Origin of the sequence: Gluconobacter aidae, from assembly GCF_009547075.1 — a bacterium.
Lineage (GTDB): Bacteria > Pseudomonadota > Alphaproteobacteria > Acetobacterales > Acetobacteraceae > Gluconobacter > Gluconobacter aidae.
Genome location: NZ_WIPH01000018.1, coordinates 1 through 53,046, shown reverse-complemented (window position 1 = coordinate 53,046; position 53,046 = coordinate 1). Strand labels below are relative to the sequence as shown.

At 59.5% G+C, this 53,046-nt stretch carries 59 protein-coding genes, 1 tRNA gene and 1 pseudogene; 32 read left to right on the top strand and 29 right to left on the bottom strand.

The features are described from left to right. From GFJ39_RS14060 to GFJ39_RS09140, 8 genes are all read left to right on the top strand, one after another. Positions 1 to 1,522, top strand: a 1,522-nt coding sequence (locus tag GFJ39_RS14060) for a glycine-rich domain-containing protein (protein ID WP_194285331.1), incomplete at its 5' end; no start/stop codon positions are given. Between the two features lie 205 nt (positions 1,523 to 1,727). Continuing rightward, a complete protein-coding gene (locus tag GFJ39_RS09170) occupies positions 1,728 to 2,174 on the top strand; it encodes a hypothetical protein (protein ID WP_153431042.1) in 447 nt (148 codons plus the stop codon). Between the two features lie 64 nt (positions 2,175 to 2,238). After that, the gene (locus GFJ39_RS09165; RefSeq protein ID WP_153431041.1) at positions 2,239 to 2,589 is read left to right on the top strand and encodes a hypothetical protein; all 351 of its coding nucleotides are present in this window, start codon (positions 2,239 to 2,241) and stop codon (positions 2,587 to 2,589) included. Then, the gene (locus GFJ39_RS09160) at positions 2,586 to 3,065 is read left to right on the top strand and encodes a hypothetical protein (RefSeq protein ID WP_153431040.1); all 480 of its coding nucleotides are present in this window, start codon (positions 2,586 to 2,588) and stop codon (positions 3,063 to 3,065) included. Before GFJ39_RS09165 ends, GFJ39_RS09160 begins: the two co-directional genes overlap by 4 nt. Further along, positions 3,062 to 3,337 carry a hypothetical protein gene (locus tag GFJ39_RS09155; protein WP_153431039.1) on the top strand — a complete coding sequence of 92 codons (276 nt, stop codon included), beginning with the start codon at positions 3,062 to 3,064 and terminating at the stop codon, positions 3,335 to 3,337. The genes GFJ39_RS09160 and GFJ39_RS09155 overlap by 4 nt, the downstream gene beginning before the upstream one ends. 36 nt (positions 3,338 to 3,373) lie before the next feature. Next, a complete protein-coding gene (locus GFJ39_RS09150; RefSeq protein ID WP_153431038.1) occupies positions 3,374 to 3,577 on the top strand; it encodes a hypothetical protein in 204 nt (67 codons plus the stop codon). Continuing rightward, positions 3,574 to 3,807, top strand: a complete 234-nt coding sequence (locus GFJ39_RS09145) for a hypothetical protein (RefSeq protein WP_153431037.1) — start codon at positions 3,574 to 3,576, stop codon at positions 3,805 to 3,807. The genes GFJ39_RS09150 and GFJ39_RS09145 overlap by 4 nt, the downstream gene beginning before the upstream one ends. Next, positions 3,804 to 4,007 carry a hypothetical protein gene (locus tag GFJ39_RS09140; RefSeq protein WP_153431036.1) on the top strand — a complete coding sequence of 68 codons (204 nt, stop codon included), beginning with the start codon at positions 3,804 to 3,806 and terminating at the stop codon, positions 4,005 to 4,007. Before GFJ39_RS09145 ends, GFJ39_RS09140 begins: the two co-directional genes overlap by 4 nt. Before the next feature lie 389 nt (positions 4,008 to 4,396). On the opposite strand, the gene glk is transcribed toward GFJ39_RS09140, so the two are convergent. Then, complete coding sequence (gene glk / locus GFJ39_RS09135) at positions 4,397 to 5,365, bottom strand: glucokinase (RefSeq protein WP_153431035.1); 969 nt, start codon at positions 5,363 to 5,365, stop codon at positions 4,397 to 4,399. 112 nt (positions 5,366 to 5,477) lie between these two features. Continuing rightward, positions 5,478 to 6,281: an SDR family NAD(P)-dependent oxidoreductase gene (locus GFJ39_RS09130; protein ID WP_153431034.1), complete on the bottom strand. Its 804-nt coding sequence runs from the start codon at positions 6,279 to 6,281 to the stop codon at positions 5,478 to 5,480. Between the two features lie 139 nt (positions 6,282 to 6,420). On the opposite strand from GFJ39_RS09130, the gene GFJ39_RS09125 reads away from it, so the two are divergent. Beyond that, positions 6,421 to 7,614, top strand: coding sequence for a hypothetical protein (locus GFJ39_RS09125; RefSeq protein ID WP_153431033.1), 1,194 nt, complete (start codon positions 6,421 to 6,423; stop codon positions 7,612 to 7,614). A 24-nt stretch (positions 7,615 to 7,638) separates the two neighbouring features. On the opposite strand, the gene thiL is transcribed toward GFJ39_RS09125, so the two are convergent. Genes thiL through nrdR form a run of 3 tightly spaced genes read right to left on the bottom strand, consistent with a single transcriptional unit; the run spans position 7,639 to position 9,599 of the window. Continuing rightward, positions 7,639 to 8,616, bottom strand: coding sequence for a thiamine-phosphate kinase (gene thiL, locus GFJ39_RS09120; RefSeq protein WP_153431032.1), 978 nt, complete (start codon positions 8,614 to 8,616; stop codon positions 7,639 to 7,641). 3 nt (positions 8,617 to 8,619) lie between these two features. After that, positions 8,620 to 9,102 (bottom strand): transcription antitermination factor NusB, encoded by a 483-nt coding sequence (gene nusB / locus GFJ39_RS09115; protein ID WP_153431031.1) that lies wholly within the window; start codon positions 9,100 to 9,102, stop codon positions 8,620 to 8,622. Further along, the gene (gene nrdR / locus GFJ39_RS09110; RefSeq protein WP_153431030.1) at positions 9,099 to 9,599 is read right to left on the bottom strand and encodes a transcriptional regulator NrdR; all 501 of its coding nucleotides are present in this window, start codon (positions 9,597 to 9,599) and stop codon (positions 9,099 to 9,101) included. The genes nusB and nrdR overlap by 4 nt, the downstream gene beginning before the upstream one ends. A 119-nt stretch (positions 9,600 to 9,718) precedes the next feature. Here nrdR and GFJ39_RS09105 point away from each other — a divergent pair, with 119 nt between their 5' ends. Continuing rightward, a complete protein-coding gene (locus tag GFJ39_RS09105; RefSeq protein WP_228391876.1) occupies positions 9,719 to 10,210 on the top strand; it encodes a copper chaperone PCu(A)C in 492 nt (163 codons plus the stop codon). A gap of 6 nt (positions 10,211 to 10,216) precedes the next feature. Here GFJ39_RS09105 and recQ read toward each other — a convergent pair whose 3' ends face one another. The 8 genes from recQ to GFJ39_RS09070 all read right to left on the bottom strand — a co-directional run bounded on the left by recQ (position 10,217) and on the right by GFJ39_RS09070 (position 19,499). Beyond that, a complete protein-coding gene (gene recQ, locus GFJ39_RS09100) occupies positions 10,217 to 12,085 on the bottom strand; it encodes a DNA helicase RecQ (RefSeq protein ID WP_153431028.1) in 1,869 nt (622 codons plus the stop codon). Positions 12,086 to 12,098: 13 nt separating this feature from the next. Further along, positions 12,099 to 12,506 (bottom strand): OmpA family protein, encoded by a 408-nt coding sequence (locus tag GFJ39_RS09095; RefSeq protein WP_153431027.1) that lies wholly within the window; start codon positions 12,504 to 12,506, stop codon positions 12,099 to 12,101. Between the two features lie 54 nt (positions 12,507 to 12,560). Further along, a complete protein-coding gene (gene cydC, locus GFJ39_RS09090) occupies positions 12,561 to 14,243 on the bottom strand; it encodes a thiol reductant ABC exporter subunit CydC (RefSeq protein WP_153431026.1) in 1,683 nt (560 codons plus the stop codon). Next, positions 14,240 to 15,925, bottom strand: coding sequence for a thiol reductant ABC exporter subunit CydD (gene cydD, locus GFJ39_RS09085; protein ID WP_153431025.1), 1,686 nt, complete (start codon positions 15,923 to 15,925; stop codon positions 14,240 to 14,242). The genes cydC and cydD overlap by 4 nt, the downstream gene beginning before the upstream one ends. Positions 15,926 to 16,038: 113 nt before the next feature. After that, the gene (locus GFJ39_RS09080; RefSeq protein ID WP_325062898.1) at positions 16,039 to 17,913 is read right to left on the bottom strand and encodes a sensor histidine kinase; all 1,875 of its coding nucleotides are present in this window, start codon (positions 17,911 to 17,913) and stop codon (positions 16,039 to 16,041) included. Beyond that, positions 17,910 to 18,083, bottom strand: a complete 174-nt coding sequence (locus GFJ39_RS14055) for a NepR family anti-sigma factor (protein WP_158413643.1) — start codon at positions 18,081 to 18,083, stop codon at positions 17,910 to 17,912. Before GFJ39_RS14055 ends, GFJ39_RS09080 begins: the two co-directional genes overlap by 4 nt. Positions 18,084 to 18,283: 200 nt before the next feature. Continuing rightward, the gene (locus GFJ39_RS09075; protein ID WP_153431024.1) at positions 18,284 to 18,859 is read right to left on the bottom strand and encodes a sigma-70 family RNA polymerase sigma factor; all 576 of its coding nucleotides are present in this window, start codon (positions 18,857 to 18,859) and stop codon (positions 18,284 to 18,286) included. 133 nt (positions 18,860 to 18,992) lie between these two features. Next, positions 18,993 to 19,499, bottom strand: a complete 507-nt coding sequence (locus tag GFJ39_RS09070; protein WP_153431048.1) for a sigma-70 family RNA polymerase sigma factor — start codon at positions 19,497 to 19,499, stop codon at positions 18,993 to 18,995. 222 nt (positions 19,500 to 19,721) lie between these two features. Here GFJ39_RS09070 and GFJ39_RS09065 point away from each other — a divergent pair, with 222 nt between their 5' ends. Then, a complete protein-coding gene (locus GFJ39_RS09065; RefSeq protein WP_153431023.1) occupies positions 19,722 to 20,462 on the top strand; it encodes a response regulator in 741 nt (246 codons plus the stop codon). Positions 20,463 to 20,523: 61 nt separating this feature from the next. Then, positions 20,524 to 22,332, top strand: a complete 1,809-nt coding sequence (locus GFJ39_RS09060; RefSeq protein WP_153431022.1) for an ABC-F family ATP-binding cassette domain-containing protein — start codon at positions 20,524 to 20,526, stop codon at positions 22,330 to 22,332. Positions 22,333 to 22,347: 15 nt separating this feature from the next. Here GFJ39_RS09060 and GFJ39_RS09055 read toward each other — a convergent pair whose 3' ends face one another. After that, the gene (locus GFJ39_RS09055; protein WP_153431021.1) at positions 22,348 to 23,343 is read right to left on the bottom strand and encodes a Gfo/Idh/MocA family protein; all 996 of its coding nucleotides are present in this window, start codon (positions 23,341 to 23,343) and stop codon (positions 22,348 to 22,350) included. Positions 23,344 to 23,501: 158 nt separating this feature from the next. Here GFJ39_RS09055 and secD point away from each other — a divergent pair, with 158 nt between their 5' ends. Together secD and secF are read left to right on the top strand one after the other, a co-directional pair. Further along, the gene (gene secD / locus GFJ39_RS09050; RefSeq protein ID WP_153431047.1) at positions 23,502 to 25,043 is read left to right on the top strand and encodes a protein translocase subunit SecD; all 1,542 of its coding nucleotides are present in this window, start codon (positions 23,502 to 23,504) and stop codon (positions 25,041 to 25,043) included. A gap of 5 nt (positions 25,044 to 25,048) precedes the next feature. Next, on the top strand, positions 25,049 to 25,987 hold the full coding sequence (gene secF, locus GFJ39_RS09045; protein WP_153431020.1) for a protein translocase subunit SecF: 939 nt from the start codon (positions 25,049 to 25,051) through the stop codon (positions 25,985 to 25,987). A gap of 36 nt (positions 25,988 to 26,023) precedes the next feature. Here the strand turns inward: secF and GFJ39_RS09040 are convergent, their stop codons facing one another. Continuing rightward, positions 26,024 to 26,416 (bottom strand): hypothetical protein, encoded by a 393-nt coding sequence (locus GFJ39_RS09040; RefSeq protein ID WP_153431019.1) that lies wholly within the window; start codon positions 26,414 to 26,416, stop codon positions 26,024 to 26,026. Continuing rightward, positions 26,416 to 26,874: a large-conductance mechanosensitive channel protein MscL gene (gene mscL, locus GFJ39_RS09035; RefSeq protein WP_153431018.1), complete on the bottom strand. Its 459-nt coding sequence runs from the start codon at positions 26,872 to 26,874 to the stop codon at positions 26,416 to 26,418. Before mscL ends, GFJ39_RS09040 begins: the two co-directional genes overlap by 1 nt. Positions 26,875 to 27,063: 189 nt before the next feature. Here mscL and rpmE point away from each other — a divergent pair, with 189 nt between their 5' ends. From rpmE to GFJ39_RS09005, 6 genes are all read left to right on the top strand, one after another. Further along, positions 27,064 to 27,291, top strand: a complete 228-nt coding sequence (gene rpmE, locus GFJ39_RS09030; protein WP_062028708.1) for a 50S ribosomal protein L31 — start codon at positions 27,064 to 27,066, stop codon at positions 27,289 to 27,291. Between the two features lie 157 nt (positions 27,292 to 27,448). Next, positions 27,449 to 27,907: an Hsp20 family protein gene (locus GFJ39_RS09025; protein ID WP_325062897.1), complete on the top strand. Its 459-nt coding sequence runs from the start codon at positions 27,449 to 27,451 to the stop codon at positions 27,905 to 27,907. 212 nt (positions 27,908 to 28,119) lie between these two features. Next, a complete protein-coding gene (locus GFJ39_RS09020; RefSeq protein ID WP_153431017.1) occupies positions 28,120 to 28,704 on the top strand; it encodes a DUF1013 domain-containing protein in 585 nt (194 codons plus the stop codon). A 151-nt stretch (positions 28,705 to 28,855) separates the two neighbouring features. Continuing rightward, positions 28,856 to 29,056, top strand: a complete 201-nt coding sequence (locus GFJ39_RS09015) for a YdcH family protein (RefSeq protein ID WP_011253895.1) — start codon at positions 28,856 to 28,858, stop codon at positions 29,054 to 29,056. Next, positions 29,057 to 29,581, top strand: a complete 525-nt coding sequence (purE, locus tag GFJ39_RS09010; RefSeq protein ID WP_153431016.1) for a 5-(carboxyamino)imidazole ribonucleotide mutase — start codon at positions 29,057 to 29,059, stop codon at positions 29,579 to 29,581. Continuing rightward, positions 29,578 to 30,699 carry a 5-(carboxyamino)imidazole ribonucleotide synthase gene (locus GFJ39_RS09005; protein WP_153431015.1) on the top strand — a complete coding sequence of 374 codons (1,122 nt, stop codon included), beginning with the start codon at positions 29,578 to 29,580 and terminating at the stop codon, positions 30,697 to 30,699. The genes purE and GFJ39_RS09005 overlap by 4 nt, the downstream gene beginning before the upstream one ends. 4 nt (positions 30,700 to 30,703) lie before the next feature. On the opposite strand, the gene radC is transcribed toward GFJ39_RS09005, so the two are convergent. Further along, positions 30,704 to 31,459 carry a RadC family protein gene (radC, locus tag GFJ39_RS09000; protein ID WP_153431014.1) on the bottom strand — a complete coding sequence of 252 codons (756 nt, stop codon included), beginning with the start codon at positions 31,457 to 31,459 and terminating at the stop codon, positions 30,704 to 30,706. Between the two features lies 1 nt (position 31,460). Further along, on the bottom strand, positions 31,461 to 32,150 hold the full coding sequence (locus GFJ39_RS08995; protein WP_153431013.1) for a JAB domain-containing protein: 690 nt from the start codon (positions 32,148 to 32,150) through the stop codon (positions 31,461 to 31,463). 27 nt (positions 32,151 to 32,177) lie between these two features. On the opposite strand from GFJ39_RS08995, the gene GFJ39_RS08990 reads away from it, so the two are divergent. The 5 genes from GFJ39_RS08990 to GFJ39_RS08970 are packed head-to-tail and all read left to right on the top strand — an operon-like array spanning position 32,178 to position 38,514. Continuing rightward, positions 32,178 to 34,400: an ATP-dependent helicase gene (locus GFJ39_RS08990; RefSeq protein WP_325062896.1), complete on the top strand. Its 2,223-nt coding sequence runs from the start codon at positions 32,178 to 32,180 to the stop codon at positions 34,398 to 34,400. After that, entirely contained in the window at positions 34,400 to 35,305 is a 906-nt protein-coding gene (locus GFJ39_RS08985; RefSeq protein ID WP_153431044.1) for a 50S ribosomal protein L11 methyltransferase, read from the top strand. Before GFJ39_RS08990 ends, GFJ39_RS08985 begins: the two co-directional genes overlap by 1 nt. Before the next feature lie 23 nt (positions 35,306 to 35,328). Beyond that, positions 35,329 to 35,850, top strand: a complete 522-nt coding sequence (locus GFJ39_RS08980) for an N-acetyltransferase family protein (protein WP_457851932.1) — start codon at positions 35,329 to 35,331, stop codon at positions 35,848 to 35,850. Beyond that, the gene (locus GFJ39_RS08975) at positions 35,847 to 37,628 is read left to right on the top strand and encodes an aminopeptidase P family protein (RefSeq protein WP_153431011.1); all 1,782 of its coding nucleotides are present in this window, start codon (positions 35,847 to 35,849) and stop codon (positions 37,626 to 37,628) included. Before GFJ39_RS08980 ends, GFJ39_RS08975 begins: the two co-directional genes overlap by 4 nt. A gap of 49 nt (positions 37,629 to 37,677) precedes the next feature. Beyond that, positions 37,678 to 38,514 carry a lytic transglycosylase domain-containing protein gene (locus GFJ39_RS08970; RefSeq protein ID WP_153431010.1) on the top strand — a complete coding sequence of 279 codons (837 nt, stop codon included), beginning with the start codon at positions 37,678 to 37,680 and terminating at the stop codon, positions 38,512 to 38,514. On the opposite strand, the gene GFJ39_RS08965 is transcribed toward GFJ39_RS08970, so the two are convergent. Further along, positions 38,515 to 38,664: a hypothetical protein gene (locus GFJ39_RS08965; RefSeq protein ID WP_153431009.1), complete on the bottom strand. Its 150-nt coding sequence runs from the start codon at positions 38,662 to 38,664 to the stop codon at positions 38,515 to 38,517. 221 nt (positions 38,665 to 38,885) lie between these two features. Further along, complete coding sequence (ruvX, locus tag GFJ39_RS08960; protein WP_153431008.1) at positions 38,886 to 39,368, bottom strand: Holliday junction resolvase RuvX; 483 nt, start codon at positions 39,366 to 39,368, stop codon at positions 38,886 to 38,888. A 69-nt stretch (positions 39,369 to 39,437) separates the two neighbouring features. Here ruvX and gatC point away from each other — a divergent pair, with 69 nt between their 5' ends. The 4 genes from gatC (at position 39,438) to GFJ39_RS08940 (ending at position 42,848) form a co-directional block, all read left to right on the top strand. After that, a complete protein-coding gene (gene gatC / locus GFJ39_RS08955) occupies positions 39,438 to 39,725 on the top strand; it encodes an Asp-tRNA(Asn)/Glu-tRNA(Gln) amidotransferase subunit GatC (protein ID WP_153431007.1) in 288 nt (95 codons plus the stop codon). Then, the gene (gene gatA, locus GFJ39_RS08950; protein WP_153431006.1) at positions 39,725 to 41,212 is read left to right on the top strand and encodes an Asp-tRNA(Asn)/Glu-tRNA(Gln) amidotransferase subunit GatA; all 1,488 of its coding nucleotides are present in this window, start codon (positions 39,725 to 39,727) and stop codon (positions 41,210 to 41,212) included. Before gatC ends, gatA begins: the two co-directional genes overlap by 1 nt. Further along, complete coding sequence (gene gatB, locus GFJ39_RS08945) at positions 41,209 to 42,666, top strand: Asp-tRNA(Asn)/Glu-tRNA(Gln) amidotransferase subunit GatB (RefSeq protein WP_153431005.1); 1,458 nt, start codon at positions 41,209 to 41,211, stop codon at positions 42,664 to 42,666. The genes gatA and gatB overlap by 4 nt, the downstream gene beginning before the upstream one ends. Before the next feature lie 90 nt (positions 42,667 to 42,756). Beyond that, positions 42,757 to 42,848 (top strand) — tRNA-Ser (locus GFJ39_RS08940). Between the two features lie 461 nt (positions 42,849 to 43,309). Here GFJ39_RS08940 and GFJ39_RS08935 read toward each other — a convergent pair. The 6 genes from GFJ39_RS08935 to GFJ39_RS08910 all read right to left on the bottom strand — a co-directional run bounded on the left by GFJ39_RS08935 (position 43,310) and on the right by GFJ39_RS08910 (position 47,579). Then, on the bottom strand, positions 43,310 to 45,694 hold the full coding sequence (locus GFJ39_RS08935) for a DUF927 domain-containing protein (protein WP_153431004.1): 2,385 nt from the start codon (positions 45,692 to 45,694) through the stop codon (positions 43,310 to 43,312). Then, a complete protein-coding gene (locus tag GFJ39_RS08930) occupies positions 45,694 to 45,993 on the bottom strand; it encodes a hypothetical protein (protein WP_153431003.1) in 300 nt (99 codons plus the stop codon). Before GFJ39_RS08930 ends, GFJ39_RS08935 begins: the two co-directional genes overlap by 1 nt. Positions 45,994 to 45,996: 3 nt before the next feature. Beyond that, positions 45,997 to 46,275 carry a hypothetical protein gene (locus tag GFJ39_RS08925; RefSeq protein WP_153431002.1) on the bottom strand — a complete coding sequence of 93 codons (279 nt, stop codon included), beginning with the start codon at positions 46,273 to 46,275 and terminating at the stop codon, positions 45,997 to 45,999. Then, positions 46,275 to 46,553 (bottom strand): hypothetical protein, encoded by a 279-nt coding sequence (locus GFJ39_RS08920; protein WP_153431001.1) that lies wholly within the window; start codon positions 46,551 to 46,553, stop codon positions 46,275 to 46,277. The genes GFJ39_RS08925 and GFJ39_RS08920 overlap by 1 nt, the downstream gene beginning before the upstream one ends. Next, positions 46,553 to 46,741 (bottom strand): helix-turn-helix transcriptional regulator, encoded by a 189-nt coding sequence (locus GFJ39_RS08915; RefSeq protein WP_153431000.1) that lies wholly within the window; start codon positions 46,739 to 46,741, stop codon positions 46,553 to 46,555. Before GFJ39_RS08915 ends, GFJ39_RS08920 begins: the two co-directional genes overlap by 1 nt. A 535-nt stretch (positions 46,742 to 47,276) precedes the next feature. Further along, on the bottom strand, positions 47,277 to 47,579 hold the full coding sequence (locus GFJ39_RS08910; RefSeq protein ID WP_153430999.1) for a hypothetical protein: 303 nt from the start codon (positions 47,577 to 47,579) through the stop codon (positions 47,277 to 47,279). 166 nt (positions 47,580 to 47,745) lie between these two features. On the opposite strand from GFJ39_RS08910, the gene GFJ39_RS14250 reads away from it, so the two are divergent. Next, entirely contained in the window at positions 47,746 to 47,967 is a 222-nt protein-coding gene (locus GFJ39_RS14250; RefSeq protein WP_153431043.1) for a helix-turn-helix domain-containing protein, read from the top strand. Between the two features lie 5 nt (positions 47,968 to 47,972). Here GFJ39_RS14250 and GFJ39_RS08900 read toward each other — a convergent pair. After that, positions 47,973 to 49,159: pseudogene (locus GFJ39_RS08900) on the bottom strand (tyrosine-type recombinase/integrase). 296 nt (positions 49,160 to 49,455) lie between these two features. On the opposite strand from GFJ39_RS08900, the gene GFJ39_RS08895 reads away from it, so the two are divergent. Continuing rightward, complete coding sequence (locus GFJ39_RS08895) at positions 49,456 to 50,046, top strand: nucleoside 2-deoxyribosyltransferase (protein WP_228391874.1); 591 nt, start codon at positions 49,456 to 49,458, stop codon at positions 50,044 to 50,046. A gap of 540 nt (positions 50,047 to 50,586) precedes the next feature. Here the strand turns inward: GFJ39_RS08895 and GFJ39_RS08890 are convergent. Next, positions 50,587 to 51,444 (bottom strand): SDR family NAD(P)-dependent oxidoreductase, encoded by an 858-nt coding sequence (locus GFJ39_RS08890; RefSeq protein ID WP_153430997.1) that lies wholly within the window; start codon positions 51,442 to 51,444, stop codon positions 50,587 to 50,589. A gap of 438 nt (positions 51,445 to 51,882) precedes the next feature. On the opposite strand from GFJ39_RS08890, the gene gloA2 reads away from it, so the two are divergent. Beyond that, entirely contained in the window at positions 51,883 to 52,281 is a 399-nt protein-coding gene (gloA2, locus tag GFJ39_RS08885; protein WP_153430996.1) for an SMU1112c/YaeR family gloxylase I-like metalloprotein, read from the top strand. Between the two features lie 398 nt (positions 52,282 to 52,679). Here the strand turns inward: gloA2 and GFJ39_RS08880 are convergent, their stop codons facing one another. Then, positions 52,680 to 52,868 (bottom strand): hypothetical protein, encoded by a 189-nt coding sequence (locus GFJ39_RS08880; RefSeq protein ID WP_153430995.1) that lies wholly within the window; start codon positions 52,866 to 52,868, stop codon positions 52,680 to 52,682. Between the last annotated feature and the right edge of the window lie 178 nt (positions 52,869 to 53,046).

Below are 53,046 nucleotides of genomic sequence, written 5' to 3'. Positions count from 1 at the left end.
CGCCATTTCTGCCGAGACAACCCGTGCAAAGGCTGCGGAAGCCACGGCAGTCTCAGGCACACTTGGTGTCATTGAGGCCAATGAGGACGAGGTCGTTACTGGTCTGCATATTAACGGCGCAACCGGGCGTCCGTCTGTCGTGCATACAAGCGGCTCTGCTGATATCGCGTGGGAGAGTGACGTCACCAGTGAGGCATCGACACGCGAAAGCGCGGACTCTGCCCTTTCCACCGCCATTACCAATGAGGTGACGCGAGCAAAAGCAGCAGAAGCTACGGCAGTTTCCGGCACGCTCGGAGTCATTGCCGATAACGGTGACAAGCCCGGAACCGGACTTCACCTAAATGGATCGACGGGTAATGCCTCCTTCACCTCTTCGGAGGGCAGCTTCGATCTTGCGTCGCAATCGTCTCTCACGTCCGAGGCATCGACACGGGCGTCTGCTGACGCAACTCTTTCGAGCGCGATCACAACGGAAGTCGCTCGGGCAAAGGCCGCTGAGGCTGACCTCGTCTCAGGAACCCTTGGCGTCATTGCCGCAAGCGGCGACAAACAAGGAACAGGACTTCACCTTTCAGGCGAAACAGGGAACGCTTCCTTCGAGTACGACGGCGGCAGCTTCGATCTTGCCTCGCAATCGTCCCTCACATCCGAGGCATCAACCCGAGCCTCGGCTGACAGCGCGCTTTCCAGCTCCATATCCGCAGAGACGACCCGCGCGAAGGCTGCGGAGGCTGATCTGGTTTCTGGGACACTTGGTGTAGTTTCGGATAATGGCGATCTACAGGGAACCGGGCTTCACTACAGGGGCGCAACAGGGAACGCTTCCTTCGAGTACGATGGAGGCAGCTTTGACCTAGCGTCCTATGCCACGGCGACCGCAATGCCCACGCTATACACGAGCAGCACAACGCTGACTGTAGGCTCTGGTAAATCTGTAGCGGTGATCCAAGCAGTCGGCGGAGGCGGTTCTGGTTGCTCCGTTAAGGGAACGAGTATCGCTAATTCCACATATGGAGCAGGCGGGGCTGCCGGGGGGTACGTCCATTTCCATATATCCGTCTCATCTGGAGACACCATCGGCATCACTGTAGGGGCCGGCGCTTCATCGCCGACGAATACGATCAACGGACAGACCAACGGTGGCGACACGATTGTTACCCTGAACGGAACTGAGGTGGCCCGTGCATCCGGTGGGACGGGTGGCGTCTGGAACTCGGTTTCTTCCTGCGCCGGAGGGACAGGCGGTGGCGCGTCAACGCAGAACGGCGCAACGCCAATCGCATATTCCAACGGTACCGATGGCGGCGACGGGCAGACGGGCGCAGAATCCATCGCGTCTGTATCCGGTTATGGCGCTCCCGGCGTTTGGGGTGGTGGTGGTCGTGCTGGTAACGGCGGCGGACAAGCTGGAACCGGCTTCGGTGCTGGTGGTGGTGGAGCTTACGACACCAGCTATTCCGACACATTCTATGGCGGCGGCGCAGGTCATGACGGCTGCGTTATCGTGGAGATCAAGTGATGAAAACGACGACGGAAACAACCACGACAACGGGCGTGTATGCAGTCTATCTGACTGTGGCCACATCCACTCAGGTAGTCGGAACTGTGGTCAATCGGATTGTGTGGGATGGGAAAACCACACTTTCTCTCCCAACGGGTCAGGCGAGTATTCTCGACAGTTCTGGGAAATATCCGATCGGCAGCACCTATACCCCGAGTTCGTCGTGACATGGGCTCCATGCCAGCGCATCGTTCGCGCCGATGTGCCGCCCTCGTTTCGCATGCGGGGAATTGATACGCAGACGCTGCTCTGCTGGCCACCCGTTTCTCAGGGAGATGCAGGCGATTTCAGCGTTGAATTCGGCGCGTTGCTGGCCTCGGGGGACAGCCTCTCTTCTCTAGAGGTCCTGACGAACGGAGGTATCGTGTCAGCGAAGGGTATTTTCGGAACCTGTGTGACAATCTGGGTGCAATGGCTGTCTCCGGGGCAGCAGCAGGCGACCGTTTCCGTTCAGACCGCATGGGGCGAGGTTCTCACCGTAAGCGTCACGATTCTGGTCAACGATATACCTGCTCTGCCGGAGCCGGCGCTCCCAACTATCGCCCCGGAGGCTGGAGGGCTGTGGAACGATGGCGGAGTGCTCTCATATGCATCCGCAGCAACATCCTGATTCCACTCGCTAAAATAATCACGATAGCCGCCCCCACCGGGCGGCTTTTTTATTTGGAGGCCGCATGGCCGAAAGTCTGGCGGACCTCGCCGCAAAGATCGAAGAACACAGCGCGGTCATCGCAACGCATACCGGTGATATCGCCGACCTCAAAAACAGTCTCGACCAGACACAGAAGACGCTTGCGGCCATGTCCGAAAAGCAGGCCGAATTCCACGGGGAAAACCGCGCCAGATCGGAGCATCAAGAGCGAACATCCCGCGAATCAGCCGAGAAGACACAGAGCGCCGTCAAAAGCCTCGCCGACCAGGTGTCACGCCTTGGAAGCGTCCGCGGCTGGGTCGGGTGGGCTGTCGTTACCGCTACCTCTGCAGGCGTCGCAACAGTGATGTCGCATCTGGCAATCCACCCATGACCGGCCTCAACACGCGCCAGCTCAAAACGCTGATCGTCGCCCCGACGCTTCAGGCGCTTGGCCTTGCATCCCCTGCGGCCATCAACCTCGTGGCCGGCACCGCGCTTGCCGAAAGCCGCGCAGCCTATCTCCGGCAGGTCGGCGGAGGTCCTGCTCTTGGCCTCTGGCAGATGGAGCCTGCCACGCATGACGACTGCTGGACGAACTTCCTCGACTTCCCCGCGCAGTCGCGTCTTGCGACGGTATGCCATCGCATGCGCGCTCCTGATCTATCTGCGACAGCGCAGTTGGTCACGAACCTTCGCTACGCCTGCGCGATGGCCCGCATCCGCTTCTATCGCGCGCCCGAAGCGCTACCCCTCGCGACGGACGCGGCCGGACTGAGCGCGTATCACAAGATGCATTACAACACGTCGCTCGGCGAAGCTGATGCAGAGGCGAATGTCGCCTTCTTTGCAGAGGCCATCGCGGCATGAGCAAAGTCCTCGATTGGATACGCGAACCGACGACGCTGCAGGGGCTTGGGCTGTTGTCTGGCGCGATGATGGCAGCTTGGCTTGGTGTTGATGGCGGTGTTCCGTCCGTCATGGCCTCAACCGCCATCTTCCTGCTGATCCCTGAAAAATCTCCGCTGCAGAAAGCTGCCTCCATCGCAGCCGGCGCAGCGATCACCGAGATCGGAAAGCATCCACTTCTGGGTGCGTCTTCCGCCGCCGCATGCACGGACGAGCCAAAAGCGCCGACGTGACTGCGGGACACCCCGAGCAACAAGGAAAACGCTCATATGACTGACACTGTAATTCAGGAAGCCGGCGCACTCGGCCAGGAACTCATCCCCGTCCTTGGCGGCTTCATCATCGAGAAGCTGGACCCGACCTGTGATGTCTCTGGTGCCAAGACGGCTCTGTCCGGTCTGGCTGGCAATCTCGCCGCGCTGGTGACGGCTCTCGAGACGAAGACGGCCACGACCACCGAAGCGGCGGCGTGATCCAATACCTCTACATTGGCGGGGGCGTCATCGCCCTCGCCTTTGTGGTCGGTCTGGTGTGGTTTGCCTACCGCTCTGGCCGCAATGCTGCGTCTATCTCAAGCGCGAAAGCGTCGACTGATAGCGCGAACGTAATCACCGAGAAGGCCGAAGCAATGGCGCAGGCTCAGGCGGATAAGCCCGCGACTGAGGATGCCGTTCTGGCGCGGCTTGATGGAGGAACGGCATGAGGTGGGTCGTCTTGGCGTTTGCCCTCACCGGCTGCACCAGCGTGCGCTATGTGCCCTGCCCGACGCTCGTGACGTACTCCAAAGCTGATCAGGCGGCGCTTGCTACGGAGATCAACGCGCATCCGCAGCCTCAGACCGTGCGCTGGATTGGCGATTACATTGGCCTGCGTGATCAGGTGCGTGCTTGCTCAAAGAACTGATCGCGGGCATCGCGCTCGCCATGATCGGGCGGTGCGGGATGTGAGTGAGGAATGACCGTTCAAACTATTGAGGATTGCTCAATAGTTGAACTCTTGGAAAATTCCCAATGGTTCAGTCATCAAGGAATCCTTGATAGGTTGATGTTAGCGAAAGACCATTTTCATAACACCAAGATCGTTAGGGTTATAAACTGATCGACAAGCGGGAAGCCGATTCGCGCGTGAGGGAAAAAGAGGGAAATCGTTTTACAAAATGCGCGAAAAACGGCGGTTTCGTGTAAGAGAGTTTTTGCGTTTTACACAGCTAAGTCTTTGATATTGGCTAACGTGTCGTTCCCGCCCGGACCTCCAGAGATTTCTCCCCGGAAATCCAGTTTTGTTTTTCGTTTTTACGGATGTGCTTCTGCGTATGCTGCCGCAGCGCCGAACAGGCCAGGCTGTGGATGTGTGATGATCTTGACCGGCATTTCGGTCATCATCGTCTCGAAACGGCCCTTTGCGACAAAGCGTTCGGCGAATCCGGAGTGGCCGAGGCTGTCGGCAAGACGTAGCCCCAGACCACCACCAATGACGACGCCGCGTGCGCCATGTGCCAGCGCCAGATCGCCGGAAATGGCGCCCAGGCTGAGGCAGAAGCGTTCCAGAGCGGCTACGGCGACCGTGTCGGAGCCATCAAGAGCATTTTTCCACAAGGTGCGGTTATCACGCAGGGTGATGGGCCAGCCCTGCATCTCGGCGATGACTTCATACAGATTGGTCAGACCGGGGCCGGAGACGATCCGCTCTGCCGAGACGCGGCGGAAACGCAGACGCAGGGCGCTCAGGATCTTGTCTTCGAGTTCGTCGAGCGGCGGATAGTCCAGGTGGCCGCCTTCGGTTTCCATAACAAAATAGCGGTCGCTGCGGCGAAGAAGGCAGGCTGCGCCCAGCCCCGTTCCGGGCCCGACGATCGTGATGGCGCCTTCTGTCGGAAGGTCGATGTCCGGCCCGCAGAGATGCTTCATATGCGAGGAATCGACCTGGGCCACGGCGTGAGCCACGGCTCCGAAATCATTGACGAGCACGAAATTGTCGAGATGCAGGCGTGCGCCGAGTTGGCTCGGCTGGATGATCCACGGATTGTTGGTCAGCTTGAGGATCTCGCCGCTTACCGGGCAGGCCACGGCAATGCCGGCTTCGCGTGGAAGCGTCCGGTTCAGGGAGCGGCCGAATGTTTCCCAGGCCAGGGCCAGACTGCCATGTTCCGCGCATTTCAGTGTCGTGGCGTCACCCAGTGTGACAACCTTGCCATCCTCGATGGTGGCGATTGCAAACCGTGCGTGCGTTCCACCGATATCGACGGCTACGATTTCCCTCATGACACCTCAAATCCTCTGGCGATGCTGACCGATGGTCCGCGCTTTTTCCAATGCGAAGCAGTTGCCTACCGGTTCCGCCGCGTCAAGTTCCGGATGTGATGGAAGTCGTAATTCAGCGGGCCGGGCGCTGCCGGACTTCGGCCGTTCTCAGCAGCCGGTGAACGATGGCGCGTGGCACGATCATTTCAAGGAAGCGGGCTACGGCAAAAGGCCATGGAAAGAGAAAATGTGCCCTGCCCTGCCCGATCGCGCGTGCGATCATGCGCGCGGCGCGGCGCGTCGAAACGAGGAAAGGCCGTGCTCCTTCGAGGCGCTGGCTCATGGGAGTGTCGACATAGCCCGGAGAAATGAGGGTTACGGAGACATGATGCGGCGTCATGGCGGCATGGAGTGCCGTGCTGAAGCGGGCCAGTCCTGCTTTTGAGCCGCTATAGGCCGTGGCGATCGGGAGGTCATGAAAGGCGGCTACCGAACCAATGAGGGCGATCCGGCCCGCTTTACGGATGGCCATACGCGAAGCCATTTCGGTCGCGAGAGTCGCGGGGGTCGTGAAATTGACGAGGGAGATATCGCGGACCTGTTCGGCTGTTTCGGTCAGCGCGCCTTCTGGCCGGATGTCTCCCAGTCCGGCACCCAGGATCAGGAGGTCAATCGGATGCGTGTCATCCGTTTTGCGCAGTGCAGCGAGGGCATCGTCTGTACGGCACAGATCAAGCGACAGGATCTCCGCTGAAGCGCCTTTGCGGATGACCTGCGCGGCGACGTCCCCAAGACGCGCGGCGTTGCGTCCCCACAACGTCAGATGCGTTCCGGGGCGGGCATACTGAAGGGCCAGCGCGGCTCCGATACCACTTGATCCTCCGGTAATAAGGACGTGAAACGGGGCGCTTGAGGGGGAAACAGAAGCATCTGGCATGGAAAACCGCTTTATTCGTGGTCGGATCGGGGCTGGAAGGGTATAGCCCTCCCATGCAACAAGATGCGACCCCGTGCCGTATTGGCACATCACCCCGTCGGACGGGATGTTTTTTTCGATCAGAGGTATACCTGCCATTATGACACTGCCCGACAGGACTGACATCCCTGCGCCGCATGATGATCTTGTGGTTCGGCCAGTGACGACGCGGGCTGACCTCAAACTGTTCATGACGCTCCCGCGTCGCATCTATGCCGGAATGGCGGGTTTCACCCCGGCTTTCGACATGGAGCAGGACGAACTTCTGAATCCGAAGAAAGCGCCGATTTTCCGCCATGCGAGCATCCGGTACTTTCTGGCCTGGCGTGGCAACACGGCTGTAGGGCGCATCGCCGCGATCGTGGACCATCGCGCGATCGAGCACTGGGGGATGAAGATCGGCTGTTTTGGCGCACTGGACGCCGTGCCGGAGGGAAGCGTTGTCAGTGCTCTTCTGGAAACGGCGCGGAACTGGCTGCGCCTACAGGGGATGAAGACGATGCGTGGTCCTGTCACGCTGAGCGGCAATGGTGAATCCGGTCTGATGGTGGAGGGACAGGATCAGCCTCTGATGGTGGCGATGCCCTGGCATCCGCGTCTGCTGGGCAAGCTGGTCGAAGATGCGGGTTACAAGCCTGTCGAGGATCTTCTCAGCTACAAGCTTGATCTGGATGACAAGACGGAGTCGCGATTCAAGGTCCCGGGTGATCTGAAGATTGGCGAAGGACGGCTTGGCGCCATCGCCATCAGGCGCCTGTCGAAAAAGCAGATTGCCCAGCAGGGCGAGATACTGCGCCAGCTCTACAATGATGCCTGGAGCGACAAGTTCAACTTCGTACCCTTACAGGACTACGAAATGAAGGCCATGATCAAGCAGCTTGGTCCGCTCCTGCGTCCTGAACATTATGTCCAGATCGACCAGAATGGCGAGCCTGTCGCTATGGCGCTGGTCGTACCCAATATTTATGACATTGCGGGCGACCTTGGTGGAGCGCCTTCTCCTCTGGGCTGGGTGAAGCTGGTCGCGCGCCTGGCGACGCATCGCTTCCATTCGGCCCGTGTCATCCTTCTGGGCGTCACACAGCGCCTGCGTGGGACGGTTCTTGGTGCTCTTCTGCCTTCGCTGGCGATTGCCGAGCTGATGCGTCGGCGAAAATCTCTGCCTTATTCCTGGGTGGAACTTGGCTGGATCCAGGCGTCCGATTCCAACATGCGCAATCTGGCCGAGAGCATCGTGCCCCAACCGTACAAGCGTTATCGGCTTTACGAACGTCCCATCGACGATCCGGCCTGAAGCCGCAGGTTCACAGGGCGTCTGTCAGAAATGCTGCCAGCCGCCCAGTTCGGGGACGATTTCACGTCCTTCTCCATCCAGAACCCGAACTCCTGAACCGGCACGAATCGTTCCGATGCGATGGACCGGGACTTCGGCAGCCTGACAGGCGGCCTGGAGCGCTGCCGAACGTTCCGGAGAACATGTGAGAAGTAGTTCGTAATCGTCGCCGCCACACAGGCGTTGCATGAGCCATTCAGGCCCCAGTGAAGCCGCTGCGGCTGAAACCGGCACGGATTTTGCGTCCACGACAAGCTGGACGCCTGATTCCTCGGCGATGTGGCCGCAGTCCTGGATCAGCCCGTCTGAAATATCCATCGCAGCGCTGACGATGCCATGCAGGTGCAGTCCTGTCCGGGGACGTGGCAGATGATATCGTTCTGCCAGAAATCCCGACGGGTCTTGTAAGCTGCCCTGAAGGACGAGCAGCCCCAGGGCGGCATCTCCGATCGTACCCGTGACCCAGAGATCATCTCCGGGTCTGGCGGTGCCGCGGCGCAGCGCCGTATTGTACCGCAACAGTCCGAATACGGTGGCGGAGAGGACCAGAGGGCCTGAAATGGAGGTGGTATCGCCGCCTATCAGATGCACGCCATAGCGTTTCTGGTCTTCCGCCAGCCCGTGTGAAAATGCGGCAAACCAGTTCCCGTCGTGGCGGCCGCCGCGCGGAACGGTCACGTTCAGTGTATAGGCATGGGGCCGTGCGCCCATGGCCGCCAGATCGGACAGGTTGCAGCGCAGAAGCTTGCGCCCAAGGGTTTCTGGCGGATCATCGGAAAGGAAATGGACGTTTTCGACCATGGTGTCGGTCGAAATTGCGAATTCCTCGCCTTCGGGGCAACGCATCAGGGCGCAGTCATCCCGCAGGTCGAGGCTTTCGGCTCCGGCGAGAGGCCGGAAGTGGCGCGCTATGAAGCCGAACTCGCCTGCCCCCGCTGTTTCGGCCCCTGACGCGCCCGTCATGAATCAGACGTTGCCGTCGTTGGCGCGGCGGCTGAGGGTATCGAGGATCCCGTTGACCATCTTGGGTTCATCGCCTGAGAAGAAGCCGTGGGCAACGTCCAGATATTCGTTGATGACGATCCGGTCAGGTGTGTCGGTGCCGATCTCGAACACGGCGGCGCGCAGCAGGGCACGCAGGACGGGGTCCAGACGCGGCAGCGGCCACTGTTCGGGCAGAACATCGCTCAGCTTCGCATCGATATCGTCCTGACGTCGCGTGACCCCGAGGACGATTTCCTGGAACAGTTTCAGATCGGCATCGGGGATGTGTCCATCGTCGAAGGACGCCGTGGAGCTGATCCGGCGGTGACGGATGAACTGGCTGATGACGGTTTCCGCCGTGTCGCCGGACTGTTCGCACTGGAACAGCGCCTGAACGGCTGCAACGCGGGCAATGGTCCGGCTGCGGCGCGTCGGATTTGCGGCGGGGGCGTCGGTGACGGTCATGGTGTCTCCTGGGAGTCGTCGGGGGGCGGTGTGTCCGTTTCCCCGGGAATGGGTTTCATATCGGCGAGGATTTTCGAGAACGCCTCGACCTCGCGGAAGTCGCGGTAGACGCTGGTGAAGCGGACATAGGCCACACCGTCCACTTCGCGCAATGCGTCCATCGCAAGCTGGCCGATGCGATGGGAAGAAATCTCGTGTTCCCCCGAGGCCTCGAACTGCCGGACGAGCCCGTTGACCAGACGTTCCTGACGTTCCTCGGGAACGGGGCGCTTGCGCAGGGCGACGCGGATGGAGCGTGCGAGCTTGTCCCGGTCGAAAGGCACGCGGCGTCCGTCTGCTTTGGTCACGGACAGTTCGCGTAACTGGACCCGTTCGACGGTCGTGAAACGCTGCGTACAGGCCGAGCAGACGCGCCGGCGACGGATCGCAACGCCATCTTCCGTGGAGCGGCTGTCCTTGACCTGGGTATCGTCATGTCCGCAAAAAGGGCAACGCATTCGCGATCCTGAAGTGTTCGGGCCTTGTCGTGGCCGGGGAAATGGGAGCACTTTACCGGATGATGCGTTCCGGCCCAAACGGGCTTCGTGAGTTCGCGCACAACACCGGGAGACTGTCGTTGAAACGGGTATCTGTCCTGACCGCCCTCTTTGCCCTTTCTACTGCCCAGGCCATGGCCCAGCAGGCTCTTCCGGGAACAGTGGTGGCGCCGGACGCCGATCATGATGCGCAGCGGGTTGTGGTCATGAACGGGACATTCCGCCCGTCAGCCTATTTTCCCAACCGTGGGGCCGGTTATTTCACGATTCGCAACGACGACAGCGTTGACCATCTGCTGAAGGGGATCTCATCCCCGCTGTGTCAGAATGTCGTTGCGCATCACACCAACCAGCAGCAGACGGACGGGGCGAATGATCTCTTCACGCATCTGGCGCTGCCGCACGATTCCACGATGATTTTCCCGCGTTCGGGTTACCATATGATGTGCATGGGAATCCGTCAGATGCCTGCTGCTGGCAGCAAGGTGCCGTTTACCTTCGAGATCCTCAATGGCGGCAGCATCACCGTCAGTTTCACTGTCACGGCGCCTGACGAGCTGACGCACGACTGACGTTCTTTACTGGGCTGAGGCGGGTTCGCGGATTTCGCGCAGGACGGTCAGAACCGCGGCACCATAGCGGTCCAGTTTCGAGGCGCCGACGCCCTTGATGCCTCCCAGTTCCATACGGTTGGAAGGCTGTTCACGGGCGATGTCCCGCAGCACCGAATCGTGGAAAATGACGTAGGGCGGGATTTCCTGTTCCCGCGCTTCGGAGAGGCGCCACTGACGCAGGGCGTCGAAATACGGTTTCTCATCCGCCGACAGACGATCGTTTTCCGTATGGCCGTCCGAGCCCGCGCTGGCGGTCAGGGCGGCCTTGGCTTCGAGCCGGAGTGCCACGCGCTCCTCGCCGCGCAGGATCGGACGCGCGATTTCGCTCTGAAGCGCGAGACTTCCATATTCGCCGTGCATCCGGATGGCCCCGCGCGCGATCAACTGACGGATGACGGCGCGCCACCACTGCTCGCTGTGTTCCTTGCCGATTCCGAAAACCGAAAGATGCTGATAGGCATTGCGCTCGATGGTTTCGTTGAGCTTTCCACGCAGCACATTGGAAAGCTGGACCGCGCCGAGACGCTGGCCGGTGCGATAAATGGCCGAGAGGACTTTCTGGGCTGCCTGGGTGCCATCAAATGTCGAGACCGGACTGATGCAGTTGTCGCAGTGACCGCAGGGTTGCGCGAGATTTTCTCCGAAACACGCGAGGAGTGCCTGCGTGCGGCAGCCTGTGGTCTCCGTGAGCGCGATCATGCTTTCCAGACGCGCCTGCATGACGCGCTTTTCATGGTCGGGCGCGCTGGACTGTTCCAGCCAGTAGCGCGCCCGGGCCATGTCCTCGCCGCCATAGAGCAGCAGCGTGTCGGACGGTTCGCCATCGCGCCCTGCCCGTCCGATCTGCTGGTAATACGCTTCCGGCGAGGATGGCATGTCCAGATGGACGACGCAGCGGACGTCCGGTCGGTCGATCCCCATGCCGAAAGCGATCGTCGCGACGATCACCATTTCCTCGCCGGAGCGGAAACGCATCAGCGTGGCTCGCTTCTCGACCGAAGAGAGGCCGGCATGGAACGGCAGGGCGGTCAGGCCCTTGTCCCGCAGCATGGTGGCGACGCGTTCCGTTTTGTTGCGGCTGCCGCAATAAACGATGGAGGCGCCTTCGCGATGGTTCTGAAGCGTTTCGAGGAGCTGTCGGCTTTCGCTGGCCTTGGCGCGGGCTTCCACGATCAGGTTGGGACGATGGAAGCTCGCCATCAGGACCCGCGCATCGGGCATACCGAGCGCATTCAGGATATCATCCCGTGTTCGGGGGTCAGCCGTAGCCGTCAGGGCAATGCGTGGGACGCCCGGAAACATCTCCGGCAGGCTGGCGAGGGCCCGGTATTCGGGTCGGAATTCATGGCCCCAGGCTGAAATGCAGTGCGCTTCGTCAATCGCGATCAGTGAGATCCGGCGTTTTGACAGGAAATTCGCTGTTGCAGGCTGAAGCAGACGCTCTGGCGAAATATAGAGAATATCGATCCTGCCGTTGCGCAGATCGCTCTGAAGTTCGTCGCGTTCGTCCGGCTCAAGTCCGGAATGCAGCGCGGCCGCGCGGACGCCGAGCTGTCTCAGGCCCGCAACCTGATCGTCCATCAGGGCGATCAGGGGAGAGATGACCAGGCCCATGCCGTCCCGGCAGAGGGCGGGAACCTGATAGCACAGGCTCTTGCCGCCGCCGGTCGGCATGAGGACGAGAACGTCCTCGCCCCGCATGACCGTCTCGACGGCGTCCTGCTGAAGGCCGCGGAAGCCGGGGAAGCCAAAAACTTCCGCCAGCACGCCTTCAGGCGTCGGAGGCTGCGTGGATCCCGGAGTGACGGGAGGGCTGTTCCGCGCCTGCGTCATCCCGGCTGCCGGATCAGTGGCCCGGAACGATAGTGATGGAAACGCGACGCAGGGCGACGTGGGAGTCTTCAAGCTCGCTCGGGACATATGGCGTCATTTCGATCCGTGCACCGTTCAGTCCGTCATTGCTGAGCTGCGTCGCTACGGTCTGGGCCCGGCTCGTCGCCAGTTCCTTCAGGACTGCGGCATCACCGTTTGTGCCAGCGGAGCCAGAGACGCGAACGGCGGAAGCGTGTTCAGCGCGGGCGGCTGTGGCAGCCTTGGTCACGACAGCCTGTGCGACAGGGCTGAGCGTTACGGATTCACGGTCGAAGAAAACGACGTAGCTGTCACGCGACGGCTGTTCGGCACAGCCTGCCAGCGCAGCTGACAGAACGAAAACCGGGGCCGCGATGCGGACGATGGAAAGGAAACGTGCCATGGCGTAACGTCCTGTCAGGATGAGTAAGCGTGAAGCTGGATCGGCGCGGGCCGGTCAGCACGCACTGGAAATAACCTGTCCGTCCTCAAGGCGCCAGATGCGGTCAAGTTTTTCCACACCGGTCAGGCGATGGGCGATCAGAAGAACACTGCGCCCCTCGGTCGCATTATTCAGCGTTTCGAGGAAAGCGCGCTCGGTCTCCGCGTCCAGTCCGGTTGCCGGTTCATCGAGAACGAGGATGGGAGCATCCGACAGCAGGACGCGCGCCAGAGCGATGCGGCGTCCCTGCCCGCCCGAAAGTTTCGAGCCGCCTTCCCCGATCCAGGTATCCAGTCCGTCTGGCAGGTTGCGCACGACGTCTGCAATCCTGGCCTGGTCGAGCGCAGCCCACAGCGCCGTATCCGGAATGTCCGTCCGGCCCAGAAGCAGGTTTCCACGCACGGTATCATCAAATAAATGGCTGGCCTGTGACAGCCAGGCGATCTGTGAGCGCAGGTCGCTGTCGCGCAGTGTGGTGATGTCTGTGCCACCCAGCAGGATCCGGCCCTGTTCGGGAGACGCCGCCTTGAGGATCAGGGCGGCAAGGCTGGATTTTCCAGCACCGGACGGTCCGATCAGGGCCGCGCGCTCCCCCTGACGGAGAGTCAGGTTCAGGTCACGGAAAATGGGAGCCCGGCCCGGTGTCCAGCGGAACGTCACGTTTTCAAGGCGCAGATCGCGGCCTTCCGGAAGCGGTGCGTTGCCTTCGGGTGCAGGAGGAGCCCGATCGGCAATTTCGACAATCCTTTGTGCCGCGTGGCTGACCTGCCCGCTCAGCAGACCCGCGCGGGCCAGACCTGTTACGCCTTCAAGTGCCGTGATGGCAACGAACAGCGCCGTAATACCGGCAATGGCGGGAGCCTGCGGGAAGAGAAGACCTGCAACCGCGCACAGGATGACCACGGTCCCGGCCTTGGCGATGAGGCCCGCAAAGCCCTGCATGAGCGCCATGCGCGTCTGCTGGCGGCGCTGGGCCTTGAAAAGGGTTTCCTGACGGTCCGTGACGGCTGCGGCAAGAACGTCTTCAGCGCCAAAGGCCCGTGCCTCGCGCAGACCGGATGTGAGATCGAGTGCTGCGATCCGCAGTTCCGATTCCGCGCGCAGGATGTCCGGGCCGAAGCGGCGGGACAGGTGTGCGCCCATCAGGGGCAGAACGACCGCAAGGACAGCAAACAGCGCGCCGGTCAGCAGACCCGCTTCCATTCCCGCCCGTATCCAGACGAATATTGCGATGGGGAGGGTCAGGAGAGCGGATAGCAGCGGCACAAGGATCCGCAGATACAGGTTGTCCAGCGTCTGGACGTCTGACACCAGACGTGTCAGCAGGTCTCCCGACCGCTGGAAACCCAGACCCGCCGCAGCTCCGCCAGCGAGCTTGCGATAGAACCAGACCCGCAGGTCCGCCAGTGCGCGGAACATGGCGTCATGCGTGTAAAGACGTTCGAAATAACGCAGGACGATCTGCGCCACGCCCGACAGGCGCAGGAGAAGATAGGTGGCTCCTGCTCCGACGGCGGCGCAGGCAATTCGTCCACCGGCCTGCCCCATCAGGGCCAGCCCTGCACAGACGGCCAGTTCGGCGATGACCATACCGGTTATCAGGCGCGTATATTGCGGATGCCAGACCTGAAGGATACGGGACAGCGCTGTTTCGCTTCCCGTTTCTGCAACCGGATTTGTAGGCAGCGGGGCGCTCATGCGGCTTCTCCCGTAAAGGCAATGGCGCGACCGGCATCAAGCACGAGGTGCCGTCCCTGAAACTGGCGGGCCTGCGCGGAATGACTGCACAGGATGACGGTCCGGCCTTTGGCGAGGTCTTTCAGGCTGACAAGGATTTCAGCCTCTGTCTTCGGGTCGAGATGGGATGTCGGCTCGTCCAGCAGCAGAAGCGGCGCGTCCTTGAGATAGGCGCGGGCAATGGCGATACGCTGCGCCTGACCGCCGGACAGGCCAAACCCGCCCTCCCCGATCCGCGTTTCCAGACCGTCCGGCAGCGACGACAGATACTGATTGACGGCCGCCGCGGAGACAGCACGCTCCAGATCGTCAGCCGAAGCATCGGGTCGGGCGAAAAGGATATTCTCACGGATGGTTCCGGCGAACAGGACGGGCTTTTGCCCGATCCAGCTGATCCGGGAGGAAATCTGGCGGGGTGAAAGACTCTGCATGTCCTGTCCGTCGAACAGGATGCGTCCCTGCGAGGGGGAAACGAACCCGAGCAGCAGCTCCAGAAGCGTGGATTTGCCAGCCCCCGATGCGCCTTCAAGGATCAGTGTCGCACCAGCAGGAAGAACGAAGCTTACATCATGAATGACCGTGCCGCGCTGTTCATCCCATGCAAACGAGACGTGCTCCGCTGTGACTGAAATGCCGCCTCTGACCTGCACGACATCAGGCCCTGCTGCCGTCCGCTCGGTCAGCGGTGCCAGTTCATGCATGGCTTCTGCAGCCGCGGTGGCATGGGCGCGGTCCTGATAGGCCGCCGACAGGGCACGGAAGGACGCGAATGCCTCGGGCACCAGCAGGACGGCATAAAGCGCGCGTGTCAGGACGGCATCAGAAGGATGGCCCATCAGGGTGTGGGCCTGTGTCACAACGATCAGCACAAGGGCTGCGACCATGGCGACATCCGTGGTCGCCGATGCCAGAAAGGCGATCCGCAGAACCTTCATGGTACGCTGGCGCAGGTCATCGGCGCTCCTGGCCAGAGCCTGCGTCTCGCGATCGGTTCCACCGGATAGGACGATGGTCGCAATGCCCTTCACGCGGTCCAGAAAGCGCGTCTGAAGACGGTTCATGGCCAGGAACTGCTTGCGGGACGCGACGGCCGTGGCAATGCCGAAGACGGCCTGAAAGATGGGAAGCATGGCACAGCAGGCCGCAAGGATCAGACCCGCCTGATGGTTCTCCACATACAGTGCGATGACGACCAGCCACTGTGACACCAGCCAGAGCGATGCCGCAGGCAGCCAGCGCGCGAAGTAACCGTCCAGCGCTTCGATCCGGTCAACCAGTGTGGCTGCAATGGCGGCGCTGTGATGGCGGCGCAGGAGTGCTGGTCCCTCGCCGATGATCCGGTCCAGCACTTCGCGGCGCAGGCGTCGTCGGGCATGGATTCCGGCTGAAGCGGCGGTCATGTCCTGTAGGGTGGCCAGGATCACCCTGAGAACGCAGGCCAGAAGAAAGACGCCGATGGCTGGCCCGGTGCTGTCCGTGTCGCGGGTCAGGACGGAAGCGAGCGTTCGAGCCAGCGCCCAGGCCTGCAGGAGTCCCAGCAGGGTGGAGAGCAACCCCAAAAATACTACGACAGAGGTTCGGGAGCGGCTTGCGCGTCCCTGCGCCTTTACCCACGCTTTTGCGATTGTCTTGTCGGCCTTCATGATCCCTGCATATAGGTCGCAAAAGCCCGACAAGACAGTGCCTCAGTCAATTCTTGCCGCTTATTTAGGTTTTTTTTGTGGATTTTCGGGCAGAACCTGATGCCGCGTTGCCGTTACAGGGCCGAGTCTTCTTCGCGACTGATGGCCTTGCGCGCCATCGCGAGCGCCGTCAGGGAAGGACGTTCGGGCACGAAGCGCAGGGTATACCAGGTCCCGTTTTCGTTGCTGACCGTCATATCGGCATTGATCTGACGGGCGAAGCCGCGGATGAGCTGCATGCCGATTCCTTCCCGGCGCGTGCGGGACGCGGTGGCCTGACTGGCGTTGAGGCCGATTCCATCGTCGCCCAGCATGAACTCTACCAGACCTTCCTTTTCCGAAGGTGCCGGAGCAACCTTATGCAGCTTTATCACGATATGACCCGCTCTGTTCTCGGGGAACGCGTATCGTAAGGCATTGCTGACGACTTCGGTTACGATCAGGGCGATCGGGACGGCCTGATCGGGAGAGATCAGGACATGCTCGATATCGAGTCGCAGCCGGATGCGCGTCTGGGCGTTCATGCCATTCGCGGACAGCAGGATGCTGCAGAGTTCTTCCAGGAAACTCCGGACATCCAGCGCCGACAGGCCGTTTTCTGAATACAGGTAGCGGTGCAGGGTCGCGAGCGCCCTCACCCGGTCCCGCACGAGACGGAATTCCTCGCGCGCCTCATGGGAGCGAATACGGCTGGCCTGAAGATTGAGCAGAGAGGCCACGACCTGCAGGTTGTTCTTCACCCGGTGGTGAATTTCCCGGATCAGCATATCCTGATTGCGGGCCGACTGCTCCAGATCCTGTTCGTGTTTGCTGAGGCGGCGTGTCGCACGGAGAAACGCCTTTTCCAGATGCCTGATTTCAAGCGGAATTGCATGGCTGGATCTGGGCGCGAACTCCGCTCCCTTTCGCCAGTCGGCGACCGCCAGAGCCAGTTTCTCCAGAGGATCGACCAGAAACAGACGCGCGCCAAGTGCGACAGCCATCAGTTCAAGCACCAGCAGGCCGACGATCAGACTGACCCGGATCAGGAAAATATTGAGGGCATGACTCTCTTCGGCCGTGCGTTCCGTTGCGACGATCAGGCTGACCGGACCATAGGCATTCTGAAAAGCGTAGGTGATGCCCTGGCTCGTAAAGACATCATGCAGGCTGAGGGAGGAGATGTCCCGCTTCAGACGCGCAAATGCTCTGGCGGGGAGTTTCGCGGATACCGGATGATCGGGGAAAAGCGAATAGAGGGTCCCGTCAGGCATCGCCAGAAAATGTCGTGAAGTGTTATCCGTCCCGAGCAGAAGGCGGTTGTCCCCTTTTGGAAGATGGCTGCGCTGCCAGCCAAGGGTCCGGACGGCAATGATGTAACCGGAGACGGAGTTGTTGCTGAGAATGGGAACGACGAACTTCAGGAGAGGACCACGATTGCCCTTCAGCACATCGACTCCGACAATCGGAGTTCTGACCGTCGGAGAGTTCATCGTGGACGCGGCGAGTTCGGGAGAAGAGCAGATTGCCGTATCCTGTGTGGAAGGAGGCGGCAGAACGACCGATGGCCGGCCGGACACGTCCGTCAGCATCAGCATACAGTAGTGATGTTGTGAGACGGTCTGGACTAGCGCGAACTCTCTCAGGGCATTTCCTGATGAAATGTCTCCATCGGCAAGCATGTCCAGCAGCGTGTGGGTCTGGTCCAGATCCGTCGTGATTTCCGAAATGGCGAGCTGCGTGTCGCGTTCGGTGCGCATGGCGCTGTTGCCGACATTCTGCTGGTAGCTGTGCCAGGCCAGCAGAGAGGCGATGATCGCGAGGGGCAGAGTCGTCGCGACAATCAGGGTCATCACCCGCGCGCCGACAGTGTCAAACATCCGGATGCTGCGCAGGGCGTCACGCCTGTACCACAGACGACGCCAGCGCCGCGGATTCAGGTCTGGAGAACCAGACCGGGTAACAGTCACTTGTTTCGGTCTTCCTCGATCAATCGGAGAAGTTCATCGGGGATCGGCTCGTTTGCAACATCATCAAAAAGCTGATGCAGGCCCCGGCTCAGCCAGATTCCGAAAGGCGAATCCTGATCCTCGCCAGTGGTTTCCTTGGCTGAGGACTTCCGCTTGTCTCCTGCGGTCATTGGCTGGCCCTGAACCTTCCTGTGACGTCAGAAGATGCAGATCCTGCACCCCTGATACTGACTGTGGCGCGAACTCCGGGTCTCTCCTGAGAAGCCGCTGCGGGATGAACTGCCGATCCAGTCTTACGAAAACAACACGTTTTCTGCAATTGCTACCAATCCGCAATGGATACAAATTCTTTCCATTGCGGATCCTAAGATCATGAAAGCATGAGATCGTCGGAGGATTGACCGGCACGACGACGGGCATCCATGGCATCACGCAGGGCCTTGACCTTGATGCGCAGCTTGTCGTTGGCTGGCAGGTCTCCGCTCATCCAGGCTTCGAGCTGACGACGGGCGCGGAAGACGCGGCTCTTTGCCGTTCCGACAGCGCAATCCGTGGCTTCAGCCAGAGCTTCGTAGCTCATGCCCTGAATTACGACCATAACGAGGGCTTCGCGCTGATCGGCAGGCAGACGGGACAGAGCCATCGACAGATCCTTCAGGGCCAGACTGTCTTCATGGGTTGCAGGGCTGGCAAAGGACGATGATGGCACATCGTCAATATCGGTGGTTTCGCGACGCTTGCGAAGGTCGGAAATGAAGCGGTTACGGAGGATACGATGCATCCAGGCCGAGAAATTGGTTCCAGGAATGAAGCTGTCCTGAGCTGCCAGAGCGTTGCACACGGCGTCCTGTACGAGGTCTTCTGCGGCGGCGCGGTTGCGGGTCAGCGAAAGAGCCTGAACGCGCAGCTTCGGAAGAATGGCGATGACCTGATCGTGGAACGTCATGGAACTGCCTCCTGATTTCGTTCTGTTTTCATGGGATCAATGAACGGTCAGGCGAAAATGTTGCATCCGGAGGGCAGAAAATTTCCCGGGAAAAGGAAAAGGTCGTCTGTAACCTGCGGAAAACAGGCGAAAATCAGGTGCTGTTTTTTTCGGTATCCGTTTCCAGGGGGCCGGTATTTTCTGTCGCAAGCTCGGCGAGCTGGGCTCGGGCACGGGAAACACGGGCCCTCATCGTTCCGGCGGGCACATCGCAGACGCGGGCGGCATCTTCATAGGAAAGCTCCTGCGCGCCCACGAGAATCAGGGCCTCCCGCAGCAGATCAGGCAGTTTCCAAAGCAGTTCTCCCAGATCCTGAACGGCATCGCGGGCATTCTGGAGCGAGGGCGCGGCAGTGGAGGGCTGCATGTCCTTCTCGATGTCGAGCATGATTTCCTGCTCGCGGCTGCGGCGGCGCGTCTGCTCGTAGAAGGCATTTCTCTGGATTGTGAACAGCCAGGCTTTGAGGATCGTTCCCTGCTGGAACTGCTCCTGGGAGGCCAGTGCGCGGACAATCGTGTCCTGCACCAGATCGTCCGCGGCCGCGGGATCCCGGGTCAGAAAGCGCGCGAAACCCCGCAGATCCGGAAGGGTCTGGAGCAGGCCGCGGTGAAAGCTGCCTTTCTGGGGAGACGGGTCGCGCTGCTGGCCCGCGGGCAAGGGTGTGCTCAGAAGAAGATCCTTCACGCGACATCGCATGCGACCGGGGCGGTCACGAAGACTATACGGAGATTGGGCATCGTGTCATGACTATTCAACCTTCATAACGAGATGCATTCCATTCGGGCTGTGTCGGCAAATATCTTTTCAGGAGGCCATGGACACATGACTGATCTGACACGTCAGGAACTCGTCAAGGCGCTTCCCTATGCCCGCCGCTTTGCCCGTGCTCTGGTCGGTGACCAGAAAACGGGCGATCAGCTTGTGGCCGTGGCCCTGAAGGAACTAATGGAAAGTCCCTCCAGGAACGATCTGTCTCCACGGCAGGCTCTCTATGGTCTGCTCGTGAGTGCTTTCATGGAGCGTCATGGCAAGGATGCCACTGTTGGTATTCCTCTGCGGCAGCGTGCGCTTCTGCTGCTGACTTCCCTTGAAGAGCAGTCCCTTTCGTCCAGTGCGCGGGCGCTGGGCATTACCGACGAAGAGGCGGCGGTCGAACTGAACAAGGCGCGCGAAGGTCTTCAGGGTATTGCGCAGACGAGTGTCCTGATTATCGAAGATGAGCCTATCATCGCCATGGACATTCAGGATCTGGTTGAGCGCTGTGGCCACAGGATCGCCGGGGTCGCCCATACAGAGGCTGATGCCGTTGCGCTGGCTGCGAAAACGAAGCCAGGACTCATTCTCGCGGACATCAATCTCGGTGGCGGCGGTGACGGTATGCAGGCCGTCGGGCGCATCCTGCGAACCCATGAAGCGCCGGTCATTTTCGTAACCGCCTATCCGGAGCGCCTGCTGACGGGTGAGACGCAGGAACCGTCCTTCGTCATCACGAAACCTTTCGAGCCGATGACCCTTGCTGTGGCCACCTATCAGGCTGTTACAGGGGGTGTCACGCCCGTCTGAAGGTATGATTCGGTGTAGGGATGGCTTGCGGCGGGCGTCCTGCTGCGACACATAGGGAGCCATGTCGGCACCCATTCTCTCCCTGCAGAACATTACCTACACTCTTGGCGGACGTCCCCTGCTCGATGGCGCGGAACTGGGCGTTTTGCCTGGTGAGCGGATCTGTCTCGTCGGACGCAACGGTTCCGGAAAATCCACGCTGCTGAAGATTGCCTCGGGTGATATCGTGGCGGATTCCGGGACGCGTTTCGTTCAGCCGGGAATCAAGGTCCATTATCTGGCCCAGGAGCCGGATCTTTCCCGTTACGCCACCACCTTCGATTATGCGTCCGAAGGGCTGGATGAGACCGAGACCTATCGGGCGCGCTCCATGCTGGCCGAACTCGGGATGACGGGTGAGGAAAGCTGTCAGAACCTTTCAGGTGGCGAAGTGCGCCGCTGCGCCCTCGCCCGCGCTCTTGCTGCGGAGCCGGATCTGCTGCTGCTGGATGAACCGACCAACCATCTGGATCTGCCGTCCATCACATGGCTGGAGAAAGAGCTCTCGGCCTGTCGTTGTGCGATGATCGTCATCAGCCATGATCGACGTCTGCTTGAGACTTTGTCCCGCAGCGTTGTCTGGCTGGAAGGTGGCGTGACGCGTCGTCTGGATCAGGGATTTGCCCGCTATGAAACCTGGCGTGACGAGGTACTGGAACAGCAGGAGCGTGATGCCCACAAGCTGGATCGCCAGATCGCGCGCGAAGAAGACTGGATGATCTACGGCGTCACGGCGCGTCGCAAGCGCAACGTGCGGCGTGTCGGGGAACTGGCAGCATTGAGGGCGCAGCGCAAGGAGCTTGCGTCACGGGGCAAGGGTACGCTCCGCATGGCAGCTACAGACGCCGAAAGTGCGGGCAAGATCACGATCGCTGCGGAAGGTGTGAACTGGACCTATGACGATCGCGCCATCGTCCGGGACCTCGATCTGCGGATCCTGCGCGGTGACCGGCTCGGTCTGGTGGGCGCCAATGGCGCCGGAAAGACTACACTTCTGCGTCTGCTGACCGGAAAAATGGAGCCGCAGTCCGGAACCGTGAAAATGGGGCCATCCGTAGCCATGGTTACATTGGACCAGCAGCGGGAAAGTCTCGATCCGGCCAAGACCCTTGCCGAAACCCTTGCCGGTGGGAGTGGGGATATGGTGCAGGTCGGGGACGAGAAGCGTCACGTGATCGGCTATATGAAAGACTTTCTGTTCCGTCCGGAACAGGCTCGTACGCCGGTGGGAAAACTGTCCGGCGGTGAACGGGGCCGGCTGGCGCTGGCCTGTGCTCTGGCCAAGCCATCCAGCCTCATGGTGCTGGATGAGCCCACTAACGATCTCGATCTTGAGACGCTGGATCTTCTTCAGGACATGCTGGCCGATTATGCGGGCACGGTTCTGCTGGTCAGCCATGATCGTGATTTCCTCGACCGGGTCGCAAGTTCGGTTCTGGTATCGGATGGCGGCGGAGACTGGATCGAATATGCCGGGGGCTATTCGGATATGTTGATCCAGCGCGGGGATGTACCGGCAGGGCGCGAGACGTCCTCTCCTGAATTGGAAGATGTCGCTCCAAAATCTGCTTTGAAAACAGATAAGAAGCCGAAAAAGCTCAGCTATAATGACAAGCGGGCGCTGGATCTTCTTCCGCAAAAGATGGCTGAGCTGGAAAAGAAGATCCAGAGTTATCGGGATATTCTGGCGGATCCGGGTCTATATGGCCGGGATGCTGCCAGGTTCGAGAAGACGACTCAGCTTCTGGAATCGGCCGAGCGGGATCTGACCCAGTCGGAAGAGCAATGGCTTGAGCTGGAAATGAAAAAAGAAATTCTTGAAAACCAGTAAGTTGAAATAATTATCTCAGTTTTTATCCGAGGCTGGGATCAGGCCGGAAAGTTCCATGATCTGTCGTGATTTCCGGATGCTGTCCGTCACCCGGATGGCGGCATCCAGCGCCCTGATCCCGGCTTGCGCATCGACCAGAACCGGTGCGCCGTGAAGGCACGAAGCCGCAAAGGCCTCATGTTCCACGGCCAGATTGTCGTGGTCTTTCCAGCTTATGGCCTCACGTCGGAAGCCTCCCGTGCCTGGAAGAGGCATGCCGCGTTCACGCCCAATGAAGCTCAATTTGCGCTCCATGAAATCGGCGGAAAGATATCCATCCTGTGAGAAAAGACGCATACGCCGTTCAGTTTTCAGGGAAATCCGGCTTGCGGTTATGGCTGCCACACAGCCGTTTTCAAACCGTACCCGGGCGTTGGCGATGTCTTCATGGGCGCTTGAAACAGCGGCTCCCAGGGCATCGATTTCCGCAATCGGGCTGTCCACGATCGCCAGAACGAGATCAAGATCATGGATCATGAGATCCAGAATGACCGATACGTCCGTTCCCCGTGGTTTGTAGGGCGCAATGCGGGTAGCTTCGATGTAAAGCGGTGCCTTGATCCGCTCGGTAATAGCCTGGTGTTCCGCCGAGTAACGCAGTAGATGGCCGACCTGAAGGACCTTGCCGGTCTCCCTGGCAAGATCCGCAAGGGCGTGGGCTTCGCCCAGCGTGGCCGCGATGGGCTTTTCGACCAGAACATGCCGCCCGGCCCTGAGGGCCGGGCTTGTCAGGGCAAAGTGATACTCCGCCGGGGCGGCGATGATGACGGCATCCACCTGCTCCAGAAGATTTTCATAGCTTGTGGCAATTCTGCAATGAGCTTCACGTGCCACGATCGCCGCGCGGGCCGGATCAGGGTCATAAAGCGCGACAAGCTCTTCAGCCGGGTTCGCGGCGGACTTGAGGGCATGAAACCGTCCGAAATGGCCGGCCCCGACGATACCGACCCGAAGCTGTTGCGCTGTATTCATGCTCACAGGCTTATCAGGCGCGGTGTTTCCCGGAAAGACAGTGGGGCATCAAACAGGCAAAGGTTGCATCGTCATGGCGGAAACGGCATGGTCCCGGCCTGAAAATGATCTGAAAAACGATCTGTCCAAATCCGCCGAGGACGTCTCGACCTGATATGATGTATTACAGCCGGCTCAGACTGCTGGGCGTCGCGGGCATCTGCCTGATTGGCGTACTCCTGTGTCTGCCCAATTTTCTGCGTTCTCCCGCACCGTCCCTGCCCTGGCGGCAGATCCATCTGGGCCTCGATCTGCGGGGTGGGTCGTACCTTCTCCTTCAGCTCGATCTGAAATCTCTTGAGCATGACCGCCTTCAGTCCCTTCAGGATCAGGCGCGTCAGACGCTTCTGGACCGGTCTCTGGGCTATCGCGATTTTGCCCGCGACGATGCAACGGCCAGCCTGAGCTTCATGCCGCGTTCGGATGCTGAACGTGACGCCGCGCTCAAGGCCATGCAGTCCCTTCCCCCGGTGGTGCCGAACGAGTTCACGACGTCCGAAAAAGACGGACGGATCGTCCTGACACTTCAGCACGAGGCAATGCTGGCCCGGGCGCGCGAGGCTGTGGCGCAGTCCATTGAGATCGTCCGTCGCCGTATCGACGCAACGGGCGCGATCGATCCGAGCATCGCGCGTGAAGGTGACGACCGGATCGTCGTGGAGCTTCCGGGCGTCAGCGATCCGGAACGGATCAAGAGCCTGCTGGGAACGACGGCGCGTCTGACGTTCCGTCTGCTGGCACCGAATCCGAGCGTTGCCAGCCCCGGTTCGACAATGCTCGAGGACGAGAGCGTGCATACGCAGGTCGCGGTTCAGGATCATGTCGATGTGGATGGCACGGATCTGACCAATGCTGGCGCCGTAATCGATCAGCAGAGCGGCGGCTGGGCGGTGACGTTCCAACTCAACAGCGCTGGCGCAAGGGCTTTTGCGAACGTCACGCGGGCCAATGTCGGCAAGCGCTTTGCGATCGTGCTCGACAACAAGGTCATCGAAGCGCCGAACATCATCAACCCGATCACGGCTGGAAACGGCCAGATCACGGGTGGTTTCAATGCCCGCAGTGCGTCTGATCTGGCGCTTCTGCTGCGGGCCGGTGCGCTGCCTGCTCCGCTCTCCGTGGTTGAGCAGCGGACCATTGGCCCGAGCCTCGGCGCGGCGTCCATCCACGCGGGTATCATCAGCCTGTTGACCGGCCTTCTTCTGGTCATCGTCTTCATGGTACTGTTTTACGGGCGGTTTGGCCTGTATGCGGATATTGCCCTGTTCGCGAACCTGATTCTGATGGTGGCGATCCTCTCGCTGTTCCAGGCGACACTGACCCTGCCGGGCATGGCGGGTATGCTGCTGACTCTCGGTATGGCCGTGGATGCCAACATTCTGATCAACGAACGTATCCGGGAAGAAGTGAAGCGTGGTCGCGGCCCTCTTCAGGCCCTGCAGGCCGGCTTCGACCGTGCAACCGGCACAATCATCGACAGTAACGCCACGGCGTTTCTGGCGCATGTCATGCTGTTCGTGTTCGGAACGGGTCCTGTCCGCAACTTCGCGCTGACGATCACCATCGGTATCGTCACGACCCTCTTCACGACACTCCTGCTGTCACGCCTTCTGGTCGTGCGGTGGTACGCCCTCGCCCGTCCCAAAGAACTTCCGGTCTGATCGTCATGCTGTCACGTCCCCTTTTCCGTTTTGTCCGTGACGATCGGCGCATCAACTTCATGCGCGGCCGTCACATGGGGCTGATCGTTTCGGCGGTCCTCTCCATTGCATCCGTTATCCTGTTCTTCCAGCCCGGGCTGAAGCTCGGACTGGATTTCCGCGGTGGCATCATCGTCGAAGCCCAGACCCCCGGTCCTGCGGATTTCGGCAAGCTGCGCGCGGCTCTGGATCATGCGGGTATTCATCCGGATGCCGTGCAGGCGTTCGGATCGCCGCGAGATGTGCGTATCTCGATCAACGCCCCCGAAGGTGCGGATCGTGAGGCGCAGACCCAGAAGCTCGTTGATGGCGTCAAGAGCGCCATTTCGGCCGCCGAACCGGGTACACAGGTTCTTCGTGCCGATGCCGTGGGTGCGTCGGTCTCGACCGAACTGTTCCGTGATGGTCTGCTGGCGCTTGGCTTCAGTCTTGCGATGATCCTGATCTATATCTGGATCCGCTTTGAGCGCGAGTTCGCCATCAGTGCGGTGGTGACTCTCGTTCTCGATCTGACCAAGACGGTCGGCTTTCTGGCCATCACGCGCTTCGAGTTCGATCTTGTGATGGTTGCCGCTCTTCTCACGATCCTCGGCTATTCCACCAACGACAAGGTGGTGGTCTATGACCGGATCCGCGAAAACCTGCGCAAATACCGCACGATGCCGTTGCGGGAGCTTCTGGATCTATCCATCAACGAAACCCTGAACCGCACGCTGGGCACGTCCATGACGGTCTTTCTGGCGGCTCTGCCACTGGCCCTGTTCGGGGGCAGCACGCTGACCGGATTTGCGACGGTCATGCTGTTCGGGATAGTGGTGGGAACGTCCTCGTCCATCTTCATCGCGGCACCTCTTCTGCTCCTGATGGGCGAGAAGCGGCTGCGCAAGGAGGCTGTGGCAGACTGATCGGGCCTGCCTCAGACACAAAAAAACCGGCGTCCCTCAAGGGAGCCGGTTTTTTTGTGTCTGCTCTGATGGATTGACGGGTGTGGGCGGTGTTTTCTGGGGAAGGTCTGCCAGAAGGCTGGAAAGTGCCTGATCGGCCTGTCGATTGGCCGAAGAGCTTTGCAGCTTCAGGGCATTGACCGTTGCCTGCTGGGCCGCCCTGTCCAGAACCACCAGCTGTGACAGTCCTTCAGGGCCGATCTGTCCCGTCATGACCGCGCCCCGGGCCATGCCATGGGCGATCAGATAGGCATAAAGCCGTGAATTGGGAGATGGCGGCAGCCCTGTCATTGCAGGGCGTGCCGCGCATCCGGCCAGAAAGCTTCCCATCACAAACAGTGCGACGGCCGGGCGCCAGACTGCGCGATGGGAGACTTTCGTTTCTGTCATCAGGAGTTTTTCTGCGCCAGAAGGTCGCGGATTTCCGTAAGGAGAACCTCTTCCTTCGTCGGAGCCGGCGGGGCGGCAGGAGCGGCTTCCTGCTTGCGGCTCAGCTTGCTGAGGATACGCGTCAGCCAGAAGATGAAAAATGCAACGATCAGGAACTGGATCACGGCATTGAGGAATACACCGATATTCACGGTAACGGCACCGGCCTTCTGGGCTTCGGCGAGCGTATCCTTGACGGGCCCCTTGAGCGTGATGAACAGGTTCGAGAAGTCGACGCCACCCGTGAGCAGACCGATGAACGGCGTCAGGATATCCTTGACCGCACTGCCGACGATCGCGCTGAATGCAGCACCGATCACGACACCGACTGCGAGGTCGAGCACGTTACCACGCATGATGAACTTCTGGAAATCGCTGACCCAGCCCGGGGTGTGCAGCTTGTGTTTGCTTTCGCTCATATCAAACCTTTCTCGGTATCCGTGTAGGCACGGTCGCAGGCCTGACAGTCGAGCCCGCATTCATTGCAAGGGATAAACGGACTCGTGCAATCCAGTAAAGGCCACTTTCATCCGGAAGTGCTTTCCGTTATATGCGCCTGATGATTCGCCCCGGTCGGCATCGGGGCTTTCTTTATGGAGTAGAAATTCATGAAATCCGGCATCCATCCCGACTACCACGAGATCACCGTCATCATGACCGACGGAACCGAATACAAGACCCATTCGTGCTATGGCGAACCGGGCGCGACGCTGCGTCTTGACGTTGATCCGAAGTCCCATCCGGCCTGGACGGGCGTCCAGCGCATGATGGATACCGGAGGCCAGGTTGCAAAGTTCAATAAGCGCTTTGCTGGCATCGGTACGCGCACGAAGTAATTCGGCGTGCCTCCCTGCCGTCTCCTCTTGAAGACGGTTGGGTCGGAACCTATCTGGAAAACCAGCCGCGATGCCGTTCGGGTCGCGGCTGGTTTGACCATAGCATTTTGCCATATCGGGAAATGCGACAGATGATTCCTGCCTGAAGGAGGTTTCAGTGACCTACGATTTTACACCGCTGTTCCGCAGCGCGATCGGCTTCGACCGACTGGCCGCGATGGCTGGCAATGTTGCCAACGCCCAGGCTCTTCCAAGCTATCCCCCCTACAATATCGAAAAAACCGGCGATACGAACTACGTCCTGACGATGGCCCTCGCAGGTTTTCGGCCTGAAGACGTTGACATTGTTCAGGAAAACAACACGCTGGTCGTGCGCGGTAGCGTCTCGGAGAACAGCCGTGACCGGGAGTGGCTGCATCGCGGTATTGCCACCCGGGCGTTCGAGCGCCGCTTTGTTCTGGCCGATCATACGGAAATTGACCGTGCGGATCTGATAAACGGCCTGCTGTCCATCGCCATCCGTCAGCTCGTCCCGGAAGCTGCCAGGCCGCGCCGTATTCCGGTGCGGACTGAAGCCGTGCACGCAGCCCCGGCTGAAACTGTTCAGGCGGCCTGAGCATTTGGAGCGGGAGTGTCGTAAAAGCACTCCCGCTCCGTTTTGGTGCTTGACCGCCGCGGCTTCGGTGCCGCATACCCGTTTCCATTATCGCAGCGCATCCAGCAGGTGCCGCGATCATATCCCGGGCGGGATTGGTTCCTCGCCGGATACGCCCGATCGGTGCCTGCGGAAGCCGGCTCCATCCGTGTCCCAGCAAGGAACGCACCGACATGACCCTGCCTTTGATGCCCAAGGCCACGGCCGTCTGGCTGATTGAGAAAACCGGTCTTACCTTCACTCAGATCGCAGAATTCTGTGGCATGCACCCGCTTGAGGTCCAGGCGATTGCGGATGGTGAAGTCGCCGCCGGGATCAATGGCTATGACCCGATCAAGAATCATCAGCTCGCCGAAGCGGAAATCAAGCGCTGCGAAGCGGACACGAATGCCCGCCTGAAGATCATGCCGACGTCCAGCCCGGTGAAGCGCCGTGCCAAGGGTGCGCGCTACACCCCGGTTGCCAAGCGCAATGACCGCCCGGACGCCATCGCATTCGTTCTGCGTCAGTTTCCGCAGCTGTCCGAAGCCCAGATCGTCAAGCTGCTCGGAACGACCAAGGACACCATCACGAAGGTCCGCGACCGCCAGCACTGGAACAGCGCCAACATCAAGCCGCGTGATCCCGTGATTCTCGGCCTATGCACCCAGACCGATCTGAATGCCGCCGTTACGGCCGCGAATGACCGTCTGGCCCGCGAAGGCCATGCGCTCCCGGTCGTGGAGGCCTATGTTCCTGACAGTGACAGTCACGTCTGATTGCGGCGTCTGGACCGGCCTGTAAGAGGCTGGTTCGGATGAATGCCTGACGGGCACTGGCCCGGTACCCGTCAGGCATGATACTGCAATGAAAAGAGTGGAAAGAATCAGTCTCTCCACGACGCCTGAACGTTCTCCGGGACCGGATGCCATGATGACTGACGACAATGCCATGCTGAAACGTCTGCACGAACTGCGCAGCGAGCATCGCGATCTTGATACCGTCATCGAGCGTCTCGTCCATCATCCCCTCAACCAGCTCCAGCTTCAGCGCCTCAAGAAGCGCAAGCTCCAGCTCAAAGATGAGATTTCGTGGATCGAGACCCGTCTGATCCCGGATAATATTGCCTGAATGAGCCAGATCCTTTCCGCTGACGAAACCCTTCAGGACGACATGCCGATCCGTGTCGGTGTGATTATGGGAAGCCAGTCCGACTGGGACACCATGCGCCACGCCTGCGAGATCCTCGACGATCTTGGAATTGCCCATGAAAAGCGGATCGTCTCGGCTCACCGCACGCCTGACCGTCTGGTGGACTATGCCAAGACAGCCCGCCAGCGGGGCCTTCACGTCATTATTGCCGGTGCGGGTGGGGCCGCGCATCTTCCGGGTATGTGTTCCGCCTGGACAAGCATTCCCGTCCTCGGCGTACCCGTGCAGAGCCGTGCCCTGAACGGGCAGGACAGCCTGCTCTCCATCGTGCAGATGCCGGGAGGTGTGCCGGTCGGGACCCTGGCGATCGGCAAGGCCGGTGCGATCAATGCCGGTCTGCTTGCCGCGTCGATCCTGTCGGTTTCCGACAAACAGGTCATGGCGCGTCTGGATGCCTGGCGGGCGACGCAGACGGCGGCGGTTGCGGATATTCCGGTCGAATGAAGGCGCGGGTTTTTGCTCCTGGCAGCACGATCGGGATCATTGGTGGTGGCCAGCTTGGCCGCATGTCGGCCGTGGCTGCCTCGAAGCTTGGCTTTCATGTCCATGTGCTGAGCACCGAGGCGCCGAGCCCGGCTACGGAAGTTGCGGCGTCGGTGACCGTCGGCGCCTATGACGATCCGGCGGCGCTTGAGGATTTTGCCTCGCGCTGTGATGTCGTGACGTTCGAGTTCGAGAATATCAGTGCCGAGGGGCTTGCCCTGCTTGAGAAGCACCGGCCGGTGCGACCTGCGGGCGAGATCCTGCGGATCAGTCAGGACCGGGTAGCGGAAAAGACGCGCCTGTCCGAAATCGGTGTCAGTCTGGCCCCCTGGCGTGCCGTCAATGGCCCCGGGGATCTGGCAAGTCTTGAGACGCTCGGTTTTCCGCTCATTCTCAAGACGGCCCGCTTTGGTTATGACGGCAAGGGCCAGTTCCGTGTGCCTGATGCCGAGGCTCTCGCAGGTCTACAGGATCTTCCCTACCCGCTCGTTGCGGAGAAGATGATCGATTTCGAGCGTGAACTCAGTGTGATGGTGGTCCGGGGGCTGGATGGTACCGTTCGGTGTTTCGAGGCGGCCGAGAACCGGCATCGTAACGGCATTCTGGATGTGACACTGGCCCCTGCCCGCGTCATGCCGGATCTTGCGCGGCAGGCTCAGGACATGGCGGCCTGCATTGCGGAGGCGCTGGGTCTGGTCGGGATCATGGGCGTGGAGATGTTCCACGCCGCCGATGGCAGCCTCATGGTGAACGAGATCGCCCCTCGCCCGCATAATTCCGGACACTGGACCATGGATGCGTGTCTGGTGGATCAGTTCGAGATGCATGTGCGAGCGGTTGCGGGCCTGCCGCTGCCTCCAGCGCGTCGTCATTCCGACGCGGTCATGCACAATCTGATCGGTCCCGAGGACATGGCGCGTGTTCCGGCCATTCTTGCGACAGATGGGGTATCGCTGCACCTGTATGGCAAGGCTGAGGCACGTCCTGGCCGAAAGATGGGGCATGTGAATACCCTCTTTCCACGTGGGGGGCTTCCGGGCGAACTGGCTCTCGAAGGACTTCTGCCGCCCCGCGGCTGAGTTCTTAAAGTAGCTTGCTGCGGCGAAAGCTGGTGTGCCGTCCATTGCCGATGATGAAGTGGTCCGCGATCTTGACGCCGACCACTTCGAGAGCCGCCTGAACCTGCATGGTCATCTGAAGATCGGCTTCCGAGGGCGTGGGATCGCCGCTTGGATGGTTGTGTACTAAAACCAGCGCGGCGGCGCCGATTTCCACAGCTCGCCTGGCGACCTCCCTTGGGTAGACGGGGGTGTGATTGACCGTTCCCCTGGCCTGCGCCTCATCGGCGATCAGGCTGTTCTTCTCATCGAGAAACAGGATACGGAACTGCTCGATGTTCTCCCGCGCCAGACGGGCCGTGAGATAGTCGAGAAGCTTCTGCTCGTTGTCGAGTACATCTTCAGGCGGCAGGCGCGCGCGATTGTAGCGTAGCGCCGCTTCCTGCAGGACGCGGATCATGGGGAGCATGTGCATGCCCATATCCGTGATGCTTTGGAGTTCCCGGTCGGTGGCGGACAGGACGGCGGCCAGAGATCCGAAACGGACGAAGAGATTGTGTGACAGTGCAGCGCTGCCCATTTCACGCCCGATGAACAGTACGGTCAGGAGATACAACAGGGTCGCATCGTCCAGATGGCGCCCACGGCCCGTCAGCAGGGCGAGCGGGGGATCCATTTCAGGAAGCTCCTCCGTCAGGGTCGTTATCTGTCTCAGATCGCCTGACGAGAGAACGCTCATGGCGTCCGAAAATCCGTCAGGTCGAATATCCTTGTCGCTCATCCTACAGCAGTCCTTCCTGACGCAGGCTGGAAGGGCGTCCCGTACCCACGATGAGGACATCGTGAAGCGTGATGGACAGAGGCCGCATGGCAAAATCGAGCAGCCGGGCCGATTGTGAAAGATCGGCAGGTGGCTGTGTGGGACTGATATGGAAGCCGATCAGGGCTGTGGCGTGCAGCGCCAGCGCCCGTATGGCGATGGCGCGGTTGCGTTCGGCAAGGCTGTCGGCCTCGGGCGTGGCTTCGTCCGCCAGCAGACGGTTGCGGTTGTCGAGATAAAGCAGCCGGAACTGTCCCGGGATACCGCCTTCGAGCGCCTGTTCGAGATAGGTCATGAGCTGTTCCCAGTTGCTCAGGGTCGGGCGTTCGCGCTGTTCAGAGGAGGCCAGTCGTTCGGCTGCCACACCGGGAAGACGCAGGATCCGGATGGTCACATCTTTCAGTCCTGCGGCGCGCAGGGCCTGCGTGGGCGCGCGAAAGACGTCCACCAGACTGCCGAAATGGCCGATCAGCCCCTTTGCAAGCGGTTTCGTGTCTTTGCGCGGCACACCTGCGAAAAGCAGCATTTCAAGGATTTCGTAATCGGCGAGCGTGTGAGCACCATTGGCCAGTACACGGGCGCGCATTCTGGCGCGGTGCCCCTGAGGTCCTGTGCCACGTGTCAGATCGATCCGGGGATAGGTGTTGGCCATGACGGTATCTCACTCTATATCGGGAGGGTGCCGCAAGACCTACCTTCCCCTACCCCCGAGTATCTCTCCCGCCTCAATCCGGAGCAGAGACGCGCCATCGAGACAACCGAAGGCCCGCTCCTCATTCTGGCGGGCGCGGGAACGGGCAAGACGCGCGTCCTGACGACGCGGTTTGCGCATATTCTCCTGACGGGCCGCGCCTATCCGAGCCAGATTCTGGCCGTGACGTTCACGAACAAGGCCGCGCGTGAGATGCGCGAGCGTGTCAGCGCGATTCTGGGCGAGCCGGCCGAAGGGCTGTGGCTGGGGACGTTCCATGCGATCTGCGCGCGGATGCTGCGGCGTCACGCGGAATATGTCGGGCTGACAGGCAGCTTCAACATTCTCGATACGGATGACCAGATCCGGCTTCTCAAGCAGGTCATGGAGCCGTGGAAGATCGACACCAAACGCTGGCCGCCGAACCAGCTCATGGGGATCATCCAGCGCTGGAAGGATCGCGGGCTGACACCTGAACGGGTAACGCCTGCCGAGGACTCCGATTTTGCGAATGGTCATGCGCTGGCGATTTACCGGGCGTATCAGGAGCGTCTGATCGCGCTTAATACGTGCGATTTCGGCGATCTGATGCTGCATATGACGGAGATCCTGCGCAACCAGCCCAATGTGCTGGCGCAGTATCACCGAATCTTCCGCTATATTCTCGTGGACGAATATCAGGACACGAATACGGTTCAGTATCTGTGGTTGCGTCTGCTGGCCAAGCGCGAGCATGGACCGTCCAACATTGCCTGTGTGGGGGATGATGACCAGTCCATCTATTCCTGGCGTGGGGCGGAAGTTGAAAACATCCTGCGTTTCGAGAAGGATTTTCCGGGGGCGGAAGTCGTGCGTCTGGAGCGGAATTACCGCTCGACGGCCCAGATCCTAGCCGCTGCTGCTGGGCTGATCGCTCATAACGAAGGGCGGCTGGGCAAAACGCTGCGACCCGGACGCGATGATGCAGATGGTGAAAAAGTCCAGATCATCGGGATACGCGATTCGGATGAGGAAGCGCGGATCGTGGGCGGCGCGATTGAACGTCTGCGTGGCGACGGGCACCCGCTCTCGGAAATTGCCATCCTGATGCGCGCTGGCTTCCAGACGCGACCGTTTGAAGAGCGCCTGATGATGATCGGCATTCCCTATCGGGTCGTCGGTGGGCTTCGATTCTACGAGCGCGCTGAAATCCGGGACTGTCTGGCGTATCTGCGGGTGCTGTCGCAGCCTGCGGATGATCTGGCGTTCGAGCGGATCATCAATGTTCCCAAGCGTGGCGTGGGTGCCGTGGCGGTGCAGAAGCTGCATGCCCGGGCGCGCGCCCTTCCCGGTCCGCTGACGGCGGCCGTGATCTGGCAGCTTCAGGAAGGGCTGCTCAAGGGCAAGTCGAAGGAGGCTCTGGACGGGTTGATGGCGGCGTTCCAGCGCGCCAGGGCAACGCTTGAGGCCGAGGGGCATGTCGTTGCGGCGGAGCAGCTTCTCGAAGACAGCGGCTATCTTCAGATGTGGCGGGATGACCGTTCCGTTGAGGCGCCCGGTCGTCTGGACAATATCCGTGAACTTCTGCGCGCGATTGGCGAATTCGGAACGCTTCAGGGCTATCTGGAGCATGTCGCACTCGTCATGGATACCGAAAGCGAGACGTCCGACGACAAGGTCAGCCTTATGACGCTGCACGGCGCCAAGGGGCTGGAGTTTGACACGGTGTTCCTGCCGGGCTGGGAGGAAGGCGTGTTCCCGTCCCAGCGTTCGCTTGACGAAGGCGGAAACCGGGCGCTGGAGGAAGAGCGGCGGCTGGCTTATGTGGGGCTGACACGCGCGCGGCGTCGGGCGATCGTGCTGCATGCGGCGAGCCGGCGGATTTATGCGAACTGGCAGTCTTCAATGCCAAGCCGCTTCATTGAGGAAATCCCGTCAGAGCATGTCCAGATGAATGGCCATGCCTTCGAGACGCGCCGTCAGGCTGCGGCGGCACCGTCCATGTTCGCCTCCGGTCCACTGACCAGCGCACGTCCGTCAGGTTTCCGCGCCCCGCGCCCGAAAATCCATGATGTCAAGCCGGAGCCGACTGTTCCGATCGGGGCGACGGTTTTTCACCACCGGTTCGGCGAAGGCACCGTCATCGGGGCCGATGGGCCGCAGTTGCACATCAATTTTGAAAATGCTGGCGTCAAGCGCGTCATGGCAAATTTCGTGGAGATCAGATCGTGATGGCACCCCGCAGCATTGGCCGCCGCCATGCCAGCGCGCTCGAAACCCTGTCCATCACGGTTGAAGAGCCTTTCGTTCCCCTGTTCGAGCAGGCGCTGATGTGCGCCTGCGAGACGGTCGGCATCTTCGAAGCTGACGACGCGCAGAAATACTGGCGTGTGGAAGGGGTGAAGGACACGGGCTTCAAGGAAGAAGAACTGGAAAATGCTCTGGCGGTCGCGCGGATGTTGACGGGTTGTGACGCGGAGCTTGAGCGCACTCCGACCGAATCCGAAGGCTGGCTGGCCCGGACTTACGAGTCCTTTCCGCAGCAGGATGTGGGCAAGCGCTTTGCCATTCGCGGCACCCATCTGCATGGCGCGCCCGATCAGTCGCGCCTGACGATCACGCTGGATGCAGGAATTGCCTTCGGTTCGGGCGAGCACGGGTCCACGCGCGGGTGTCTTCGGGCATTGGAGATGGTCGCGTATCGTAGGCCGCAGCGTATTCTCGATATGGGCTGCGGGTCCGGGATTCTGGCGATGGCGGCGGCGAAGCTGTTGCACCGTCCGGTTCTGGCCGTTGATATCGAGCCCTGGTCTGTGCGAACGGCCAAGCTCAATGCGCGGCTGAACGGTCAGGGCAATCTGCTGGACTGCCGTTTTGGCAATGGCTGGCAGACCGGGGCCGTACGGGCCAAGGCACCGTATGATCTGGTCTTTGCCAACATTCTCGCCCGTCCGCTGTGCCGGATGGCGCAGTCCCTGGCGCTGAACCTTGCGCCGAACGGGACGGCCATTCTCGCTGGTCTGCTGTATGGTCAGGCGCGGATGGTGCTGGCAGCGCATCAGCGTCAGGGTCTCGTGCTGGAGCGTATCCTGCGTGAAGGCGACTGGGCCACGCTGATTCTGCGCCGTCGCGGCTGATGGGTCTGCCGGGATTATTGCCGTTGATCCGGGAGGCCGGACCTGACGATCTGCCGGCTATTTTGCGGATCACCAATGATGCCATCGAAAATACCGATGCGCTCTGGATCACGACGCCTTTTACGCTGGAGCAGCGGCGCCAGTGGTTCGAGGACAGACTGGCGCAGGGTTATCCTGTTCTGGTGGTCGTCGATCCGGATGGCGTGATTGCGGGGTATGGCTCCTATGGGGCTTTCCGGGCCTATGAGGGCTATGCGCGGACGGTCGAGCATTCGGTGTATGTGGCACAGAACTATCAGCGTCGGGGCATTGGCCGGCTACTTCTGCGCGTACTAGTCGAGCATGCAAAGGCGGCAGACTTTCATGTGATGGTGGCCGGGATCACGGCGGACAACGCCGCTTCTGTTGCGATGCATCATGAGCTTGGTTTCCGGAACTGTGGCACGCTTCCGCAGGTCGGTCGCAAGCGTGGGCGGTGGCTGGATCTCCTGTTCATGACACTTCGCCTTGACGATATTCATACTGTGGAAAAGGACTTTTCATGACCCTGTCCTCCATCCCGCTCAACGAGCGCCCTGCCCTTGTCCGTAAAGCCTGCAAGGCGCTGGCCGTTGACGGTTTCATCATCCCGCGCGGCGATGAATATCTCGGCGAATATGTCGCTCCCTGCGCCGAGCGTCTGGCCTGGCTGACGGGCTTTACGGGAAGTGCGGGACTGGCGGCGATCCTGCCGGAAGCAGCCGCCGTGTTCTCCGACGGGCGTTATACGGTGCAGATGGAAGAGCAGGTTTCCCATGACCTGTGGGAGCGTCGCCATATCGCGCTGGAACCGCTTTCCGACTGGCTGGCGGAACACGCGAAGGGGCTGAAAATCGGTTATGATCCGCGTCTGGTCAGCCGCTCCATGCTGGCATCATGGCAGGCGCCGGGTGTCGAACTTGTTCCACTACCCCGCAATCCCATCGATCAGGCCTGGACGGACCGTCCGGCCGCACCGGCTGGTCCGGTTCTGCCGCAGCCTCTGGAGTTTTCGGGAGAAAGCAGCGCGGACAAGCGCAGGCGTCTTGGCGATGCTCTGCGCAAGGCGGGACAGGATGCGGCTGTCATTGCGGACTGCACCTCCCTGGCCTGGCTGTTGAACATCCGTGGCAGTGACGTCCCCCTTACCCCTGTCGCGCATGGTTATGCGCTCCTGCACGCGGACGGGGCGGCAGAATGGTTCGTCTCATCCGATCGTCTGTCGGAGGGTGTGCTGGAGGTCTGTGGCCCTGGTGTGACAGTCTGTTCGCCTGCGGATCTGGCGAAGCGGCTTGAGGCTCTCAAGGGCAGGACCGTGCGCGTGGATCCGGTTACGACGGCTGTATGGTTCGACACCACGCTTGCCATCGCCGGTGCGACGGTTGTGGATGGAACCGATCCCTGCACGCTGCCCAAAGCCATCAAGAACACCACGGAACAGGACGGTGCGCGGAAAGCTCATGCCCTTGATGGCGTGGCGATGGCCCGTTTCCTGCATTCCCTGACGGTGTCGGGGATCGGCCAGCACGAGACGGATCTCGTGACCCGGCTGGATGGTCTGCGTGCCCGGTCCGCCGATTACCGGGAACAGAGCTTCGACGCCATTTCCGCCGTCGGCCCGAATGGTGCCTTTCCCCATTACCGGGCGCAGGCTGGTCACGATCGGGTTCTTGAAGCCGGAAATGTGTATCTGATCGACAGCGGCGGGCAGTATCCGTTTGGTACGACCGACATTACCCGCACGCTCTGGGTGGGCGATCAGGAACCGCCTGCGCATGTCCGTGAAGCGTTCACGCGGGTCCTGAAGGGCAATATTGCCCTCTCCCGCATCCGCTTTCCGCCCGGCACGACCGGCCATCGACTGGATGTGCTGGCGCGTGCGGCCCTGTGGCAGGTCGGCATGGACTACGATCACGGAACCGGACATGGCATCGGAAGTTATCTGTCGGTCCATGAAGGGCCGCAGAACATTTCCCCTGCCCCGCGTCCCGTGGCACTCGAAGCCGGTATGATCGTGTCCAATGAGCCTGGGTATTATGAACCGGGACAGTATGGAATCCGGATCGAGAATCTGATGCTGGTGCGGCCCTCTTCTTTCAAGGGGAACAAGGGCACGTTTCTGGAGTTCGAGATCCTGAGCTACACGCCCATCGATTACAGACTGATCGATGTCGCCCTTCTCAATGATGCGGAGCTGAACTGGCTGAACGCTTATCATGCCGAAGTTCAGGCGCGGGTCTCCCCGCATGTCGAGCCGGATGTAGCCGCGTGGCTTGCGCAGGTCTGCAAACCGCTCGTCCGGTAAAGTTGCAGGCATAACCGTTTTTTTACCTTTCCCGATCATATACAGAAAAATGATCGGGAAAGTCCTCCTCCTTGCCGCTGCCCTGACGCTTTCTGGCGTACCGGTTGCGCGTGCTTATGATGCGTCTTCTGTCTGCAGGATGGCGGTGCAGGCTGCCGAGCAGCAGGCCGGGATTCCACCCCGCCTTCTGGATGCCATCAGCCGCGTGGAGAGCGGGCGGCGGGAGCCGAACGGTACGGAAACCGTGGCATGGCCGTGGACCGTCAATGCGGCCGGAAAAGGCTATTTCTACGAAAGCAGGGACGAAGCCATCGCGGCGGTCCGGGATTTTCAGGCGAACGGGATTGTTTCGATCGATGTGGGCTGCATGCAGATCAACCTGCATCATCATCCCGATGCATTTTTCTCGCTCGAAGATGCTTTCGATCCATACAGCAATGCGCGTTACGGGGCCCGTTTTCTGTCCGGACTGCACAACCAGCTTCAGGGCTGGGCAGCCGCGACGGCTGCCTATCATTCCCTCACCCCTGCTCTTGGCGCCGATTATGCCCGTCATGTTCTGGCTATCTGGAATGGGCAGCCCGACAGCTACCGGCCGCCTGATTTTCTTCCGCAGGTGGTCATGACCGCGTCAGGGTTGCAGGCCATGCTTCCAAGTGCCAGACCCGCATCTTATTTCGCGTTGAACAGACAGGCCGGATTTTCCGAGCGTCCCGCACCGCGTATGGAAACCATGCCATCCGTTCACATGGTGTCCTATGCGCCTCCGCCCCGTATCATTCACCATGCAGTCGGTCAGGCGGGGAGTGCTTTACCTGTAAGGAGTGGGCGGGATCTTGCGTCCTATCGTGCCATGCCGGTCCGCCTGGCCTGGCGGCTGCGCTGATCAGTATCCGGACCAGCCGCCACCAGCACCCGCATAGGCCTCGTGAGATGACGGACGGTGTCGGTCGACCGGGGCGTTCCCGTCCTCGGGGTCGTGGGCGCAGGCTGACAGTCCCAGAAAAAGCGTCACGATCAACACGCGAAACATCACGTCACAGTCCCCCTTTACAATTTGAAATTGTCCGTCGAAAAACCCGGACCAATTCGGTTCGTTTTAACTTCATGACTGGAGAAAGATCATGAAGTTCCTGTTCTGTCTGCTTATGGGCGCCATGACAGCCCGAATATGGTTCCGCGTTCTGGCCAATACATCGTTACGCTCCGCCCTGATTGGAAACAGAAGCGTCTGATCGGGAAAATCTTTCCGCTGGATCAGAAAATTTCCGATGCTTCCGGACGGGATGCGTCAAGCCAGCCCTGAAGCATATAAGCTGCGGCCATCTTGTCCACGACCTCTGCACGACGACCGCGCGTCATGTCGGCATCCTTGATCAGAAAACGGTTAACGGCACTGGACGACAGGCGTTCGTCCCACAGGCCCGCGGGAATCCCGAGCTTTTCCGACAGGGCCTGTGTCCAGTCCGATGCGGCGCGTGCCGCCGGACCAAAAGATCCATCCAACGATAACGGTAATCCGACGACCAGGGCTCCTACGTCCTGTTCGCGGACGATTTTGGCCAGTTCCTGCGCATTTTCGCCCAGTTTCCGGCGTTTGAGACCGATCAGGGGAGAAGCAAGCATGAGCGAGACATCCGTCAGGGAGACGCCGATGGTCTTCGATCCGGGGTCGAGACCGAGGACACGCTGACCGGACTGAAGAAGATTACGGAGATCATGTGGATTGAACAGGGGCATAGCACGGCGTTATGATCCCCCTGACGGCTGAAAAGCCACCATAAAATTTCCTCTTGTTCAGGAATATTCATGTCGCTCGACGCGAAAACGGTTACGCGCATCGCCAGACTGGCGAGGATTGGTCTCCAGCCCGGAGAGGTTGAAACCCTCGGGAAGGACATGGGCTCCATCATCGACTGGGTGGAGCAGCTTAAGGAAGTGGACGTCACGGGCGTCGACCCCATGATCGGCACGGGTCTTGCAACGCCTCGCCTGCGTGAAGACCGCGTTACGGATGGCAACTGCCGTGACAAGGTTCTTTCCAACGCACCCGAGCGGAAAGGCCCGTTCTATACGGTTCCGAAGGTGGTCGAATAATGTCCGGCATTCATGATTTTACGCTGGCTTCGGCCCGGGACGCGCTCAAGGCCCGCAAAATTTCCGCGGTCGAGCTGACGAACGCCCATATTGATGCGATCGAGCGCCTGGACGGTCAGCTTAACAGCTTCATCACCCGCACACCGGATCAGGCCCGTGAGGCCGCCAAGGCTTCCGACGATGCTCTGGCCAAGGGTGAAGGCGGCAGCCTTTGCGGTATTCCGCTGGGCATCAAGGATCTGTTCTGCACGAATGGTGTCCGCACCACGGCTGCCAGCAAGATTCTTGGTAATTTCGTACCGCCTTACGAAAGCACGGTAACGGCCAACCTGCTCAAGGATGGCGCTGTTTTCCTTGGCAAGTTGAACCTTGACGAATTCGCCATGGGATCTGCGAACCTGACCTCTGCCTTCGGTCCGGTCGAAAATCCCTGGAAGCGCAGGGATTCTGACGCAAAGCTGGTTCCGGGTGGCTCTTCGGGTGGTTCTGCGGCTGCTGTAGCGGCCGGGCTCGTTCTGGGGGCAACGGGTACGGATACGGGTGGTTCCATCCGTCAGCCGGCGGCGTTCACGGGTATCGCCGGGATCAAGCCGACTTATGGTCGCTGCTCGCGCTTTGGAACGATCGCCTTCGCAAGCTCGCTGGATCAGGCCGGTCCGATGGCGCGCAATCTTCAGGACTGCGCCATTCTGCTTGAATCGATGGCCGGGTTCGATCCGCGTGATTCAACAAGCGTCGATACTCCCGTTCCGCATTACGAAGCCGCTCTCAAGCGTGGTGTGAAGGGTCTGCGCGTTGGTATTCCCAAGGAATATCACGTCGAAGGCATGCCGGCTGAGATCGAGGCGCTCTGGCAGCAGGGCATGAACTGGCTGCGTGATGCTGGTGCGCAGATCGTCGAGGTTTCCCTGCCCCATACGAAATACGGCCTGCCGACATATTATATTGCGGCTCTGGCTGAGGCGTCGTCCAACCTGGCCCGTTATGACGGTGTCCGGTTTGGTGAGCGTGTCAGCGCACCGACGCTGGATGGCTTGTATGAAGCCAGCCGTGCCGCCGGTTTTGGTGATGAGGTCAAGCGTCGTATCCTGATCGGAACGCATGTGCTGTCGTCGGGTTATTATGACGCTTATTACCTGCGCGCGCAGAAGGTCCGCACGCTGATCCAGCAGGACTTCCTCAAGGCTTTCGAGAATGTCGACGTGCTTCTGACGCCGACCGCTCCGTCAGGCGCTTTTGCACAGGACGAAAAGCCAAGCGATCCGGTGCAGATGTATCTCAATGACGTCTTTACGGTTCCGGCCAGCATGGCGGGTGTCCCTGCCCTCTCCGTTCCGGCCGGTCTGGACGCGCGTGGCGTGCCGCTTGGATTGCAGCTTATCGGTAAGTTCTTCGATGAAGAGACGCTGATTGCGGCTGGTCATACCATCGAGCAGGCCGCGGCATTCCATCACAGACCCACCATTCATGCAGGAGTGTCGGCATGAGCTATCGTATCACCGGCAGCACCGGCGAATGGGAAATCGTTGTCGGTCTTGAAGTTCATGCCCAGGTCGTCAGCGAGGCCAAGCTCTTTTCGGGCGCGTCTGCGGAATATGGTGGCGAACCGAACACGCATGTCAGTCTCGTCGATGCCGGTTTTCCGGGTATGCTGCCCGTTCTGAACCGGGAATGTGTGGCGCAGGCTGTCCGCACAGGTCTGGGACTTGAAGCCGAGATCAACCTCTTCAGCCGGTTTGACCGCAAGAACTACTTCTATGCTGATCTGCCCACCGGATATCAGATCAGTCAGTTCGCCCATCCGATCATCGGCAAGGGCAAGGTCCTGGTTGATCTGGCGGATGGCAGCACGCGCGAAATCGGCGTGACGCGTCTGCATCTGGAGCAGGATGCGGGCAAGTCAATCCATGATCAGGATCCGACACGTTCTTTCATCGACTTGAACCGTGCTGGCGTCGCGCTGATGGAAATCGTCAGTGAGCCGGATATCCGTTCGCCTGAAGAAGCTGGTGCCTATCTGCGCAAGCTGCGTCAGATCCTGCGCTATATCGGCACCTGTGACGGAAACATGGAAGAAGGTTCCATGCGCGCCGACGTGAACGTGTCGGTCCGCAAGCCGGGTGAGACCGAGTATCGTACGCGCTGCGAGATCAAGAATGTCAATTCCATCCGTTTCGTGATGATGGCGATCGAGGTCGAGGCACAGCGTCAGATCGAGGTCTGGGAAGCTGGCGGCACCGTCGATCAGGAAACGCGCCTGTTTGACCATGTGCGTGGCGAAACCCGCTCCCTGCGGAGTAAGGAAGACGCGCATGACTATCGCTACTTCCCTGATCCCGACTTGTTGCCACTGGTGATCGAGCAGTCCTGGGTTGATGAGCTTAAAGCGGCTTTGCCGGAACTGCCGGAAGCCAAGCGTGCGCGTCTGGAGCAGGAATACGGTGTCAGCCGTTATGAATCTTCCGTGCTCTGCGTCGAGCAGGCGATCGCGGATTTCTACGAGGCTGTAGCGCGTGGTGCGGATGCCCGTCTGGCAGCCAACTGGATGCTGGGGGACTTCTTCGCAGCGCTGAACCGGACTGGGCGTTCGATCGAGGACAGCCCGGTTAGTGCGGAAGGTCTGCGGGAACTGCTGGGTCTGATTTCCGACTCAACGATTAACGGAAAGATTGCCAAGGAAGTTCTCGAAGACATGGTCGAGACAGGTGACTCTGCCTCTGCCATCGTCGAGCGCAAGGGCCTGCGCCAGGTGACTGACACCGGAGCAATCGAGAGCGCCATCCGCGAAATCCTGGCCGCAAACAATGACAAGGTCGAGGAATACAAGGGTGGAAAAGACAAGCTTTTCGGCTTCTTTGTCGGCCAGACGATGAAGGCCATGAAGGGCAAGGGCAACCCTGCCCTGGTTAATGAAACCCTGAAGAAACTTCTTTCAGAGTAAGGCTAAAAAAATGTTCTCGGGGGGTTTGACCACAGCGCGGTTACCCCCTAAGAACACTTCTGCATACGCCGTGCAAACTGCGTAAAGCGCGGAGGGGTGGCCGAGAGGCTGAAGGCGGCGGATTGCTAATCCGTTATACGATGCAAGTCGTATCGTGGGTTCGAATCCCATCCCCTCCGCCAGTGCACTCTAAAAATCCCAGTGAAATCAAATAGTTAGCCGTTACTGGTCTAGCCGTACCCCTCTTAAAACCCCCCTTAAAACATGCGCTTGCCTGACATGTTGTGCGACAGTGTGACGCCTATCTAGCGAGTGGTCTCTAGGGGGATGGCTTTGCCTACTGGCCTGTCACTGGATGCGGGGCGTCGCTCTCCTTGCTGACGTTGCCCTGATGCTTTGGGTCCTTCCTAGACCTTTCCGCTTGCGGACCCCCCGACACCCCGGCTTGCGTGTTGTGCGTGCCTAAAAATTAGGCACTTTTTGTTTTCTTCTCGGCTTTTTCGGAAAGTGGTCAAAAGTGCCGTTGCCGCTGTTGCCACCATTGCCGCTTCATAGAAAACGGCTCAAAACCGCCGCTTTATCCGCCTTCCAGCGGCGGCATTACCCGTTGCCGCCACCTCTGCCGGACAATGCCGGAAGAATATCAGGCGAGAATAGAAGGGCGTATGAGATAAAAGGGCATGCCGCTACTGTATCCCGGCACGCGGCGGAATGACTTCGTTTTTCCGCTCCGCGATAAAATGAGATGGCCTGCCTTGGCGAGAATATCAGCCGCCCGCCGGGCGTTAATCCCCCTGCACACCTCATTGACGAACGCCGTGGGAAGGATGCCGAAACATTCTACGCTGCCGCCACAGAGCCAACGGAAACCCGCCCGGTTCGCTACTGCAACGCGGCTGTCGGCGTTCATATCGACACCGCCGTCAGAGCCAATCGCCTGAAACCGGCTGTCACCGTGCGCCGCAATGAACGCCCGCACCTGCTCTATCGCGGCCTGTTCTTCGAACGCCTCACCGCCGCCGTTCTCGGCAAGCCATGCCTTGAAGCATACCGCCGCCGCGTTCATCGCTTCACCTTCGGGCCACGGCACCACATTAAAGCGTGCTGCGAGTTCTCCGGCACAGGCCACGAGTGCGAACCGGCCCGCGACACTTTGCGCCTGACTTCCGGTTTCTTTGGCATGCTCCGTCACGAACGCCTTGCGTCGGGCGTCGATCCATTGCCGTAACCCGGCTTCATCGCTCGCCCGTTCGTTGGTCAGTCTCGCAAGGAACGCCCGCGATGCCGTGCCGTGCTGCCGATGGACCGTCCGGCGAAGGTGGTTTGAGAGTGCTGCGCCATCGGAGAAGCCGTGCAGCGTCTCGAACAGTCCGTGCCCGCCTTCCGGCGCTGCAGGAATGTTCGCAAGCCGCGTCTTCTGTCCGGCCATCGTCTTCTTGCCAGCCTCATTCTGCTTGTCCTCAAGCGTACACTCGCCTGTGGAGAGGAACAGGGTCCGCCATGTGAACGCGCTTCGTGCTCCGCCGCGCTGGTTGGCCCGCTGCTTCCCGGCTTCATTGCTAAGGGAATAGACGATGTTGCCAACTTCAAAATCGCTGGCCTGTCCGATCTCGTCGAGGATCAGCGCGGTATCGGAGATTTCCGCCGCGATGCCCTCAAGCCCGTTAGCTGTCGCACGCCATGCACGAACCTGACCTGTCGGCCCCCATACGCTTCCCGCCGCATAGGCCGCCGTGCTTTTTCCGGAACGCGCGCCGCCTACCAGATGAAAGCCGCCGCTCTGTTCCGTAGCAATATCGAGCAATGGCCCGGCCAAGGCTGCCGAGATATAGAACGCAAGGCGGCTGTTCCCGATGGCATATCGCGCCACGTCGTCTTTCCACCCGTCCAGTGTGCCGGACACCGCAAACTTGTCGCCTGATGACGCCCGGCCCGCCTGCAGTGTCACGGCCCCGGAGCCGGGGCCGATCTTCGCGCCGTTTGCCAGAACGAACACGGGGCCGCGCTCTGTCGTGTGCCAGCCCGGCTGACGCACGCACGCAAGCCGTGCGTCTGTCTCGACGGTCGCAAGAAAGGTTTGCAGCAAGCGGGCCGCGTTCGGGAGGCAACGCAATCCCTGTTCAGCCAAAGTGCCGCTGATCTCGCGGGCGTCTCCGTGCATCTTGCTGTTAGGGATCGACCATTCGTGCGGCTTGCCGTCATAGTCCTTCCATCGCAGGAGAAGCCCCCAGTTGTTGCTTTCGGGATCGCGGGTCTGTGCCACAATCTCGAATGGTGCCGAAACACGCACAGGCGGCTTGTCGCTTTCGCCGGGCGGCATATAAAACAGACCGTCCGGCTTCATGACGTAGCCGCCGGGCATCTGCACGCGGGCAACGGTCGGTGCCGCATCCAGTAACGCCCGAAGATCGGCGTCGTCCGGCGTATCATCGGCAAGATCCCACGCTTTCGGAAATGTCCCAGGTACGCTGACGATGTGGAGGGATGCTACGCCCGCTTCGTGGAGTCGCTTCGTTGCTTGCTGTGCGGCTTTCTGTCCCGGTTCGTCATGGTCGGGCCAGATCACCACATCTCGACCAGCCAGCGGCGCATAGTCCGCCTTTCCCATGCTGACCGCGCTTCCTGCGGTGGTAGCGACGTAATCAGGAAACAGGCGTGTTGCGGCGTCTGCGGCTTTCTCGCCTTCGACCAGCAGAACAGGCGCGTCAGGTGAGGTAGCCAGTCTATCGAGATTATAGAGCGGTGGCAGCCCGGCGGGTGCCTTGGAGTGCCATTGCACTACACCGTCAAGCGTGCCGTAGGTCTTCTGCGTGTATGTCTTACCACCGCCGGGCTTCTCGCTGCGGTATTTGGCGTGGAAGGGCTGGCCTTCTGCCGTGCGGTAAACCCACATGGCGGTGGCATGTTCAGTCCGCGCCGGTTCCGTAGGAGCGGGAAGGATTTCCACTCCGCCCGATGGTTCGGACGGCATGGGGGCAAGCGTTACCTCTTCCCCTAATGGGGCAAATGCTTTATTAAGTTCGTTCATCAGGTATCGGAAATTCCGAGCATGACGGCCATCTGTTGGGCCGCCTCATGCTGTTTGAGATTAAAAAGATACGCCGCCAGCGATACGGGGTCACCGCCCCGGTCGCCGGTTGCGAAATCAGACCAACGGCCTGTCCTTAAATTCACCTTGAATGACCCGCGCTTGCTGTCGGCTCGTGTGGGGTTCAGTGCCACCCACTCGTGGCCTTCCCTGACGCCATCAGGGAGCCAGCGGGAGAGAATGGACAGTAGGACGCTTCGGGCCGTGTCGTTTATGCGCTGGAAAAGTGAGGGAGCCATCGCTTAGCCAAAGGCCGCCATAAAGATTTTCCATTGCTTCCCGATATCGGCTGCAAACTGATCGGCTGTTTCCCTGTCATAAAGCTGCCGGATGCGGTCGATTTCAGAAAATACACGGGCCATATAGTCCCGGAATGTTTTCTGCTCTTCGCTCCATCCTGCGTGACTTGCTAGCGTCCTCTCTGTTTCCCATCTGCTCCGGTGGAGAAAGATCAGTTCGTCAACGGCGCTTTCGGCATCTTTGACGCACCACGGGGGCCTGTTGTCGGTACGTTTCGCCATCACACGGTCTCCTGTGCGTTCAGATATTCGGCTGTAAGATTCGGCATGAGTGCAGCCAGCTTGTCGGCGGTTTCCCGACCGAAGATCGCGGCGATGTTGTGGAAGGCATCCAGTGCGACGGACAGTTCCGGAAACAGGTGCCGTTCCTGTCGGTGGTTCCAGTCGGTGGCGTGCTCGATAAAGGAGAGGTCTGCGGCGTGCTGATCGAGCGTCGTGCGGCTCGTGCGTTGCCGGACATATCGACGCATGGCTGTGAGGTCGCGTTTGGACAGAAGCATCAGGCCGCACCCATCACAGGAAGGCTGGCAAAATACTGTTCCACGCTTGCCACACAGATGCGGGTCAGTCTGCCGCATTTGACGGCTTTGAAGCGCCCGGCGTGAAGGGCGCGGTAAATCGTGCTCCGGCTCATGCCGAAGTCTTCTCCGATCTTTTTGATGGAAGCGTAGCGGTTATGGTTGTTCAAGATAGAATACTCTTATGGTCTGATTGAAGACGCGGTGATCGCGCCACGGTTTTTTGGCAGGCAGCCTGTGACTTCTCCACTGGATTTCGGGATAGTTTAGTCACGGCCCATATCGGTTCTGGAAGTTCCGCGTCCGATATGGGCAACCGTGCGTCGGTCTGGCCTTCGGTTCCACTTCATCTGTGGAATAATTCATGGGCCGGGCGTTTTTTCTAATGCGGGCTTTCGCCGGGCGGGAAATTTCATGCTGGCTTCGTATTGGGTGGGTAAGGAACGGTCCTGACCGCTACGGGCCATTTATCTAGGGGGCAAAAAATCTACGCTCCACAGCCACATGAGCATTTGTGGGGGGGGGCCGGCGTTTTTGGGGCGTTGTTCTGCTAGGCACCATTGCCGCTATTGCCGCGGGCAATGGTGAGAGGCTCATTTTCTGATATAAAAAATGGCTGTTTTCAGCTATTTCTGCCAAGTGGCAACGGTGGCAGAGGTGGCAACAGCAAAAAAACACCAATTCCGAAAATTGACGCTGCTGGCCTCAAAAGTCGCTTAGCCATCCTATGTCTACGTCAGTGTCCATGCCGCATCGCCCGCGCTCGTCACGCCAAGCGCGTTTTAGCCTGATGGAAATTTCTTCCACGCAGTGAGAGGCATAAGCGGCGACCGCCCGGCGATCTTCTGGGGTCTCTGCTACGCGTTCAAGCGCAAATGTGATCGCGCCAAGGTCACGCAATGCTGCTTCAATCACGCAGTCCAAGTCTTCGCCAAGCATCGGCACTTCGACCTCACGGACAGGAAGAAGCCGACGAAGTGAGTTTGTGATAAAGTCGAGGTTAGCCATTGCCGAAATCCTTCTTCGGTTTGTGGTTAGGCCGGGTGCGGAGGATTGCGGCCTCTGCGCTCGGTCGCCTGTCATTGCGTGACAAGGTTGTCTCAATGTGACAATCTTTAGTCGCAAGTCAATAACTTTGTCACAGGGTAACACTTTGAACGCTGCACAGTGCCGGATGGCAAGGGCTGCATTACAGATCGGTGTGAGAGAACTTGCGAACTTGGCGGAAGTCTCACCCACAACCATCACGCGCCTTGAGCGGGGGGACGCGCTCTATGGCCGCACCGTGGAAGCAATCCGCACCGCCCTAGAAGCTGCTGGCGTTGAGTTTGTGCCGGAGAATGGTGGTGGGGCTGGTGTTAGGTTGAAAAAGGACACAGAGGAAACGGGCGGCTAACTGCCTCACATGCCACAGTAACCCGCCCAATCCTCCATCATCTCCCGCCGCTTTTCGAACAGATCGCCCCGTCGATAAGCGGCTTCTACCTTGTCCCCAATAGCGTGGGCTAAAGCCATTTCGGCAACCTCACGCGGGTAGTGTGTTTCCTCTGCGGCCCAATCCCTGAATGTCGAGCGCAGGCCGTGGACTGTGACACCTTTTGTTTCTGCCGCATGATGCAAGGCTTTGGATAGCGCCACGTCCGAGAGTGGCTTGCCTGCCTTCTGACCGGGGAACACCAGATCACCATTTTCCGGGTCTCGTAGGGTTGCGACGGCTTCCAAGATCGCCATTGCGCTATCGGTAAGAGGGACACGGTGTTCCCTTCCCGCCTTCATACGCCCGGCGGGAATGGTCCAGACCTTAGATTGCAAGTCGATTTCATTCCATGTTGCGGCCCTCACTTCGCCGGAGCGTGTTGCCGTGAGACAGACAAAACGGACTGCCTTGGCTGCGAGTCCATCGGATGCCGCAAGAGAAGCCATTACCTTGCCGATATCCTTGCGTTCAACAGCCGCATGATGCTCAACCTTCGCCACTTTGCTCGGCGGTGGGAGAATAGCATCCAGATGCCCGCGCCATCGGGCGGCGTTTTCGCCCTCGCACCAGCCATGAGCCTTGGCGTACCCTAAGATACGTTCAACGCGGGATCGAAGCCGTGAGGCTGTTTCTGTCTTGCTATCCCATATCGGACGTAGGGCATTCAGCACGTCCTCTGTGGATACCCTGCTCACGGGCCTGCCACCGAAAACCGGGAATACATGCTGTTCAAGAGAACGCCGCCATATCGGTTCGGCCTTCTTGTCTTTCCAACCTGATGCCTGTTCCGTGATGAAGCGCCGGGCGACCTGTTCGAACGTCAGGGATAACGACTGTTCCAGCTTGCGGGCCTTGTCGATCTCCTGTTTGCGGTCGAGAGGATCTATCTTCTCTGCAAGGCGCGTTGCCTCGCTGTCGCAAGAGGCACATCATAGGCAGACCCTAGACCCATCTCTCTACGCTTGCCGGTTACGGGGCTTGTGAACCGGAATATCCAGCCGCGTGATGTCGGGGTTGCAATCAACCACAGGCCCCCACCATCGCAGAGGTCGCCAGACTTCCATGTCTCGACCTTGCGTGCCGTCAATTGATTAGGGGCCAGTCTGCTCATAGTGTCCTCGTACCCGCCTTAAAACCCCTCTTAAAACATAGGTTCAAGCGGGTCAATCTGACACATTCAGGGATGGTCCCTATAATAATTCCATATTATACAATGATTTACGGGTTTTCAGGATGCAGTCTGAACCCAAGGTTAGGCGGACATCCCCTCCGCCAGCGCAATCTCAAGAAAATATGAAATTCGGGTTCTCGGCCAGATTCCGTATATCCATTGAATGGGTTGAGCTTATCAGCCTTTTTTCATGGTCGGAGACCGTGTAGTGGCTTGGATCTATGTCAGAAAATCTTATGCCAGTTTATCTGGCGGGCGATCTGGTGTTCCGTCCGGAAGCTCTCGCTCTTTTCGCAAAACTGAAGTCGATCTGTGCAGAGTATGACCTGGATGGCGTTGCGCCCTTTGATGGTCAGGCTGAAGCCCGTCTTCTGCCGCCTGGTCGCGAAACCATTCTTGCGTTTGTCCGTGCGGATCGTGATCTGATGGATCGTTGTGCTGCGGGCCTGTTCTGTATTGATCCGTTCCGCCGTTCCCCGGATATGGATCCGGGAACAGCGGTGGAAATCGGCTATATGATGGGTCTGGGCAAGCCGATGGAAGCCTATACCGTGGACGGCCGTCTTTATTCCGAAAAAGTCGAGGCGTACTGGCGCGATGTCCTAAAACAGGATTTGCGCAAGCGGGAGGAAAGTGATGCGCCTTCCTCAGGCAGCATGGAAGATCCTGACGGCATGCTGGTCCATTCCGAAGGTCTGCTTCAGAATGGAATGGTGGAAGGCTTTATTGGCATGGCTGGCGGCCAGGTTTCCATCCACGGGGATTTCTTTCAGGCCTTCCGGAAAGCGGCTGAGCGCCTTTCCTTGCGATTGTACGCAAGGACTTAAGCGGCTTTATCAGTTTTTCGCGTAGATGCCCTGACGGCAGCGTGGAGCCAGACCGCAAATATTGCAGACGACGGTCATGGAAGGATCGTCGTTAAATGAACAGCTGGATGGACGTTCCAAAGCATATCCTAAGGACGGGGGCTCTGTCTGGAAGGCCGTTACGACCCGCGTTATCCAGATCTGAAGCTGTTGGGGCAATTCCTCCTGGTGGTGTGTCCACCATAGTATGTCATCCGTCGTACGCCCAATCTGCTGTGCAAGCTGGTCTGGGGACCATTGGATCACTTGCAGAAAATCAGTCAACGTCACACCAGGCACGTTAAAGCCTTCCGAAAGTGTAAAACAGAAATAGAGTCGTAAAAGACTTCTGTTTTTTCGTCAATAAATCATTAAACCTCTTTATAGGGCAAAAGGCGGTGTTTTTTATTGGCTAACAAGGCAACATTTTGTTTTGTTATTTACCTAAAGGTAACATGTATCTCAAAATAACGATAGTTAGTGCGCGAAGTCTGTCCCGCTTCGGAGCGAAACGGGAATGGTTTATTCCTTAGTCGAAACGAGGGATGCGTCTGCCTTCTGTTTGAGAAAGCGCTGTAACCCGATTTGTCCGATTTTTTCGAGAAGCGGCGTCATGATGCGCAACAGCCACGGCATGACCAGACAGGCATGGGCGAAAATACCGTCTATCCTGGGCAGAAAGATTTCACGTCCCGCTCCTTCGCTGGTCTGGACAATCATTCGGGCTACATATCTGGCCGACAGAGGCTGATTGACGAAATTCAGGACAGATCCCCCGTCCCGCGTTTCCTGCTCAAGCATTCGGGTATCAACAGCTGCGAGAAAGATTGAGGAAACCCTCAGTGCGGCGGGGCTGAATTCAAGAGCCAGTGAACGCGCGAAGCCTCTGAGGCCGAATTTCGTTGCACAATATATGGAACTTCCCTGCAAGGGCATCACGCCGGCAATGGAATTGACGAACATGATATGCCCCTTTGGGGACAAGGCGGGGAGCAGTTGACTGGTCATGAGGATCGGCGATGTCAGGTTGATGGCCATCTGCTCTTCAAGACTCTGCTGAGTGATTTCCGTGGTTGCTTCAGGCTGTATATTCCCTGCACAATGAATCAAAAGCCCGATAGACCGATTTTTCTCCCGGACTGCAATACTGACAGACTGAAGAACCGAAAGTTCTGTCAAATCGCAGAAAATAGCTTCAAATCGTCCGTTTTTATTGGATATCTGTTCTTCTGCCTTGCGCGGTTGGCGTGTCAGCAGAAGAACATCCCATCCCTGCTCTAGCAGCAGTTCCGCGATTTCACGCCCAATTCCTCCCGTTCCACCTGTCATGACGGCAAATGACGGTACTGTTACCCTTTTTCTGAAGGAAAAGGGATTCATGTAATATGCGGACAGGTCAGAGTTACAGACGTCAGGAAATGCATGGTCAACTTTCTGAAAAAGACGGTGGCATCTTCATAACGCGATAACCGTGCGCATCCTATGGTTTTCTGGTGTCATAATGACAGGCTCAGGGATAAGCCCAGATGGGGAGAGCCTATGGCTTCTGCATGTCGGCATCGATAAATTCGAATATAATAATTTGATATCGTTACATTTCTTTGTCTTTGATTGGGGGATATCCTGCCGGGTCCCTCTCACTCACTGCGAACCAGACCATCTGGCAGCACATTTGTCGCGTCACTTTCCTGAGCGGTGAAGGGTTCTGGTCTGTGGTCAGCATAACAAGCTTAAACGAACATGCTTGCCAGCGCGAATACGGTAGATCTCGGTAGTCGCAGACGCTATCGTTGCCGGAACCGAAGTTACGAGGCATAGATGATGCAGGATGCTGGTGATATTATGGGCTTCCATCACGTCGCCATAATCGCGTCAGATTACCATCGTTCCCGCGCCTTTTATGTCGATATACTGGGGTTTGTGGTCATTTCCGAAAATTTTCGGGCTGAGCGCAATTCATGGAAATGTGATCTTCAGGTCGGTGACGCACAGATCGAACTCTTTTCCTTTCCGCTGGCCCCACCCAGAGTTTCACGTCCAGAAGCCTGCGGACTGCGACATCTTGCATTTCGTGTTCTGAATATTGCCAGGGTTGTGGAACGTCTGGAAAGGCACGGGATCGTCTCGGAGCCAATTCGTACAGACCCCTATACGGGACGTTTGTTCACGTTTTTCGCTGATCCGGATGACCTTCCGCTTGAACTCTACGAGATATAATCTTTCAGCCTCACATTCTGGTTTCGGAGGGTACGGTAAGATAAAACCGGTCTGATCCAGATCGTGATCAGTTCTCTGCCAGGTGAGGCGTCATTTTTTCCTGTTCGGGGAACGAGTGCGATCTAATGCCCCTGCGATCGTCGAAGTAGAGGCTCCAGTAGTTATTTTCACCATGCTCGGAAGTGGTCCTGGCGTGTGGCTCCGGATCGCGACAAGTGGCGGCAGGGCGGCCTTCGTGTTACGTCCGTCAACTGGAATCCGTCCCCGCTGGTTCTGGCGAATGCAGGTATTTTCGCCGGGTCAGTCTCGTCAGCTCGGATCAGATGACTCGGGCTGCACTTCGTACCTTGGAATGGCGCCCGGCCGTCTAGGAGGACGGCTATCCGAGCGGTAACTGTTCATCGAACGAGCGACGCCAGTCCATCAATCTTGTCGGCGAGAGCTGCGGCCATGTGCTTGATCTCATCCGGTGCGCCTGATTTTTCGGTCGCATCGTTCAGACGTTCCGCATCATTCTGCAATTCCAGCATCAGCTCCTGTATTTCCGAGTCGATACCATTTTCGTCATCGTCATGACTGCGTCTCATGCTGTGCTCTCCTTTGCTTGAAAAGAATGGAACTTCGAAAACAGGATGTCCAGTATTCTGGTCCTGGCCTGACCTGCACTCAAGATTTCCGAAAACAGGACGGACCTTTCAGGAGCTTCTCTGGACGTGTCGGATGAAATCAATTTGCATGCCGAAGAAAGACGCCTTCAACCCATGT

What these genes read in the sequence shown, in the direction of transcription:
- ruvX (WP_153431008.1), bottom strand. Translation starts at nt 39,368, where the DNA reads ATGCCCCTGTTCAATCCACATGATCTCCGTAATCTTCTTCAGTCCGGT.
- mscL (WP_153431018.1), bottom strand. Translation starts at nt 26,874, where the DNA reads ATGAGCGAAAGCAAACACAAGCTGCACACCCCGGGCTGGGTCAGCGAT.
- GFJ39_RS08925 (WP_153431002.1), bottom strand. Translation starts at nt 46,275, where the DNA reads ATGGCGAAACGTACCGACAACAGGCCCCCGTGGTGCGTCAAAGATGCC.
- GFJ39_RS08970 (WP_153431010.1), top strand. Translation starts at nt 37,678, where the DNA reads ATGATCGGGAAAGTCCTCCTCCTTGCCGCTGCCCTGACGCTTTCTGGC.
- GFJ39_RS09040 (WP_153431019.1), bottom strand. Translation starts at nt 26,416, where the DNA reads ATGACAGAAACGAAAGTCTCCCATCGCGCAGTCTGGCGCCCGGCCGTC.
- GFJ39_RS09150 (WP_153431038.1), top strand. Translation starts at nt 3,374, where the DNA reads ATGACTGACACTGTAATTCAGGAAGCCGGCGCACTCGGCCAGGAACTC.
- secF (WP_153431020.1), top strand. Translation starts at nt 25,049, where the DNA reads ATGCTGTCACGTCCCCTTTTCCGTTTTGTCCGTGACGATCGGCGCATC.
- gatC (WP_153431007.1), top strand. Translation starts at nt 39,438, where the DNA reads ATGTCGCTCGACGCGAAAACGGTTACGCGCATCGCCAGACTGGCGAGG.
- nusB (WP_153431031.1), bottom strand. Translation starts at nt 9,102, where the DNA reads ATGACCGTCACCGACGCCCCCGCCGCAAATCCGACGCGCCGCAGCCGG.
- GFJ39_RS09060 (WP_153431022.1), top strand. Translation starts at nt 20,524, where the DNA reads ATGTCGGCACCCATTCTCTCCCTGCAGAACATTACCTACACTCTTGGC.
- gatA (WP_153431006.1), top strand. Translation starts at nt 39,725, where the DNA reads ATGTCCGGCATTCATGATTTTACGCTGGCTTCGGCCCGGGACGCGCTC.
- GFJ39_RS08890 (WP_153430997.1), bottom strand. Translation starts at nt 51,444, where the DNA reads ATGAATCCCTTTTCCTTCAGAAAAAGGGTAACAGTACCGTCATTTGCC.
- GFJ39_RS09160 (WP_153431040.1), top strand. Translation starts at nt 2,586, where the DNA reads ATGACCGGCCTCAACACGCGCCAGCTCAAAACGCTGATCGTCGCCCCG.
- purE (WP_153431016.1), top strand. Translation starts at nt 29,057, where the DNA reads ATGAGCCAGATCCTTTCCGCTGACGAAACCCTTCAGGACGACATGCCG.
- cydD (WP_153431025.1), bottom strand. Translation starts at nt 15,925, where the DNA reads ATGAAGGCCGACAAGACAATCGCAAAAGCGTGGGTAAAGGCGCAGGGA.
- GFJ39_RS09055 (WP_153431021.1), bottom strand. Translation starts at nt 23,343, where the DNA reads ATGAATACAGCGCAACAGCTTCGGGTCGGTATCGTCGGGGCCGGCCAT.
- rpmE (WP_062028708.1), top strand. Translation starts at nt 27,064, where the DNA reads ATGAAATCCGGCATCCATCCCGACTACCACGAGATCACCGTCATCATG.
- secD (WP_153431047.1), top strand. Translation starts at nt 23,502, where the DNA reads ATGTATTACAGCCGGCTCAGACTGCTGGGCGTCGCGGGCATCTGCCTG.
- thiL (WP_153431032.1), bottom strand. Translation starts at nt 8,616, where the DNA reads ATGACGGGCGCGTCAGGGGCCGAAACAGCGGGGGCAGGCGAGTTCGGC.
- glk (WP_153431035.1), bottom strand. Translation starts at nt 5,365, where the DNA reads ATGAGGGAAATCGTAGCCGTCGATATCGGTGGAACGCACGCACGGTTT.
- GFJ39_RS09140 (WP_153431036.1), top strand. Translation starts at nt 3,804, where the DNA reads ATGAGGTGGGTCGTCTTGGCGTTTGCCCTCACCGGCTGCACCAGCGTG.
- nrdR (WP_153431030.1), bottom strand. Translation starts at nt 9,599, where the DNA reads ATGCGTTGCCCTTTTTGCGGACATGACGATACCCAGGTCAAGGACAGC.
- GFJ39_RS09020 (WP_153431017.1), top strand. Translation starts at nt 28,120, where the DNA reads ATGACCCTGCCTTTGATGCCCAAGGCCACGGCCGTCTGGCTGATTGAG.
- GFJ39_RS08920 (WP_153431001.1), bottom strand. Translation starts at nt 46,553, where the DNA reads ATGCTTCTGTCCAAACGCGACCTCACAGCCATGCGTCGATATGTCCGG.
- recQ (WP_153431028.1), bottom strand. Translation starts at nt 12,085, where the DNA reads ATGACGCAGGCGCGGAACAGCCCTCCCGTCACTCCGGGATCCACGCAG.
- GFJ39_RS08880 (WP_153430995.1), bottom strand. Translation starts at nt 52,868, where the DNA reads ATGAGACGCAGTCATGACGATGACGAAAATGGTATCGACTCGGAAATA.
- GFJ39_RS08935 (WP_153431004.1), bottom strand. Translation starts at nt 45,694, where the DNA reads ATGAACGAACTTAATAAAGCATTTGCCCCATTAGGGGAAGAGGTAACG.
- cydC (WP_153431026.1), bottom strand. Translation starts at nt 14,243, where the DNA reads ATGAGCGCCCCGCTGCCTACAAATCCGGTTGCAGAAACGGGAAGCGAA.
- GFJ39_RS08910 (WP_153430999.1), bottom strand. Translation starts at nt 47,579, where the DNA reads ATGGCTAACCTCGACTTTATCACAAACTCACTTCGTCGGCTTCTTCCT.
- GFJ39_RS14250 (WP_153431043.1), top strand. Translation starts at nt 47,746, where the DNA reads ATGGCAAGGGCTGCATTACAGATCGGTGTGAGAGAACTTGCGAACTTG.
- GFJ39_RS09015 (WP_011253895.1), top strand. Translation starts at nt 28,856, where the DNA reads ATGATGACTGACGACAATGCCATGCTGAAACGTCTGCACGAACTGCGC.
- GFJ39_RS09065 (WP_153431023.1), top strand. Translation starts at nt 19,722, where the DNA reads ATGACTGATCTGACACGTCAGGAACTCGTCAAGGCGCTTCCCTATGCC.
- GFJ39_RS08995 (WP_153431013.1), bottom strand. Translation starts at nt 32,150, where the DNA reads ATGGCCAACACCTATCCCCGGATCGATCTGACACGTGGCACAGGACCT.
- GFJ39_RS09155 (WP_153431039.1), top strand. Translation starts at nt 3,062, where the DNA reads ATGAGCAAAGTCCTCGATTGGATACGCGAACCGACGACGCTGCAGGGG.
- GFJ39_RS09130 (WP_153431034.1), bottom strand. Translation starts at nt 6,281, where the DNA reads ATGCCAGATGCTTCTGTTTCCCCCTCAAGCGCCCCGTTTCACGTCCTT.
- GFJ39_RS08895 (WP_228391874.1), top strand. Translation starts at nt 49,456, where the DNA reads ATGCCAGTTTATCTGGCGGGCGATCTGGTGTTCCGTCCGGAAGCTCTC.
- GFJ39_RS08930 (WP_153431003.1), bottom strand. Translation starts at nt 45,993, where the DNA reads ATGGCTCCCTCACTTTTCCAGCGCATAAACGACACGGCCCGAAGCGTC.
- GFJ39_RS14055 (WP_158413643.1), bottom strand. Translation starts at nt 18,083, where the DNA reads ATGACCGCAGGAGACAAGCGGAAGTCCTCAGCCAAGGAAACCACTGGC.
- GFJ39_RS08975 (WP_153431011.1), top strand. Translation starts at nt 35,847, where the DNA reads ATGACCCTGTCCTCCATCCCGCTCAACGAGCGCCCTGCCCTTGTCCGT.
- GFJ39_RS09095 (WP_153431027.1), bottom strand. Translation starts at nt 12,506, where the DNA reads ATGGCACGTTTCCTTTCCATCGTCCGCATCGCGGCCCCGGTTTTCGTT.
- GFJ39_RS09075 (WP_153431024.1), bottom strand. Translation starts at nt 18,859, where the DNA reads ATGACGTTCCACGATCAGGTCATCGCCATTCTTCCGAAGCTGCGCGTT.
- GFJ39_RS09125 (WP_153431033.1), top strand. Translation starts at nt 6,421, where the DNA reads ATGACACTGCCCGACAGGACTGACATCCCTGCGCCGCATGATGATCTT.
- GFJ39_RS09005 (WP_153431015.1), top strand. Translation starts at nt 29,578, where the DNA reads ATGAAGGCGCGGGTTTTTGCTCCTGGCAGCACGATCGGGATCATTGGT.
- gloA2 (WP_153430996.1), top strand. Translation starts at nt 51,883, where the DNA reads ATGATGCAGGATGCTGGTGATATTATGGGCTTCCATCACGTCGCCATA.
- radC (WP_153431014.1), bottom strand. Translation starts at nt 31,459, where the DNA reads ATGAGCGACAAGGATATTCGACCTGACGGATTTTCGGACGCCATGAGC.
- GFJ39_RS09165 (WP_153431041.1), top strand. Translation starts at nt 2,239, where the DNA reads ATGGCCGAAAGTCTGGCGGACCTCGCCGCAAAGATCGAAGAACACAGC.
- GFJ39_RS08985 (WP_153431044.1), top strand. Translation starts at nt 34,400, where the DNA reads ATGGCACCCCGCAGCATTGGCCGCCGCCATGCCAGCGCGCTCGAAACC.
- gatB (WP_153431005.1), top strand. Translation starts at nt 41,209, where the DNA reads ATGAGCTATCGTATCACCGGCAGCACCGGCGAATGGGAAATCGTTGTC.